This window comes from Caproicibacter sp., assembly GCF_046707225.1.
Classification (GTDB): domain Bacteria; phylum Bacillota; class Clostridia; order Oscillospirales; family Acutalibacteraceae; genus Caproicibacter.
In genome coordinates, this window is sequence record NZ_JBJKOP010000036.1 from 1 (window position 1) to 57671 (window position 57671).

The 57671-nt window shown below is 50.4% G+C and carries 56 protein-coding genes and 2 tRNA genes (1 of these 58 running past the window's edge); 43 read left to right on the plus strand and 15 right to left on the minus strand.

All coding sequences use genetic code 11. The features are described 5' to 3' along the window. The first annotated feature begins 211 nt into the window (after positions 1-211). Both ACLQ3M_RS09125 and ACLQ3M_RS09130 read left to right on the plus strand, forming a co-directional pair. A complete protein-coding gene (locus ACLQ3M_RS09125) occupies positions 212-367 on the plus strand; it encodes a hypothetical protein (RefSeq protein ID WP_411677375.1) in 156 nt (51 codons plus the stop codon). A gap of 238 nt (positions 368-605) precedes the next feature. Beyond that, positions 606-932 (plus strand): GNAT family N-acetyltransferase, encoded by a 327-nt coding sequence (locus tag ACLQ3M_RS09130; RefSeq protein WP_411677757.1) that lies wholly within the window; start codon positions 606-608, stop codon positions 930-932. An 87-nt stretch (positions 933-1019) separates the two neighbouring features. Here ACLQ3M_RS09130 and ACLQ3M_RS09135 read toward each other — a convergent pair whose 3' ends face one another. Beyond that, positions 1020-1913 carry an AraC family transcriptional regulator gene (locus ACLQ3M_RS09135; protein ID WP_411677376.1) on the minus strand — a complete coding sequence of 298 codons (894 nt, stop codon included), beginning with the start codon at positions 1911-1913 and terminating at the stop codon, positions 1020-1022. 109 nt (positions 1914-2022) lie between these two features. Here ACLQ3M_RS09135 and ACLQ3M_RS09140 point away from each other — a divergent pair, with 109 nt between their 5' ends. From ACLQ3M_RS09140 to ACLQ3M_RS09160, 5 genes are all read left to right on the plus strand, one after another. Then, positions 2023-2730 carry an HAD family hydrolase gene (locus ACLQ3M_RS09140; RefSeq protein WP_411677377.1) on the plus strand — a complete coding sequence of 236 codons (708 nt, stop codon included), beginning with the start codon at positions 2023-2025 and terminating at the stop codon, positions 2728-2730. A 342-nt stretch (positions 2731-3072) separates the two neighbouring features. Next, positions 3073-3900 carry a PRD domain-containing protein gene (locus tag ACLQ3M_RS09145; RefSeq protein WP_411677378.1) on the plus strand — a complete coding sequence of 276 codons (828 nt, stop codon included), beginning with the start codon at positions 3073-3075 and terminating at the stop codon, positions 3898-3900. A 52-nt stretch (positions 3901-3952) separates the two neighbouring features. After that, positions 3953-5413: an N-acetylglucosamine-specific PTS transporter subunit IIBC gene (gene nagE, locus ACLQ3M_RS09150; RefSeq protein WP_411677379.1), complete on the plus strand. Its 1461-nt coding sequence runs from the start codon at positions 3953-3955 to the stop codon at positions 5411-5413. A 206-nt stretch (positions 5414-5619) separates the two neighbouring features. After that, a complete protein-coding gene (locus ACLQ3M_RS09155) occupies positions 5620-6099 on the plus strand; it encodes a PTS glucose transporter subunit IIA (RefSeq protein WP_411677380.1) in 480 nt (159 codons plus the stop codon). 100 nt (positions 6100-6199) lie between these two features. Further along, positions 6200-6457, plus strand: coding sequence for an HPr family phosphocarrier protein (locus ACLQ3M_RS09160; protein ID WP_411677381.1), 258 nt, complete (start codon positions 6200-6202; stop codon positions 6455-6457). Positions 6458-6587: 130 nt separating this feature from the next. Here the strand turns inward: ACLQ3M_RS09160 and ACLQ3M_RS09165 are convergent. Next, positions 6588-6674 (minus strand) — tRNA-Ser (locus ACLQ3M_RS09165). 183 nt (positions 6675-6857) lie between these two features. Here ACLQ3M_RS09165 and asnS point away from each other — a divergent pair. The 13 genes from asnS (at position 6858) to pfkA (ending at position 22711) form a co-directional block, all read left to right on the plus strand. Next, positions 6858-8252 (plus strand): asparagine--tRNA ligase, encoded by a 1395-nt coding sequence (asnS, locus tag ACLQ3M_RS09170; RefSeq protein WP_411677382.1) that lies wholly within the window; start codon positions 6858-6860, stop codon positions 8250-8252. Positions 8253-8286: 34 nt separating this feature from the next. Continuing rightward, positions 8287-8676 (plus strand): bacteriohemerythrin, encoded by a 390-nt coding sequence (locus ACLQ3M_RS09175; protein WP_411677383.1) that lies wholly within the window; start codon positions 8287-8289, stop codon positions 8674-8676. 132 nt (positions 8677-8808) lie between these two features. After that, entirely contained in the window at positions 8809-10086 is a 1278-nt protein-coding gene (locus tag ACLQ3M_RS09180) for an aminotransferase class I/II-fold pyridoxal phosphate-dependent enzyme (RefSeq protein WP_411677758.1), read from the plus strand. Between the two features lie 216 nt (positions 10087-10302). Beyond that, positions 10303-11712 carry a preprotein translocase subunit SecD gene (secD, locus tag ACLQ3M_RS09185; protein ID WP_411677384.1) on the plus strand — a complete coding sequence of 470 codons (1410 nt, stop codon included), beginning with the start codon at positions 10303-10305 and terminating at the stop codon, positions 11710-11712. Beyond that, the gene (gene secF, locus ACLQ3M_RS09190) at positions 11709-12821 is read left to right on the plus strand and encodes a protein translocase subunit SecF (protein ID WP_411677385.1); all 1113 of its coding nucleotides are present in this window, start codon (positions 11709-11711) and stop codon (positions 12819-12821) included. Before secD ends, secF begins: the two co-directional genes overlap by 4 nt. A gap of 116 nt (positions 12822-12937) precedes the next feature. Next, positions 12938-13903, plus strand: coding sequence for an HPr(Ser) kinase/phosphatase (gene hprK, locus ACLQ3M_RS09195; RefSeq protein ID WP_411677386.1), 966 nt, complete (start codon positions 12938-12940; stop codon positions 13901-13903). A 13-nt stretch (positions 13904-13916) separates the two neighbouring features. Beyond that, a complete protein-coding gene (locus ACLQ3M_RS09200; protein WP_411677387.1) occupies positions 13917-14651 on the plus strand; it encodes a phosphatase in 735 nt (244 codons plus the stop codon). Between the two features lie 19 nt (positions 14652-14670). Further along, positions 14671-15579, plus strand: a complete 909-nt coding sequence (gene murB, locus ACLQ3M_RS09205; RefSeq protein WP_411677388.1) for a UDP-N-acetylmuramate dehydrogenase — start codon at positions 14671-14673, stop codon at positions 15577-15579. A gap of 16 nt (positions 15580-15595) precedes the next feature. Further along, positions 15596-16456: an RNase adapter RapZ gene (gene rapZ, locus ACLQ3M_RS09210; protein WP_411677389.1), complete on the plus strand. Its 861-nt coding sequence runs from the start codon at positions 15596-15598 to the stop codon at positions 16454-16456. Between the two features lie 16 nt (positions 16457-16472). Beyond that, complete coding sequence (gene whiA / locus ACLQ3M_RS09215; RefSeq protein ID WP_411677390.1) at positions 16473-17411, plus strand: DNA-binding protein WhiA; 939 nt, start codon at positions 16473-16475, stop codon at positions 17409-17411. Beyond that, positions 17404-18108 (plus strand): 4Fe-4S double cluster binding domain-containing protein, encoded by a 705-nt coding sequence (locus tag ACLQ3M_RS09220; protein ID WP_411677391.1) that lies wholly within the window; start codon positions 17404-17406, stop codon positions 18106-18108. The genes whiA and ACLQ3M_RS09220 overlap by 8 nt, the downstream gene beginning before the upstream one ends. A 27-nt stretch (positions 18109-18135) precedes the next feature. Further along, on the plus strand, positions 18136-21615 hold the full coding sequence (locus tag ACLQ3M_RS09225; RefSeq protein WP_411677392.1) for a DNA polymerase III subunit alpha: 3480 nt from the start codon (positions 18136-18138) through the stop codon (positions 21613-21615). Positions 21616-21742: 127 nt separating this feature from the next. Continuing rightward, positions 21743-22711, plus strand: coding sequence for a 6-phosphofructokinase (gene pfkA / locus ACLQ3M_RS09230; protein WP_411677393.1), 969 nt, complete (start codon positions 21743-21745; stop codon positions 22709-22711). A gap of 59 nt (positions 22712-22770) precedes the next feature. Here pfkA and ACLQ3M_RS09235 read toward each other — a convergent pair whose 3' ends face one another. Further along, complete coding sequence (locus tag ACLQ3M_RS09235) at positions 22771-23157, minus strand: hypothetical protein (RefSeq protein ID WP_411677394.1); 387 nt, start codon at positions 23155-23157, stop codon at positions 22771-22773. Between the two features lie 96 nt (positions 23158-23253). On the opposite strand from ACLQ3M_RS09235, the gene ACLQ3M_RS09240 reads away from it, so the two are divergent. The 6 genes from ACLQ3M_RS09240 to ACLQ3M_RS09265 all read left to right on the plus strand — a co-directional run bounded on the left by ACLQ3M_RS09240 (position 23254) and on the right by ACLQ3M_RS09265 (position 29899). Then, entirely contained in the window at positions 23254-25635 is a 2382-nt protein-coding gene (locus ACLQ3M_RS09240; protein ID WP_411677395.1) for a transglycosylase domain-containing protein, read from the plus strand. A gap of 170 nt (positions 25636-25805) precedes the next feature. Beyond that, positions 25806-27050: a homoserine dehydrogenase gene (locus tag ACLQ3M_RS09245; protein WP_411677396.1), complete on the plus strand. Its 1245-nt coding sequence runs from the start codon at positions 25806-25808 to the stop codon at positions 27048-27050. 19 nt (positions 27051-27069) lie between these two features. Then, positions 27070-27966 (plus strand): homoserine kinase, encoded by an 897-nt coding sequence (gene thrB / locus ACLQ3M_RS09250; RefSeq protein WP_411677397.1) that lies wholly within the window; start codon positions 27070-27072, stop codon positions 27964-27966. A gap of 27 nt (positions 27967-27993) precedes the next feature. Further along, positions 27994-29217, plus strand: a complete 1224-nt coding sequence (locus ACLQ3M_RS09255; RefSeq protein WP_411677398.1) for an aspartate kinase — start codon at positions 27994-27996, stop codon at positions 29215-29217. A gap of 113 nt (positions 29218-29330) precedes the next feature. Further along, positions 29331-29406, plus strand: a tRNA-Pro gene (locus ACLQ3M_RS09260). Between the two features lie 205 nt (positions 29407-29611). After that, positions 29612-29899: a hypothetical protein gene (locus ACLQ3M_RS09265; protein ID WP_411677399.1), complete on the plus strand. Its 288-nt coding sequence runs from the start codon at positions 29612-29614 to the stop codon at positions 29897-29899. Between the two features lie 314 nt (positions 29900-30213). Here ACLQ3M_RS09265 and ACLQ3M_RS09270 read toward each other — a convergent pair whose 3' ends face one another. The 3 genes from ACLQ3M_RS09270 to ACLQ3M_RS09280 all read right to left on the minus strand — a co-directional run bounded on the left by ACLQ3M_RS09270 (position 30214) and on the right by ACLQ3M_RS09280 (position 33315). Then, positions 30214-31380, minus strand: a complete 1167-nt coding sequence (locus ACLQ3M_RS09270) for an alpha/beta fold hydrolase (protein ID WP_411677400.1) — start codon at positions 31378-31380, stop codon at positions 30214-30216. Then, positions 31377-31979 (minus strand): TetR/AcrR family transcriptional regulator, encoded by a 603-nt coding sequence (locus ACLQ3M_RS09275; RefSeq protein ID WP_411677402.1) that lies wholly within the window; start codon positions 31977-31979, stop codon positions 31377-31379. The genes ACLQ3M_RS09270 and ACLQ3M_RS09275 overlap by 4 nt, the downstream gene beginning before the upstream one ends. Before the next feature lie 454 nt (positions 31980-32433). Then, a complete protein-coding gene (locus tag ACLQ3M_RS09280) occupies positions 32434-33315 on the minus strand; it encodes a DegV family protein (protein WP_411677403.1) in 882 nt (293 codons plus the stop codon). Positions 33316-33628: 313 nt separating this feature from the next. Between ACLQ3M_RS09280 and ACLQ3M_RS09285 the strand changes: the two genes are divergently transcribed. From ACLQ3M_RS09285 to ACLQ3M_RS09330, 10 genes are all read left to right on the plus strand, one after another. Then, on the plus strand, positions 33629-34075 hold the full coding sequence (locus ACLQ3M_RS09285; RefSeq protein ID WP_411677404.1) for a cell wall hydrolase: 447 nt from the start codon (positions 33629-33631) through the stop codon (positions 34073-34075). Between the two features lie 11 nt (positions 34076-34086). Next, complete coding sequence (locus ACLQ3M_RS09290; protein WP_411677405.1) at positions 34087-34632, plus strand: hypothetical protein; 546 nt, start codon at positions 34087-34089, stop codon at positions 34630-34632. A gap of 359 nt (positions 34633-34991) precedes the next feature. Continuing rightward, complete coding sequence (locus ACLQ3M_RS09295) at positions 34992-36206, plus strand: ABC transporter substrate-binding protein (protein WP_411677406.1); 1215 nt, start codon at positions 34992-34994, stop codon at positions 36204-36206. 103 nt (positions 36207-36309) lie between these two features. After that, positions 36310-37188 carry a branched-chain amino acid ABC transporter permease gene (locus ACLQ3M_RS09300; RefSeq protein WP_411677759.1) on the plus strand — a complete coding sequence of 293 codons (879 nt, stop codon included), beginning with the start codon at positions 36310-36312 and terminating at the stop codon, positions 37186-37188. Next, the gene (locus ACLQ3M_RS09305) at positions 37189-38157 is read left to right on the plus strand and encodes a branched-chain amino acid ABC transporter permease (protein ID WP_411677407.1); all 969 of its coding nucleotides are present in this window, start codon (positions 37189-37191) and stop codon (positions 38155-38157) included. After that, positions 38144-38917: an ABC transporter ATP-binding protein gene (locus ACLQ3M_RS09310; protein ID WP_411677408.1), complete on the plus strand. Its 774-nt coding sequence runs from the start codon at positions 38144-38146 to the stop codon at positions 38915-38917. The genes ACLQ3M_RS09305 and ACLQ3M_RS09310 overlap by 14 nt, the downstream gene beginning before the upstream one ends. Continuing rightward, complete coding sequence (locus tag ACLQ3M_RS09315; RefSeq protein WP_411677409.1) at positions 38910-39614, plus strand: ABC transporter ATP-binding protein; 705 nt, start codon at positions 38910-38912, stop codon at positions 39612-39614. Before ACLQ3M_RS09310 ends, ACLQ3M_RS09315 begins: the two co-directional genes overlap by 8 nt. 298 nt (positions 39615-39912) lie before the next feature. After that, the gene (locus ACLQ3M_RS09320; RefSeq protein WP_411677410.1) at positions 39913-40347 is read left to right on the plus strand and encodes a hypothetical protein; all 435 of its coding nucleotides are present in this window, start codon (positions 39913-39915) and stop codon (positions 40345-40347) included. A 6-nt stretch (positions 40348-40353) separates the two neighbouring features. After that, positions 40354-41538, plus strand: coding sequence for an iron-containing alcohol dehydrogenase (locus tag ACLQ3M_RS09325; RefSeq protein WP_411677411.1), 1185 nt, complete (start codon positions 40354-40356; stop codon positions 41536-41538). A gap of 10 nt (positions 41539-41548) precedes the next feature. Beyond that, positions 41549-42919, plus strand: coding sequence for an aldehyde dehydrogenase (locus tag ACLQ3M_RS09330; protein ID WP_411677760.1), 1371 nt, complete (start codon positions 41549-41551; stop codon positions 42917-42919). A gap of 52 nt (positions 42920-42971) precedes the next feature. Here ACLQ3M_RS09330 and ACLQ3M_RS09335 read toward each other — a convergent pair whose 3' ends face one another. The 7 genes from ACLQ3M_RS09335 to ACLQ3M_RS09365 all read right to left on the minus strand — a co-directional run bounded on the left by ACLQ3M_RS09335 (position 42972) and on the right by ACLQ3M_RS09365 (position 48399). Then, a complete protein-coding gene (locus ACLQ3M_RS09335; protein WP_411677412.1) occupies positions 42972-43157 on the minus strand; it encodes a hypothetical protein in 186 nt (61 codons plus the stop codon). 71 nt (positions 43158-43228) lie between these two features. After that, positions 43229-43660 (minus strand): DMT family transporter, encoded by a 432-nt coding sequence (locus ACLQ3M_RS09340; protein WP_411677413.1) that lies wholly within the window; start codon positions 43658-43660, stop codon positions 43229-43231. A gap of 72 nt (positions 43661-43732) precedes the next feature. Beyond that, the gene (locus ACLQ3M_RS09345; RefSeq protein WP_411677414.1) at positions 43733-44455 is read right to left on the minus strand and encodes an amino acid ABC transporter ATP-binding protein; all 723 of its coding nucleotides are present in this window, start codon (positions 44453-44455) and stop codon (positions 43733-43735) included. A gap of 12 nt (positions 44456-44467) precedes the next feature. Further along, on the minus strand, positions 44468-45130 hold the full coding sequence (locus ACLQ3M_RS09350) for an amino acid ABC transporter permease (RefSeq protein ID WP_411677415.1): 663 nt from the start codon (positions 45128-45130) through the stop codon (positions 44468-44470). 72 nt (positions 45131-45202) lie between these two features. Beyond that, the gene (locus tag ACLQ3M_RS09355; RefSeq protein WP_411677417.1) at positions 45203-46060 is read right to left on the minus strand and encodes a transporter substrate-binding domain-containing protein; all 858 of its coding nucleotides are present in this window, start codon (positions 46058-46060) and stop codon (positions 45203-45205) included. Positions 46061-46246: 186 nt separating this feature from the next. Then, complete coding sequence (locus ACLQ3M_RS09360; protein ID WP_411677761.1) at positions 46247-47404, minus strand: KamA family radical SAM protein; 1158 nt, start codon at positions 47402-47404, stop codon at positions 46247-46249. Continuing rightward, positions 47359-48399 carry an ATP-grasp domain-containing protein gene (locus tag ACLQ3M_RS09365; RefSeq protein ID WP_411677418.1) on the minus strand — a complete coding sequence of 347 codons (1041 nt, stop codon included), beginning with the start codon at positions 48397-48399 and terminating at the stop codon, positions 47359-47361. The genes ACLQ3M_RS09360 and ACLQ3M_RS09365 overlap by 46 nt, the downstream gene beginning before the upstream one ends. A 116-nt stretch (positions 48400-48515) precedes the next feature. Between ACLQ3M_RS09365 and ACLQ3M_RS09370 the strand changes: the two genes are divergently transcribed. After that, complete coding sequence (locus tag ACLQ3M_RS09370; protein WP_411677419.1) at positions 48516-50069, plus strand: MFS transporter; 1554 nt, start codon at positions 48516-48518, stop codon at positions 50067-50069. 22 nt (positions 50070-50091) lie between these two features. Further along, positions 50092-50610, plus strand: coding sequence for a DNA topology modulation protein FlaR (locus ACLQ3M_RS09375; RefSeq protein WP_411677420.1), 519 nt, complete (start codon positions 50092-50094; stop codon positions 50608-50610). Positions 50611-50684: 74 nt separating this feature from the next. Here the strand turns inward: ACLQ3M_RS09375 and nagZ are convergent, their stop codons facing one another. After that, complete coding sequence (gene nagZ, locus ACLQ3M_RS09380) at positions 50685-52238, minus strand: beta-N-acetylhexosaminidase (RefSeq protein WP_411677421.1); 1554 nt, start codon at positions 52236-52238, stop codon at positions 50685-50687. Beyond that, positions 52235-53164, minus strand: a complete 930-nt coding sequence (murQ, locus tag ACLQ3M_RS09385; RefSeq protein WP_411677422.1) for an N-acetylmuramic acid 6-phosphate etherase — start codon at positions 53162-53164, stop codon at positions 52235-52237. Before murQ ends, nagZ begins: the two co-directional genes overlap by 4 nt. 348 nt (positions 53165-53512) lie before the next feature. Between murQ and ACLQ3M_RS09390 the strand changes: the two genes are divergently transcribed. From ACLQ3M_RS09390 to ACLQ3M_RS09410, 5 genes are all read left to right on the plus strand, one after another. Next, complete coding sequence (locus ACLQ3M_RS09390) at positions 53513-54400, plus strand: MurR/RpiR family transcriptional regulator (RefSeq protein WP_411677423.1); 888 nt, start codon at positions 53513-53515, stop codon at positions 54398-54400. Between the two features lie 177 nt (positions 54401-54577). Then, positions 54578-55717 carry an exo-beta-N-acetylmuramidase NamZ domain-containing protein gene (locus ACLQ3M_RS09395; protein WP_411677424.1) on the plus strand — a complete coding sequence of 380 codons (1140 nt, stop codon included), beginning with the start codon at positions 54578-54580 and terminating at the stop codon, positions 55715-55717. A 24-nt stretch (positions 55718-55741) separates the two neighbouring features. After that, positions 55742-56221 carry a GNAT family N-acetyltransferase gene (locus ACLQ3M_RS09400; RefSeq protein WP_411677425.1) on the plus strand — a complete coding sequence of 160 codons (480 nt, stop codon included), beginning with the start codon at positions 55742-55744 and terminating at the stop codon, positions 56219-56221. 54 nt (positions 56222-56275) lie between these two features. Further along, entirely contained in the window at positions 56276-57094 is an 819-nt protein-coding gene (locus ACLQ3M_RS09405) for an NlpC/P60 family protein (RefSeq protein ID WP_411677426.1), read from the plus strand. Between the two features lie 15 nt (positions 57095-57109). Next, a protein-coding gene (locus tag ACLQ3M_RS09410) for an N-acetylglucosamine kinase (protein ID WP_411677427.1) crosses the window boundary here: on the plus strand, positions 57110-57671 show its 5' portion. It continues 353 nt past the right edge of the window; only the first 562 of its 915 coding nucleotides appear in the window; the start codon lies at positions 57110-57112; its stop codon lies off the right edge, out of view.

Below are 57671 nucleotides of genomic sequence, written 5' to 3' on the forward strand. Positions count from 1 at the left end.
AGCTTAGCACTGCCGTGTCTGTTTGACCGTTTATCTCGCAGAATTTTCAACAAAAATATCGAAATCGCTGACTTTTCAACAGAAAAAGGAGCTGCCCCAAAACTTTCGTTTTGCAACAGCCCCTTTCCTCATGCAACTTTTATGCTGGGTTCATTTTAAGTCAACATCCCTCGCTTACACTGGTCGTATCATCAACCTTTGGGGGAAAGCCATGAAAGCGATACCAGGTATTCATCATCCGATCCAAAACAGAATTAAGATCACACTGGCATATGATCCTGCTGACCGGGATCTGACGGCAGCAGGCGGGATGGCTATGACGCGGCCTGCGCTGCGGATTTTTTATCACGCCGCGCAGTCAATATGATCAGCGGCAAAAGCATCCTCTTGGAAAAGCTGCTGCCCTTTTTTCCGGACCGAACAGGCAAGAAGACTTACATGGCGAGGCTTGACGGGGTGAAAAGTATGTTTCCAACGCCCGATGATTCCTCTTTGCTCCGCCTGAAACCGGATGATGCGGCCGAGCTTGTTCGCCTGTATTTACAAATTGAGGAATTTCAGTCCACATATGCCGGAAGAGAGAAAAAGCGGCGGAGGAGCTGAAAATCAACCTCTCCGCCGGCGGGCGCTGTTGGGGTGTGTTTCAAAACGGGCGATTGGTTGCGGCGGCCTCCTCATCGGCAGAAAATTCCAGATCCGCGATGATCATCGGTGTCGCGACTTTGCCGGATGTCAGGCGCAAGGGACTGGCCGGCGGTCTGGTCAGCAAGCTCTGCGGCGAGCTTTTCAGCGAAGGAAAACAGTTTGTGTGCCTTTTTTATGATAATCCTTTGGCCGGACGCATCTACCGGAAAATCGGGTTTCAGGAATCAGGCGAGTATATGATGATTAAGGGAACACAGGGAAAGCAATCTGAAAGGAAAGCCGATTAGCGGTTGTACGGAGAAAAGAGAGGAGACTGCCCGGTTCGGGCGGCCTCCTCTCTTTTTCACACGGTGCTTGCTTCGTCTTGCTAGATGTTACGGCCTTTCGATCCGATTGGATTTTATATAATCTCTTGGCGGAACCCCTTTGTATCTTTTGAATATTTCGGTATAATAGCTTGAATTCGAAAACCCGACGGACAGGGCGGCTTCCGTAATGGTTCTGTTCCGCAATAGAGGAAGACTTCGATCAATCCTGTATCGAAGCAAATACTCGAATGGGGATTCATGCATATATTCTTTGAAAAAATGGCTGCATTCACTTTTCGAAATATTCGCCGCCTGAGCAATATTGCTTAATGATATTTTTTTTGCGTAGTTTTGATGAATGAAATTTAAAATTACTTTTAACAGATCCACATTTTTATTTTGCGGATTTTCCTGCTTCAGATAGGCGCGATAATGCCGGTACAGGATGCTCCAGGCTTTTAAAACCGCTGATTTTATTAAAAATTCATAACAGGGTCCTTTTTGCTGATAAAGTTGATCTGCCTCTTTTATTTTTGAAATAAATTCGCTGTTCCAATCATTGTCTTCCCGAAACAGGATGGACGTTAATGAGGTGCATTCCAGGATACTGCCGACATATTTCTCCCATAGCTCGCTGCCTGAGGGACAGCAGATGGATGGGTCCATTGTAATTGCATGGTAAACGCACGGCTGGTCGCCGATGCTCCAGCCCATATGTAGCGCATTTGCGTTTACAAACAGGCAGTCTCCGGTCTCAATGATGTATTCCTTTTCATTTGCCTTATAAACCATCTTGCCTTCAAAGACCACGGCAAGCTCAATTTCCTTATGCCAATGGCAATTAAATCGTTTGTTCTCATACTCAAGAATTTTTTCTTCCGAGATGCGGAAAGGAAACTCCGCCGTGCCGTGCTGTTTCAGTTCCCTCTGATTTCTGTCCGTATAAATTATTTTTCCCATGTTAAGCTCCTGCAATATTGTTATAAAAAGATGCAAGAACAGTATATTTTCGTTACTCTGTATGCATTATACTCGTATTTGAAAAAAGATTCAAGCGGGAGGGATCCATATGCCGAGGTCATTTGGGAGTAATCCGGTAATCGATCAGGTCGGTGTTATTTTTGATTTCAACGGAACTCTGTTCAGTGATTCCGACAAGCAGGAAAAGGCCTGGCGGACGTTCAGTAAACAAGAGTTTCACAGATCAATTACGGATGACGAATTCCAAAATTATATTCACGGCAGGAATAATAATTTCATTATGCAATATTTGGCGGATCAGCCTCTGACAGAAAATCAAATCAGCGACATGGTAGAAAAAAAGGAAGCAATTTACCGCAATCTCTGCAAAGAAGACAAATCACATTTTCATTTGGCGTGCGGTGCGGTAAGACTTTTGAATGAATTGGCTTCCCGGCAAATTCCCCGCACAGTCGCCACCGCTTCCGGAAAAACGAATCTGGATTTTTATGTGAGCAGCTTTCAGCTGGAAAAATGGTTTGACATTCAGAAGGTCATCTACGATGACGGCATGATTCCGGGCAAACCGAACCCGGATTTTTATATTCGCGCCTCTCAGGCCATAGCCGTACCCGCGAAGAACTGTATCGTGGTAGAGGATGCCGTATCGGGGATTCAAGCGGCCCATTCCGCAGGAATTGGCAAGGTAATTGCGATTTGCCCCAGAAACAAACAGGAAATATTTGCGGAGATGCCGGAAGTGTATGACGTTATTTCGAATTTTTATGAATTTGACAGATTTCTGCTGAGAATGTAACTTCGAAAAACGCTTCTCAGAGATATGAGGTTATTTAGCTTGATTCTCTCTTCGTACGGTGCACTGATTTATACAATACGAACAAAAATGAAGGAGAATTATTTTAAAGAATTGATATTGACGAATTTAATGAAATCGTCTATTATTTTTTATAGAATTTAATATAAAAAGTATGTAACTGATCCATCTGATCAGGCATGAACTTTCACGAAGGTACCGAAAGGTATTTGTGATTGTCATGCCTGATTTTTTTGCCATCGGACTCCTAAGCCACTGTAACCGGAAACGAAACGGAAGAAGCTGATGAACGGCTGTGAACCTGATCTGTTTGGAGGAATGCTTGTGGGCTTTAGTGTGGTGAAAGTGCTGAACAATAACTCGGTATTGGTGCAGGATGTGAAGGGTGCGCAAATGGTTCTGATGAGCAAGGGGATCGGATTTGGCAAAAAAACGGGTGACGCGTTGGAGGAAGGAGGGGAAGAACGAAAGGTTTTTTATATCCTCGACAGCAGGCGAAACATGAGCAAACTGAGTCAGTTTTCATGGGAACAGAGCAGGGTGGAGCAGGTAACCCGCGAAATTGTTGATATTGCCGAAAGAAGACTGAATGTTGAGAACGGAAACCTTTACGGGGCTCTTCTGGATCATATCACGTTTGCGATCGAATGTCTTCAGATGGATCTTCCCATCGACAATCCCTTTACCAGCGAAATTTCAATTCTGTATTGGGAGGAATACGATGTTGCCCAGATTGCGGCAGGAATCATCCGGGAGCGCCTTCAGGTTGAAATAGGCGAGGCGGAAACCGGTTTTATCGCGCTTCACCTGTATTCCGCACGCAGCAATAAGCAGATTGCCGCCGCAATGAAAAACACAAGGGTGTACAGTGAAATCCTTACTCTGATATCGAACTGTATGCACAGGGAGCTTGACAGCTCGTCTCAGGAGGTTAAAAGTTTTCTGTTAAGCCTAAACGGCCTGATTCGGAACGCCTCTCAGGGAAAGGAGCCCTCCATGCGTCTGAAAATACATGTAAAGTCCGAACTGAAACCATGCTGGAATACAGCGCTCCGGGTGGCCCGGCTGGTGGAGAAGGATCTGGGGGTTAGCCTTGGGGAAGACTCCGTTTCGTTTCTGGCGGTCGATATCCACCGAATGGTGCAATGGTAGGTATTTCGGGAAGATCCCGATTCCTATAAATAAATTTTTTGGGGGTAGAAAAATGGAAAAAAGTCATTCGGGAATCCTGTCGTCACTGCAAAAACTCGGCAAGGCCCTGATGCTGCCGATCGCGACGCTGCCGATCGCGGGCATTCTGCTTCGGCTCGGCCAAAGCGATTTGCTGAACATTCCGCTGATCATGAATTCCGGCAGCGCTTTGTTCGACAATCTTCCGCTTTTATTCGCCATCGGCATCGCAGTCGGGTTGGCGGTAGACAACAACGGGGCGGCCGGTTTGGCCGGAGCTGTGGCGTACTTTGTTCTGAATGCGTCGGCGCAGGCGGTAAACCACGCGCTGCAGGTCGGTACTTTCTTTATGCCGCAGAACGGCTGGCCGGAGGGGCTGACCGAAATCAACATGGCTCATTTCGGCGGAATTGTCGCCGGCGTGATCGCGGGTTTGTGCTATAATAAGTTCAGAAGCACCAAACTGCCGGATTGGCTCCAGTTCTTCGGCGGCCGCCGTTTTGTTCCGATTGTCACGGGGGGATGCTCCATTGTAATCGGCATTCCGCTGGGCCTTGTCTGGCCGTACATCCAGAAAGGCCTTGATACCGCCGCCGTATGGATGACCACCAGCCACGGCGCTGGCGAGTTTCTCTATGGCTTTCTGAACCGCCTGCTGCTTCCGTTCGGCCTTCATCACATTATCAATACGGCGGTCTGGTTTAATTTCGGTACTTACACGGATCCCACGACCGGAAAGGCAGTGTCGGGCGACCTGTGGCGCTTTTTCGCGGGAGACCCCAACGGCGGTGTGTTTACGGCCGGATTTTTCCCGATTATGATGTTTGCTCTTCCGGCCGCGGCTTTGGCCATGTATGTATGCGCCAAGAAAGAAAATAAGGCCGTTGTCGGCGGCGCTCTTTTCTCCGTGGCGTTTACCGCGTTTCTCTGCGGGATTACGGAGCCGATCGAATTCATGTTCATGTTTCTCGCTCCGGGCCTGTTTGCTATCCATGCCGTACTGACCGGCCTTTCCCTTGTAGTCTGCAACCTGTTCGGGATTCGCGACAGCTTTACGTTTTCCGCCGGACTGTTCGACTATGTTATCAACTGGGGCAAGGCGGAAAACCCGCTGCTCATCATTCCAATCGGCCTTGTTTTCGCCGTTGTCTATTTCTTCCTGTTTGTGTTTGTCATCAAGAAGTTTGACCTGAAGACTCCGGGTCGGGAGGAGGACGAGGAATCTGCAAGTTTTTCACAGCTTGTCGATAAAAGCGGGTTTGACGAGGTGGCCAGACAGTACATAGAGTTGCTTGGCGGCGCGAAAAATATCAAGGAGATCAGTTCCTGCATTACCCGTATCCGCCTGGTTTTGGACAGCAATAAGGAGCTGGATGAACGGGCTTTCAAGGGGTTGGGCGCCTCCGGTGTTATGAAGGCGGGAAATCAGGTAACGCAGATTATTGTGGGAACAAAGGCGGAGCTTTTGGTCGACGCAATGAAAAAACAGCTTTGACGGGTGTATCCGCGGCCGCTTTTTGACCTGAGGCGCGAAAAGCCTTCTGGCGGCGTAACCGGCTTTCGGCCCTATAAAAATCGGGCGTATGCATCGATGAAAAAGGGCCGCGCCGGTTCTCTGGATCATGTAAAATCGTTTTATGAACGCTTATAACGCTGTTATTTTTTATAATAATGATTCATCTTTGTTTTCGGAGGTTGACTATGGGATTATTCGGCACAAGATTCAGAAAGCTTGAAATGATGGCTCCGCTCAGTGGAAAGGTCGTTCCGATCACCGAAGCGCCGGACAGTGTTTTTTCTAATAAGGTACTTGGAGACGGGGTTGCAGTGGTTCCCAGCAGCGGAAAAGTGCTTTCGCCCGTTTCCGGAACAATCGTTCAAATTGCGCATTCTCTTCATGCGATTTGTCTTCAGAGCGACGACGGCGCCGAGATTCTGATTCACCTGGGCGTTGATACCGTCAGCCTGGAGGGCAAAGGCTTCACTTGTTTTGTCAGGGAAGGGCAACATGTGGGTGTGGGGGAAAAGCTGATGGAGATGAACCTGGAATTGATCAAAGCTAAGGGTTTGAGCACGGTTTCCCCCTGCATTATCACTAATATGGATCGGATGAAGGACTTATCCATGAAATACGGCGATGCGGTCGCCGGTGAGACGGTTGTAATGACTTATAAGGAATAAAAGAAAGCTGCGGCTTCCAGTACCTCTGGATGGAGGTGATTACTACATGCTGTTCGGAAGAATCCGGCGGCAAAGTAATTTTTGAAAGGGAAAATGAGTGATGCGGAGATTTGAATACACGATTTCGGTTCCGGAGGGGCTCCATGCCCGACCGGCCGGCCTGTTGGCGCGGTGTGCGCAGGAATGCAGCTGTGAAGTACTGATTTCTCTTAGGGATAAAACGGTAAATGCAAAAAGACTGTTTGCGGTGATGGGCCTGGGCGTCAGGCAGAATGATATCGTTACGGTACAAGTGGAAGGTGATAACGAGGCGGAGGAATGCGAAAAGCTGAAATCATTCTGCCGGGATACGTTATAAAAATGTTACAAAAATACCCGCTGCCTCAGCTTTAAGAGACAGCGGGTATTTTGGAAGATCTAATAAGCAACGAAAAAATCCACAAGCAAAATTCCGTTCGGCATGAACAGAATATCGTTGTGGATTTGAATGGCGGAGAGGACGTGACTCGAACACGCAACACCTTGCGGTGCACCACATTTCCAATGTGGCTCCTTACCAATTAGAATACCTCTCCAACTGGCACATCGGACGATTTTCCCGACCGGCTTTACTATTATAACGAACCTTTCTTAAAAAATCAACCCTTTCCTGTATAAAATTTGGGATTGGGCGAAAAAATGTTTTTTAGCCTTGCGGTTTGGAAAACATTGATATAAAATGATGATAGTTATCGATTTTAACAGGAGGATCGGGGAATTTGGAAAAAATAGATATCGCCGACTTATATCGGAAGTCCGGAACATTGGAAGGGAAAACCGTAACTGTGTGCGGGTGGGTCCGCACGATTCGCGATTCCAAAGCTCTGGGATTTATCGATCTGAACGACGGCAGCGGCTTTAAAGGGGTTCAGATTGTTTTTGAGGACGGAAGAATAGACAACTATAAGGAGGTGGCCCGACTGAACGTGGGAACGGCGGTCTCCGTTACGGGTACCGTGGTTCTCACTCCGCAGGCAAAACAGCCGTTGGAGATTCATGCGGCGGAGATAAGCGTGGAAGGTGCTTCGACCCCCGATTATCCGCTTCAGAAAAAAAGGCATTCTCTGGAATATCTGCGCACGGTGGCTCATCTTCGCCCGCGGACCAATACCTTCAGTGCCGCGTTCCGGATTCGTTCGGCGGCGGCGTATGCGATTCATACCTTTTTTCAGGAGCACGGGTTCGTTTATGTTCACACGCCCCTGATTACCGGAAGCGACGCGGAAGGCGCCGGCGAAATGTTTACCGTAACCGCTTTTGACCTTGACCAGCTGCCTTGTAGTGAAAACGGAGCCGTTGATTTTTCAAAGGATTTTTTCGGCGGGCACACCTCACTGACGGTTTCCGGTCAGCTGGAAGCGGAATGCATGGCGATGGCGTTCGGAAAGGTTTATACGTTTGGCCCGACGTTCCGCGCCGAACGCTCTTATACGCAGCGCCACGCCGCCGAATTCTGGATGATTGAGCCTGAGGTCGCTTTTGCCGACCTGAATGACAATATGGCGCTTGCCCAGGACATGATCCGCAGCGTGATTTGCGCTGTAATGGAGAAGTGCCCGGATGACCTCGCTTTTTGCAATCAGTTTATCGACAAGGGCCTGCTGGACCGTCTGAACCATGTAGCAAATTCCGATTTTGCGCGGGTTACTTATTCGGATGCGATTGAAATCCTGAAAAAGGAAAACGGCCGCTTTGAATATCCGGTGGAGTGGGGTTCCGACCTGCAGACCGAGCACGAACGCTATTTAACCGAGCAGGTGTTCAAAAAACCGGTTTTTGTCACGGATTATCCGAAAGAGATCAAGGCGTTTTACATGCGCATGAACGACGACGGCAAAACCGTTGCCGCCGTTGACCTGCTGGTTCCCGGCATCGGCGAAATCATCGGCGGCAGCCAGCGCGAAGAGCGTCTGGATGTTCTGGAGCGCAGACTGCGGGAAACCGGGATGAAGGAAGACGCATATCGCTGGTACCTCGATCTTCGCCGGTACGGCGGCGCCAAGCATTCCGGCTACGGCCTTGGTTTTGAACGCCTTGTCATGTACCTGACCGGTATTTCTAATATTCGCGACGTAATCCCGTTCCCGAGAACAACGGGTTCGGCTGAATTTTAATGAATAAACTATAATTATATGGAGGCAATCTATTATGATGTGGAATGATAACCTGAAAATCGGCGTACCATTGATCGACAGCGAGCACAGGGAGCTCTGTGACCGGATTGACAAACTACTGGCGGCCTGCAATCAGGGGCATGGAAAAGAAGAACTGATCAGCACGGTCGAGTTTCTCGAGAGTTATACGATTAAGCATTTCGGCGACGAGGAAAAGCTTCAGCGCGCCAGCACTTACCCGAAGGTTGCAGAGCATAAGAAGCTTCACGACTTCTTTACCGGGAAAATTGCGGAGTTAAAAAACGAGATTCAGAATAACGGCGCGAACATTGCCACAATTTCGAAAACCAACTATTTTTTGATGGACTGGCTTCTGAATCATATCCAGAAGGTTGACTCGGAACTGGCACAGTACATAAAATAAGCATTCCTCGGGTCAGCGCGTAAGTCTTTATGAAATGCAGGATAAAAAGATTTAACTTGCAATATCAGCGATCATATATTAAAATAAGTAATGCTTGAATCGATATTCTGCATTTTGCTGAAGGAGATGCGCATTTTGAATTTTCAATCTATGCCGAAAACGGAGCTGGAGCGTTTAAACGCGGAGCTGCTGGAGCGTTACCGCCGTTTTCAGGATCTGAAACTAAACCTGAATATGGCCCGGGGGAAGCCGGGCTCAAACCAGCTGGAGCTGTCCGTTCCAATGCTCGACATGGTCAATTCGTCTGCGGAACTGGTTTCTGGAAGCGGCGAGGATTACCGTAATTACGGCGGGCCGCTCGGTCTTCCGGAAATGCGACGGCTGATGGCCGCGATGATAGAGGTTCCTGAGGGGAATGTGATCATCGGAGGAAATTCAAGTCTGAATATGATGTTCGATACCATTGCCTGCGGCATGACGCACGGCTTTTCGGACTGTGCGCCCTGGGGCGGGCAGAAACATCTGAAATTTCTCTGCCCTTCCCCGGGCTATGACAGACATTTTGCCGTAACGGAGTATTTCGGCTTTGAACTGGTTGCTGTTCCGATGACGCCGGAAGGCCCCGACATGGACGTTGTCGAAGAGCTGATTCAGGATTCCACCGTAAAGGGAATCTGGTGCGTGCCGAAATATCAGAACCCAACCGGAATCACTTTTTCCGATAAAGTGGTCCGCCGTTTCGCCGGGCTGAAGCCGGCTGCGAAAGATTTCCGCATTTTCTGGGATAACGCTTATTGCGTGCATGATCTGACAGAAGAGCCGGACCGTCTGCTGAGCCTTTGGAAGGAATGTGAACTCAAGGGCAACCGAAATCTTGCTTTCTTCTTTGCCTCAACCAGTAAAGTCACATTCCCCGGCGCCGGTATTGCCGCAATGGCGGCGGACGACGATGATTTTAAAGTGCTGAAAAACCGCTATTCGTTCCAGACAATCGGTCCGGATAAGCTGAATCAGCTTCGTCACGTCCGTTTTCTGGAAAATCTCGACGGAGTCCGCGCTCATATGGCCCGCCATCGTGCGCTGCTGGTTCCAAAGTTCAAAACGGTTCTTAGTAAGCTGAACGAAGAGCTTTCCGGCAAAGGGATCGCGTCCTGGACGAAACCGAACGGCGGCTATTTTATCAGTGTCAACGTCATGAACGGCTGTGCAAAGCGGGTCGTTGAGCTTTGCGCCCAGGCCGGGGTAAAGCTTACGGGCGCCGGCGCGACTTATCCGTACGGCAAGGACCCGAACGACAGCAATATCCGCGTCGCACCCACTTATCCTCCCGTCCAGGAGCTGCGTCAGGCGGTGGATTTGTTCTGTCTCTGTGTACAGCTGGCTGCTGCGGAGAAACTTCTGAATCCGTAAATGGAACATAAAAAATCCTCCTTTCCGCCATTCCGTTTCAGGAAGCAAAAGGAGGATTCATTTGCGCGGGAGGGGTCAAAATCCCTCCCTTATTTTTATGGAGGATAACAACGAATTATGCCATGAAATTGATTGACATTTTGGAGTTACAACAATATAATTAATGTTGTACGTCTGCGAAATTCGCGGAAAACCAACATATTGGAGGATTCACGCATGAAGCGAGTACCAAAACCGGTGTTTTTCATCGTCGCCCTCCTCATCCTGCTTTTAACCTATACCTCTGTTTTCGGTATTAAGGGAAAAAACGGGGATAATACGACCACCTATGTGAAGGGGGTCGGGGATATCAGATGGGGAATCGATATTAACGGCGGTGTGGAGGCAACTTTTTCGCCGGCCACAGGAGCAAAAGCTACCAAAGAACAAATGGATTCGGCCGAATCGATTATTAAACTCAGGCTGGTGAACAACAACATCACCGACTATGAAGTTTATACCGATTATAACCACGACCGTATCATCGTTCGTTTTCCGTGGAAAAGCGACGAAAAAACGTTTGACCCGCAGACCGCGATCGACGAGCTTTCCGCGACCGCTCTTGTAACGTTCCGTGAGGGCGGGGATTACACAACCGAGACAACCGGCTCGGATGGACAACCCGTTTACAAAACGCCGAAGGGCACGACGGCGACCAACATCATCCTGCAGGGCAGCGATGTGGTGAGCGCCAAACCGGAGCTGACTACCGATAAAACAACCGGCAAGTCAACTTACCAGATTGCTCTGAAGCTGAGTGACAACGGCACCAAAAAGTTTGCGGATGCGACAAAACGGCTGGTCGGTCAGACCATTTCGATCTGGATGGATGACACGAGAATCTCGGCGCCTACGGTTGACGAAGAGATTCCGGACGGCAACTGCGCCATTAATTCGCCAAACGGCTTTACCGCGGCGGAGGCTTCCTCACTTGCCAACAAGATCAATGCGGGCGCCCTGCCGTTTAAACTGACCACGACCAGTCTGAACACGATTAACCCGACTCTCGGAAAATCGTCTCTGAGCGCCATGATGATGGCGGGGATCATCGCGTTTATCCTGATTGCGCTGCTGATGGTCTTTATTTTCCGCCTGCAGGGCTTTGTCGCGGTGATTTCGCTGCTCGGTCAGGTTGCGCTGATGTTTGCGGCGGTTTCCGGGTATTTCCCGTTTGTCAACAGTTTTACCATGACTCTGCCGGGAATCGCCGGTATCATTCTTTCCATCGGGATGGGCGTCGACGCGAACATCATTACGGCAACGCGCATTAAGGAAGAACTTTGGGCCGGAAAAACGCTGTCGACAGCGATTATGATCGGCGACAAGAACAGCTTTTCCGCGATCTTCGACGGGAATATCACGACCGCGATTGTTGCAATACTCCTGATGCTGGTCTTTGGGCCGACAAATATTCTTTCCATGATTTTCGGCGTGTCGACCACAGGCACGATCTATTCTTTCGGTTATACGCTCCTGATCGGGATCATTGCCAACTTTGTGTTCGGCGTGTTTACGACAAGAATGATGTCGAAATCCCTTTCGGGCTTTACACGGAGTAAATGGTTGTATGGAGGGCCGAAGGAATGAGAAATTTTCACATGAAATTTTATGAAAATCGAAAGATTTTCTTCACGATTTCCCTTGGAATTATTGCTGTCGGTTTGATTTTCAACATTGTTTTCGGCGTCAAGCTGGATATCAACTTCAAGGGCGGCGCCATGATCAAGTACTCTTATTCCGGCGATGTTGACGCTGCGAAAATAGAGAGCGTCGTTCATGATACGGTAAACCGCAGCGTTTCCGCGGCGGTCAGCCAGAACATTAAATCCGCGTCTGGCGGCGAGACACTGAACAACGTAACCCTTTCCTTTGCCGGAACCGAGTCCATGTCGCCTGATAATCAAAAGGCGATTCAGACGGCTTTGAACAAGGAATATCCAAAAGCGGATTTCCAGGTTGTCGAGTCAAACTCGGTAAATCCGACCATGGGGCAGAGTTTCTTTCTGAAGTGCATGGTCGCGGTGCTGATTGCGTTCCTGCTTCTGGATTTTTATATTGCGGTCCGTTTCCGCAAAATCGGCGGTACGGCGGCGGCTGTGTTCGGTATTGTGGCCCTGTTGCACGATGTGGCGATGGTGTACTTCACTTTCGTTCTTTTCCGGATTCCGCTTGACGCCAATTTCATCGCGGTGGTTTTAACCGTCTTGGGTTATTCACTGAACGATACCGTTGTGGTGTACGACCGAATCCGTGAAAACAGAAGGCTGCTCGGCCTGAAGGCGGGTTACGGTTCTCTGGTCAACATCAGTATCAACCAGACTTTCACCCGCTCGGTTTATACGGCCCTCAGCACCTTTGTCGCCGTTGCGGTGGTATTCGTAGTCGGCAGTTTCTATCACCTGACCAGCGTCACTACGTTTGCTTTGCCGATGATGGTCGGTGTGGTGAGCGGCGCGTATTCCTCCATCTGTATTGCGGGACCGCTTTACGTCATGTGGGAACAGCACAAGACGAAAGAAAAGGCCTCCAAGCTGTCGCTGGCCAGCCAGACGGAAGCAAAGGCGGCGGACTCCAAGCCAGTGGAGCTGCCTTCCGCTCAGCCGGAGGAACCGGCTTCTTTGGAGCAGAAGAACGAGACCCCCAGGAAGTCTTCTGGGGCGAAACAAAAACCCAAGGGTAAAAAGAAAAAACGTTAGAATTTGTAAATGGCCGGCGCTCGAAAGTGCGCCGGCCTGTTTTTTTCTGAATTGCTTTAAAGTTTGCAGCTTTTGAGATATAATATTTTTAAAACAACTGGAAAGCAGGTAGTAGCATGTCTGCAAAATACACCGTGCCTCTCTCAAAAGTGATGAAGGAGTTGTCACTGAATGTAATCAGTATGCCCTGTGAACCGGACGAAATCCTTATTTCATCAATGGATGTAAACCGGCCGGGCCTGGAACTGAACGGCTTTTACGACTTTTATGACACCACCCGTATTTTAATTTTCGGCAATGCCGAATCGGCTTTTCTGAACTCCATTTCCTCCCAGAAGCGGAAAGACGTCTTAAACGCCATTTTTTCTCAGAAACCGCCGGCGGCTATTATTGCCCGCGGACTGAAACCGCTGCCGGAGCTTTTGGAAGCGGTAAGGGAAAATTCCGTACCGCTGCTCAGTACGGCGGAGACTACCTCCAGCCTGGTGGCCGCGCTCGTTTCTTTCATGAATGTGGAGCTGGCGCCCCGCATTACGCGACACGGCGTTTTGGTGGAAGTGTACGGCGAAGGGATTTTGCTGGTCGGCGACAGCGGCGTCGGCAAAAGCGAAACGGCGATCGAGCTGATTAAGCGCGGGCATCGTCTGATCGCAGACGATGCGGTGACGATTAAGCGGGTTTCCGCCAAGTCGCTGGTCGGCGAAGCACCGGATAACATCAAGCATTTTATCGAGCTCAGGGGCATAGGTATTATCAACGCCCGCAGGATTTTCGGCATGGGCGCTGTAAAAGTTTCTGAAAAAATCGACATGGTCATCAATCTGGAAATTTGGGATAACCAGAAAATCTATGACCGCATGGGAATCGACAGCGAATTTACAGAAATATTGGGAATCAAGGTGCCTGTTCTGACCATCCCGGTCAAACCGGGCAGAAACCTTGCCATTATTATAGAAGTCGCCGCGATGAATAACCGGCAGAAAAAAATGGGATACAATGCGGCGGAAGAATTGCTCAGTAATCTGGGTATGGATCTTTCCGTGATGCAGGAAACGGAAAAAAAGCTTGAACTGAATTTCTAGAAAGGCGGGAACCATGAATCTGATTGCGGACACCCACACACACACGATTGCTTCCACTCATGCTTACAGTACACTCTCCGAGATGGTTCACGCCGCGGCGGAACGGGGCCTGTTTGCCATTGCGGTTACCGATCACGGACAGGAGATGCCCGGAGCGCCCGGCCGATGGTATTTTCACAATTTAAGGGTCTTGCCGAGAGAGATGGAACATGTTCTGGTCCTTCGGGGCGAAGAAGCCGATGTAACGGACTTTGACGGCGGTACCGATTTGAACCCGGAGGATGTTTCGACTCTTGACTGGGTGGTGACGTCCATGCACGAAGTCGCCATGAGGGACAAGGCTCCCACGGTGGAAAAGGTGACAAACGCATGGCTGAGTGTAGCCAAGAATCCTCTGATCCGGGTCATCGGTCACAGCGGTTCGGAACTGTATCGTTACGATTATGAAACGGTCCTGCCAGTGTTTGCCGAAAACGGCAAACTCGTCGAGCTGAATGAGGCTACATTCACGGGAAGAAGTGATTCTGTCCCGAACTGCACCAGAATCATGGAGCTGTGCAAAAAGCACGATGTGCCTGTTATTGTTAATTCGGACGCGCATTTTTCCACTCAGGTCGGGCGTTTCGACCGTTCCCTTCAGCTGCTTCGGGAGATTGATTTTCCGGAGGAACTGGTCGTAAACTCAAGCATTGAGCGTTTTTGCGACTATCTGAGGCAATATACCACAGTGCTTTCCAACCCGGCCTGAAGAAAAGGAGGACGAACCGTTGGATTTTCTGGAAGAGCTTGAGAAATATGCTCGTTCGCTTGGATGCGAAACGTACCGGAACGAACCGATGAGCCGCCATACAACGTTCCGGATCGGCGGCCCGGCAGACTTGTTCCTCATTGTGAATGATAAGTCCGCGCTTCGGGAAGTATCCCGTAAATCGTGGGATCTCGGCATAAAGCTGTATCCCCTTGGCAACGGGTCGAACCTTTTGGTCAGCGACGCGGGAATCAGGGGAAGCGTTGTTTCTCTGGGTAAAGGATTTCAGAGGATTGAGCCGTGCGGCGAAAATGAACTGGAATGCGGGGCGGGGATTTCTCTTGCAGGTTTATGCAATTTTGCAAAAAACCATTCTCTGACGGGGCTTGAATTCGCCTGGGGAATCCCCGGCTCCGCGGGCGGCGCGGCATTTATGAACGCCGGAGCTTACGATCATTCCATGAGCGAAGTAATTACCGCGTGCAGCCACGTGACTCAGACGGGAGAGGCGGGAATCCTGCGGGGCGGGGATCTTCAGTACGGTTACCGCAAAAGCGCCTATTCCGGAAACGGATCTGTCATTACTTCCCTTCGCCTGAAGCTGAGCCCGGGCGACCCCGAACAGATCTCCTCCACAATGCAGGAACTGTATGACCGGAGAAAATCCAAACAGCCGCTTGAAATGCCCAGCGCCGGCAGCATTTTCAAACGCCCGCCCGGCCACTATGCGGGGACTCTGATTGAACAGTGCGGGCTGAAGGGCCGGCGCGTCGGCGGAGCCATGGTCAGCGAGAAGCACGCCGGTTTTATTGTGAACGCCGGCGGGGCCACCTGCGGCGACGTGCTTCGGCTGATTGAACTGATCCAGGAAACCGTTTACCGTGAAGCCGGCGTCCGGCTGGAATGCGAAGTGAAACAAATTGGCTGATATCCCGGAGGAGCTTATGGAATTTTTAATCGTAACCGGACTTTCCGGAGCCGGAAAATCCCGCGCGATGGACGCGCTGGAGGACATCGGTTTCTACTGTGCGGACAATATTCCCCCAAAACTGATCCCGACCTTTTATGAGCTTTCCAGACAGGCAAAGGGAACCCTCTCGCATGTCGCGGTTGTGACGGATATCCGGGGAGGCGACATGTTTTCCAGCCTTCTGGAAACGCTGGATCAGATGAACTCCGACGGCAAGGATTACAAAGTGCTTTTCTTGGACGCGAACGATTATGTTCTGGTCAACCGGTTTAAAGAAACACGGCGCAAGCACCCGCTTGCCGACAATTGTCTTGGCTCTCTGGATCAGGCGGTCCGGCTGGAACGCGATGTGCTTCGGCTTGTGAAGGAACGGGCGGATTATGTCATAGACACTTCTCTGCTTTCTCCCGCGCAGCTGAAAAAGCGGATTTCCGGTCTGTTTCTGGGGGATGCTTCCGACGCGCTGATGATCCACTGTATTTCCTTTGGGTTCAAATACGGCGTGCCGGCCGAGGCGGACCTTGTTTTTGACGTTCGCTGTCTTCCGAATCCCTATTATGTGGAGGAACTGAAAAATCTGACGGGGCTGGATGAACCGGTTCGCAGCTATGTCATGAAATGGGACCAGACGAAGGGTTTTGTCCGGCGGTTCCTGGACCTCATCGACTATATGATACCGCTCTACTGCGGAGAAGGAAAAAGCCAGCTTGTCATTGCAATAGGCTGCACCGGCGGGCACCACCGTTCCGTAACGCTCGCGGAGCTTCTCTACAATCATTTGCTGCAGCAGAACCTGCGGACAAGCGTCAACCACCGGGATATCCAGAAACAATAAAATTCGGGAGGAAGCCATGTCGTTTTCTTCGAATACCAAAACAGAATTGTGCCGCATCCAGGCGGCGGACTGCTGCCGAAAAGCGGAATGTTACGGCCTTCTGCTTTTTGGCAGATGTTTTTCGGCGCAGTCCATCACTTTGACGACGGAGAGCAAAGAGACGGCCAGACGCGCCGCGGAGCTAACGGCCGGAATAACCGGCGCCTTTGCGGATGTGTCCGTATCGCCGCGCAAAGGAGACCGGAGAAGCGCCTATACGGTTTCGGTTCCCGGGGAAAATCAGATTGAGCATGTGCTTAATCAACTTGGTCATACCGGCAGGGAAATCAGCCTGCGGATCAACCTTGCCAATCTGGAAAATGATTGCTGCCGCTCCGCCTTTCTGCGGGGAGCGTTCCTTTCCTGCGGTACTGTTACCGACCCATCCAGGGATTACCGGCTGGAATTTGTGGTTCCTTACCGAAACCTGGCCCGCGACCTCACCGCGTTTCTGGCAGACATTTTCGAACTGGATGTAAACCCGGGAATGCTGAACCGAAAGGGCTCGTACGTTGTTTATCTGAAGGGGAGCGAACATGTTTCAGATTTGCTGACGTTCCTTGGGGCCGGAAACGCCGCCATGGAGCTGATTCAGGTTCGCATGCTCAAAGAAGTCCGGAACAATGTCAACCGAAAGACGAATTTTGAAGCTGCCAATATTGAAAAAACCGCTTCCGCCGCCGCGGGACAGCTGATGGCGCTGAAAAAGATACTTGCGGGCGGCGGTGTATCGGCACTGCCGGAGGAACTGAGGGAACTGGCGATTCTGCGATACCGGAATCCGGATTTGTCGCTGCGGGAGCTGGGGCAGAAGCTGGACCCGCCGCTGAGCCGCTCCGGGGTCAATCACAGGCTCCGCCGAATGATGGAACTTGCGGATTGTCTGCCGGCGACAGAAGGTGAGAGCCATGATTGATCTTAATAAGGAACTGAGAGAAATTCTTTTTTCAGAGGGCGCGGAGCTTGCGGGCGTCGGCAGCCTGGCCGCCGCAGCCCCGGAGGAACTGCCATTCGGCGTGTCGGTCGCCGTATCGCTTTCGGCGGAGGTGATCGCCTCGCTTCCGAACGGCCCTGCGGGAATTTACTACGACGCTTATTTTGAGCTGAACCGACGATTGGACCGAATTGTGACAGCAGGCGCGGATTACCTGACCAGAAGCGGATACCGGGCACATGCTCAGACGACATCGGCGGTCAGGGAATTCGGAAATTATCGCACCGCGCTTCCCCATAAAACGGTTGCAACGCGCGCGGGAATCGGCTGGATCGGGAAATGTGCGCTGCTGGTAACAGAGCAATTCGGTCCGGCGGTTCGTCTGTCGTCCCTGACGACGGATGCTCCTCTTTCCTGTGCCGAACCGATTGACGAATCCTGCTGCGGGCCCTGCACGGCCTGCGGGCGGGCCTGCCCCGGACATGCGGTTTCCGGCAGACTCTGGCACGTCGGCATGGACCGGGACGAATTCTTTGATCCGTTGGCCTGCCGCAAGGCCGCGAGAGAGCTGGCGGCAGAGAAGCTTCACCAGGAAATTACGCTTTGCGGCCGGTGTATTGCGGCCTGTCCATATACGAAACGGTATCTGAACCGCATGCGGAACGAACCTGCACGATAAATTTTAAAAGTAAGGAGGAGGGGCGTTTTGTTCGTCCATCTGCATGTACACAGTGAATACAGCCTTCTGGACGGAGCCTGCCGCATCAAACGGCTGGTCGATACCGCGGCGGAGCGCGGCGCCCCGGCGGTCGCGGTGACGGACCACGGCGTCATGTACGGTGCGGTCGACTTTTACAGAGCCGCGAAAAAGCGGGGGATTAAGCCGATTATCGGCTGTGAAGTATATGTTGCGCAGCGCACCCGTTTGGACCGGGTTCACGGTTTGGATTCCGAACACCGGCATCTGGTTCTGCTTTGCGAGAACAACACCGGCTATCAGAATCTGATCGCTCTGGTTTCCCGTTCGTGGACGGAGGGCTTTTACTCCAAGCCGCGCGTCGATTTTGAACTGCTCCGGCAGTACCATGAAGGACTGATTGCCCTCTCTGCGTGTCTGGCAGGTGAAATCCCGCGTAATTTGACCGCGGGCGATTATGACGGGGCAAAGTCTGCCGCTCTGCGGTACGAAGAAATTTTTGGCAGGGGAAACTTTTATCTGGAGCTTCAGGATCACGGACTGCGGGAGCAGAAGCTGGTGAACCCCTCCATCCGACAAATTTCCCGGGAAACAGGAATCCCACTTGTGATGACAAACGACTGCCATTATATCAGCCCGCAGGACAGCGCGATGCATCACATCCTGCTTTGCATTCAGACAAACCACACCGTTGAGGACAAGGACGGAATGGAGTTCGGAAGCGATCAGTTTTATTTTAAAACGGAAGAGGAGATGCGCGCACTGTTTCCGGATTGCCCGGAAGCGGCGGACAACACCGTGAAAATCGCGGAACGCTGCAACGTGGAGTTCGAGTTCGGCAAAACGAAGCTGCCCCGGTTTGAGACCCCGAACGGGCAGGAGAACACCGCATATTTCCGCGAGCGGTGCTATGAGGGTTTGCACCGGCATTATGGGGAGCACCCGGATCAGACCATCGTGGATCGCCTGGAATATGAGCTGGGCACCATCGAAAAAATGGGCTATGTCAACTACTATCTGATTGTTCACGACTTTGTGCGCTATGCGAAAGAGGCCGGAATCCCCGTCGGCCCGGGCAGGGGGTCCGGCGCGGGAAGTCTTGCCGCCTATTGCATCGGGATCACGGGAATCGACCCGATCCGATACAATCTGCTGTTCGAACGGTTCCTGAATCCGGAACGCGTCTCCATGCCGGACTTCGACATCGATTTTTCGGATGAGCGCAGGCCTGAGATGATCGATTATGTGGTGCGGAAATACGGCGCGGATCACGTTGCACAGATCGTGACGTTCGGAACCATGGCGGCCCGCGGTTCCATCCGGGACGTCGGACGGGCGATGGCGATTCCTTACGCGCAGGTGGATACCATTGCGAAGCTGGTTCCGTCGGAGCCGAACATTACGCTGGACAAGGCCCTGCAGGCTTCCGGCGAATTCCGGCAGCGGTACGATACGGATCCGCAGGTGCACGCGCTGATCGACATGGCCCGTCAGCTGGAGGGCATGCCGCGCAACGCCTCTACGCACGCCGCCGGCGTGGTAATCACGGACCGGCCGGTTGCTGAGTATGTCCCGCTTGCAAAAAACGGGGAGTCTATTGTCACCCAGTACACAATGACGACGCTGGAGGAGCTCGGCCTTTTAAAGATGGATTTTCTCGGGCTGAGGAACCTTTCCGTGATTCACGACGCGGAAGAGATGATCGCGGAAAAACAGCCCGGGTTCAGAATGGAGGACATCCCGCTTGATGATCCTGAGGTTTACCGAATGCTCTCCGAGGGAAAGACGGACGGCGTGTTTCAGTTTGAATCCGGGGGAATGCGGAATGTGATCGCGCAGCTCGGGCCGGAAAAGATCGAGGATCTGATCGCCGTGATCTCGCTTTACCGGCCGGGGCCGATGGAGTCGATTCCGCGCTATATTGAAAACCGGCACAATCCCGCCAAGGTGACTTACCGACATCCGCTTTTAAAGGGAATTCTGGACGTTACCTACGGCTGCATTGTGTACCAGGAACAGGTGATGCAGGTTTTTCGCACCCTTGCGGGCTACTCGCTCGGCAGAGCGGATATCGTTCGCCGCGCGATGAGCAAAAAGAAGAAAGACGTAATGGAACGGGAACGCGAAATCTTTCTGCACGGCCTGTTGGATGAAAACGGAAATGTGGAGGTGGAAGGCTGCGCGCGGCGCGGCGTCGACGAGCAAACGGCGCGGGCGGTGTTCAGCGAAATGGAGAGCTTTGCCTCCTATGCGTTCAATAAATCGCACGCGGCGGCCTATGCCTTTCTCAGCTATCAGACCGCATGGCTCAAATGCCATTACCCCCGCCAGTATATGGCCGCGCTGATGACCAGCGTGCTGGACAACAACAATAAGCTCTCCGCTTATATCGCCGAATGCCTTCGCCTGGAAATCCGCGTGCTGCCGCCCCATGTCAATGAAAGCGCCGCCGGATTTACCGTATCCGGAAAAGATATTCGTTTCGGCCTGCTGGCGGTGCGAAACCTCGGGCGCGGATTCATCGACGGACTTGTAAGCGAGCGGGAGGAGCAGGGAAAATTCAGGTCCTTCTTTGATTTTGTCCGCCGCGTGTATGACGGTATGAACCGCAGAACCTTGGAAAGCCTAATTAAATGCGGGGCGCTGGACGGCCTCGGTTCCAACCGTAGGCAAATGCTTTCCGGCTCCGATTCCGTTCTCGACTACCTTGACGCCGATAAAAAGCGGAATGTGGAGGGGCAAATCGGTTTTTTCGATTCCTCCGCGAAGAACGGGACGGATGAATTCAGGCTGGACGACCTGCCGGACCTTCCGGCTTCCGACAAGCTTTCGATGGAGAAAGAGGTTACCGGTCTTTATTTGTCCGGACATCCGATGGCGGAGTACGCGGATGCGTATGAGAAACTGCACGCGACGCGGCTCAGCGACGTGCTGGAGGGCGCGCAGGACGGCAGCGGCGCGATGAAAGACGGGCAGCGGATTACCGTGCTCGGAATCCTGACCAAGGTTCGTGTCAAAGTGACCAAAAGTGACAGCACGATGGCCTTCGCGACAGTGGAGGACATGTTCGGTTCGTTGGAAATGCTGGTGTTTCCAAGAACCCTTTCCGAATACGCGGAATGGATTGCGGAGGGAAAGATCCTTCTGATCCAGGCGCATGTCAGTGTCCGCGAGGACGAAGATCCCAAGCTGATCTGCGAATCCGTCAAACCGGCTTCTCCCGCGCCGGGCAAAGCCGGCCGGTCTTCCGGCAGAACAAGTCCGCCGGGCCTGTATTTAAAGGTGCCGGGAGAAGACAGTCCGCAGTATGAGAAAGCGAAAAAGTATCTTGCCGTTTTTGACGGTTCCACTCCGCTGTATGTTTTTTTTGCGGATTCTCGCCGGCTGTTTCATGCGCCGCTTTCCATGCGTGTCGGTTTGAATGATGTTCTGCTTCGTGAGCTGAAAAAGCTGCTTGGCGAAAAAAATGTAGCAATTGTGGAGGATTAGAAACAATTATCCATATAACGGAAACTTCTGTCCATATCTTTCGGTTGATAACGGCGGCTCCTTTCGATTATAATAACTATAGAGACATAAAGATTTGTAGTTTACGTTAATTTGGAGGGATTTGAATATGTCTTCAAAGGCAATCGCCGTCTTGACGAGCGGCGGAGACGCGCCCGGCATGAATGCTGCCGTGCGTGCGGTTGTTCGTACGGGCCTGTCCCACGGCGTGAGGGTAATGGGAATTCAGCGCGGATTTAACGGTCTTCTCAGCGGAGAAGTTGTTGAGATGAATCTAAGGAGCGTTTCTGATATTATCCACCGCGGGGGTACTATTTTATATACGGCCCGCAGTCCGGAATTCAATACGCCCGCAGGTGTTCAGCAGGCGGCTTCCACCTGCCGCAGTCTTGGAATCGACGGAGTAGTGGTAATCGGCGGTGACGGTTCGTTCCGCGGAGCAAGGGATTTGACGGAGTCCGGAATCCGCTGCATCGGAATTCCGGGGACTATCGACAACGACATTGCTTCCAGCGAGTACACCATCGGGTTCGACACGGCGATGAATACCGCCGTCCAAATGGTGGACCGGCTCAGGGATACAATGGAGTCGCACGACCGCTGCAGCGTTGTGCAGGTCATGGGCCGCCGATGCGGAGATATCGCTCTGCAGACGGGTATTGCGGTTGGCGCCACAAGCATTCTTGTTCCGGAGGTTCCGTACGATTTTCAGAAAGATATTATCGACCGCATGCGCTTTACCCAGAAAACAGGGAAAAAGCATTTTATCATCATTGTTGCGGAGGGCGTCGGGGGAGTCGAAAAACTGGCGCAGGACATTCAGGAGGCCACCGGCATTGAATCCAGAGCAACCATCCTCGGCCATGTTCAGCGCGGCGGATCGCCGACACTGCGCGACCGTGTGGTCGGCAGCGAAATGGGTTCCGTTGCGGCGACTCTGCTTTACAAGGGCAAGGGGAACCGCGTAATTGTAATGCAGGGTGGCAAAATTGTGGATCTGGATATTTCTGAAGCGCTTAACATGAAGCGCGTATTTGACAAAAACCTGTATGAGATTGCGCATCGCATTTCTATCTGAGAAAGAAGACACAGTAAACGGACTCCGCTATTTTGGGCGGAGTCCGTTTTTTCCTGCCGTCAGCCCTCGTAGTCTTCAATCACACGGGTGAGCTCTGCGGTGCCCCTAGCCTGTATGCCGTCGTGAAGAAGCTTTTGGTCCTCTTCGGGAAAGATATTTACGTCGATGTCAATTTCTTCGAAGGGGTGCTTGTCCCCTTCACGGAATACCCCAATGTGCCCGTCATATTCTCTGACAATATATAAATCCTCGTTCTGTCTGCTTGCTGCGGCGATAATAGCGCTGCTTTCTTGACTTGAAGGCTCAATTGAGGTAAAATTACTTGACGCGGTCGAATCGGGCGCGGAGCTTGATCCGGACTGCCGGTTCCGATGCGGAAGCCCCAAAACGACCAAAACAGTCAGCAGGGCAATCACGCAGAGCAGGAGCATAGAAGTTTTTTTCAAATAGATCACCTCTGTGAATATTATTTGAAAAATTTGGTAACTTATTCATTCGATTGAAAAAACAGCAAATATTATGATATAAGGGAGGTGGTATGGATGAGAAAAACCGACATCAGTAAATATGCTGGCGGTCGGAACGTGGGCAAGGAAAGCGTTTCAACCGCTAAATCTGTTTTTAAAATGATTCTTCGGTGCATAACAACGGTAATTACCGTTCTTGTGATCGCGGGGACCATTGTTTCCGTGTCTCTTTTTTCGTACATTTACAGCATGAAGGATGAATCGGTTGATTACGATCTGCACAAGCTGCAGCTCAACTATACCAGTTTTATTTATGTGAACGGGCCAAACGACGACGCGTCGAATCCTGTAAAATATCAAAGCCTGTACAGCAGCGAAAATCGTGTCTGGGTGGATTACGATAAAATTCCGAAGGCAATGAAGGATGCGATCGTTGCCATTGAGGACAAGCGTTTCTGGGAGCATAAGGGGGTCGACTGGAAGCGGACTTTCGGCGCGGCCTTTAATCTTTTCGACATTTTTCAGTCCAACGGCGGCAGCTACGGCGGCTCGACGATTACCCAGCAGCTGATTAAAAATATTACGGGTGACAATGAGGTCAGCCTGACGCGCAAGGTGAAGGAAATTTTCCGCGCGCTTAATCTGGAAAAAAAATATTCCAAAGGAGAGATCCTTGGCGCTTATTTGAACGTCGTCCCTTTCGGAAGCGGATGCAACGGCGTTCAGACTGCCGCAAATCTGTATTTCGGTAAGAACATTCAGGACTGCGATATCGCAGAGTGCGCGGCCATTGCGGGCATCACACAAAATCCTACGGCCTATTCTCCGCTGACCCATCCCGAAAAAAACAAAGACCGTCAGCAGACGGTTTTGAAGGCAATGCACGACCAGGGAAAAATCACGGACGAAGAATATCAGGCAGCCATGAAGGAATCCGAAAACATGAAATTCGTCGGCAAGAAAGCCGAAGACGTTGTGGATGAAAACTCTGTCTGGAACTGGTATACGGAGGCAGTGTTTGAAGACGTTAAAAACAGCCTGATGGAAGCCTACAGCTGTTCTTCCGACAAAGCGATCGACATGATTTACCACGGGGGACTTAAAATATACTCCGCGGTGAATTCGGACCTGCAAGAAACCGCGGAGAATGTTTTCAACGACGGAAAGACATTTCCCTCCTCTTACCCGAATCTTCAGGGCGGGTATGTCGCGATGGATTACAATGGACGCGTTCTTGCGATTGTCGGTTCCAAGGGGAAAAAGGAAAGCAACCGTCTGTTCGACCTTGCGACCGATGCAAAGCGTCAGCCGGGGTCTTCCATCAAGCCGCTTTCCGTTTACGGGCCGGCGGTAAACGCGGGTCTGATCAACTATTCTTCCCTTGTCAACGACGAACCGCTGCCAAACTGGAAGAACGGACAACCGGGCCCGGCCAACTGGGACAATCAATACCATGGTATCATCACGGTGGAAAAAGCGCTGGAACAGTCATATAACGCGGCAACGGTGCAAATTGACAAAATGCTCACCCCGAACGTCAGTTTCAACTTCCTGAGGGAAAAGCTCGGCTTTACGTCGCTGGAACCCGCCGACAACACGCTTGCAGCCATGGCGGTCGGTGGTATGACGCAGGGGATTACGGTAAAAGAAATGACGGCCGGATTCCAGATGTTTGGAAATGGCGGAAAATTTTATAAACCGTACACGTTTTATTATATACAGGATCACGACGGCAATGTGATTGTTGATAACCGGAACGAGGTTCCGGTTCAGTCCATATCCTCCTCGGCGGCGACCGTTGTGCACAAGCTTATGAACAATGTGATGGCGCATGGCACGGGTATTGCCGCGAACATCAGCGGATGGGACGTTTTCGGCAAAACGGGGACGACCAACGACAACAAGGACAGCTGGTTCGTCGGCGGGACCCCTTACGCGGTGGCCGGAGTCTGGACCGGTTACCGGACCCCGAAGGTTCTGACAAGATATGAAACGCCGGTTGCAAAAACCGTTTGGAAAACCATTATGGCCAAGTACTTAAAGGGGAAGGAAAAGAAAGAATTCGATTTGGACAAGGACGTGCGTCCCTTCAAATTCTGCGTGGAAAGCGGCCTGCTGGCGAATCCCGGTGTCTGCACGGAGACGAAAACCGGCTGGTATGATATCAACAATCTGCCGTCGACCTGTAATATAGACCACGGGGGCTCCGGTTCCGAAGCGGAAAGTTCCTCATCGACAGCCGGCAGTTCGCAGTCGACCGGCGAGTCGTCGCAACCCGGCAACTATTTTCCCGAGCTGCCCTCTCAGCAGCCGGATTCCGGCGCGGAATCGAATTCACCCTCTTCCAAAACCTCTTCGAAAGGGAATAAAAACAGCTCGAAAGCCTCTTCCCGGCAGGGCGTCTCAAAAGCGGACGATCAGTCGTGGCGACAGAACAGCATCAGCCCGGATCAATGATTTTTTATGCGTGACGGTTGAATCGAAGACCGATTCATGTTAAACTAGTCAATAAAGTTTTGTGCAGCCGAACGGCAGGCGACTTTCATTTTAAATGTCCGTACGATAAATGAAACGAAGATTTCAAACAGCCTGATTTGGGAAGGCAGAGAGGTAAAGGAGTGCTGACAATGGTGGAAATAGCGGTAATGGGATACGGCACTGTCGGCTCCGGCGTAGTGGAGGTGCTTGATAAGCATGCGGACAGTATCGCCGGGCGTGCAAAGGAACAAATCCGTGTAAAATACATTCTGGATTTAAGGGATTTTCCGGGCAGTCCATATGAACGCAGCTTTACGAAATCTTTTGATGCAATTCTGAATGATCCGGACGTCCATATTGTAGTGGAAGTGATGGGCGGGCTGCATCCGGCTTTTGACTATGTAAAAAGATGTCTGGAAAATGGGAAAAGCGTTGTTACTTCGAATAAAGAGCTGGTCGCGGCAAAGGGAGCCGAACTGCTCGAATTAGCTCAGAAGAACAATTTGAATTTTTTGTTTGAAGCAAGCGTCGGCGGAGGAATCCCGATCATCCGCCCGATCAGCCAGTGCCTTGCGGCGAACGATGTGGTTGAAATTGCCGGGATTTTAAACGGAACAACCAATTTCATCCTGACAAAGATGATTCGGGAGAAAACGACATTTGCCGACACGCTTGCTCTTGCGCAGAAGCTCGGATATGCGGAGCGCAATCCCGCGGCCGACGTGGAGGGAATGGACGCCTGCAGAAAAATATGCATCCTTGCGTCCCTGGCCTATGGAAAGCATGTTTATCCGGAGCAGGTGCATACCGAGGGGATTTCCCAAATCCGCCTCGAAGATGTTGAATACGCAGCCGTATGGGGCGGAGTCATTAAGTTGATCGGACAGGTCAAAATGATGGATAGCGGAAAAATACAGGTGATTGTCTGCCCGATGTTTCTCTCGAGAGACAGTCAGCTTGCCAATGTTGACGATGTCTTCAATGGGATTCTGGTGCGGGGCGATTCCACCGGCGACGTGGTTTTCTATGGCAAGGGGGCTGGCAAATTCCCCACAGCCAGCGCCGTGGTGGCAGATGTCATCGACTGCGTCAAACACTTTAAGGCGAGAAAATATCTTTATTGGGACGAGGGCTCGCCCGATTACGTAGAGAATTATCTGGAGAATCGTGTTGCAATGTATGTGCGAGCGGCAACGGAGGATGAAACTCTGGCATTGAAAAATATTGAAAATCAGCTTGGCACCGTCGACCGCCTGACCCGGAAAGGCAGCAAGACCGGGGAAATTGCTTTTGTTACGAAAAAATTGCCGGAAAAAGAAATTCGCAAAGCTCTTGAAGCTCTGTCCGGGCTTGGTGTTCAAATACAGAATACGATTCGAATCGGCGAAGTGTAAAATGTGAGGTTGTTGTTATATGATACGAATACAGGTACCGGCGACCAGCGCCAACCTTGGGTCCGGTTTTGACTCTCTCGGCATTGCCCTGACGTTATACAATCAGGTTTGGATGGAGGAATCGGATCTGATTGATATCTCGTGCAAAGATAATATTGTGGTGCCGACCGATGAGACGAATTTGATTTACTGGGCCGCGAAACGCCTGTACGATCTTTGCGGACACAAGATGCCCGGAATGAAAATTATCCAGCTTAACAATATACCGATGGCGCGCGGGCTCGGCAGCAGCTCCGCCTGCATCGTGGCCGGCATTCTTGGAGCAAACCGCATGCTTGGCAGTCCGTTGAGCCGTCAGGACCTGATTAATCTGGCGGCTGAGATTGAGGGCCATCCGGACAACACAACGCCGGCGATTGAAGGTGGTCTGGCGGCTTCAGCGATTGAGGCGGGCCGTGTTTACAGCGTCAGCGTTCCGGTCTCCGAAAAAATCCGGTTTGCTCTTTTTGTTCCCCCGTTTGAATTAAAGACGGAAAAAGCACGCTCCGTTTTGCCGAAGGGATATTCCAGGAGCGATGCGGTTTACAATCTGTCCCGCTCAGCTTTGATGGCGGCTTCTCTGTTTTCGGGCCGGCTTGAAAATCTGCGCGTCGCCGTTCAGGATAAAATCCATCAGCCTTACCGTTCCGGGCTGATTGCAAACCTTGACGACGTATTCCGTCTGAGTTACGAGCTTGGCTCGCTCGGAACGTACATAAGCGGCGCGGGTCCGACGATTATTTCGATGATTCCGGCGGAAGGAGCCGAGGCCTTTTCAAAATATGCCGTTGCGCGGCTTCAGGAAAAAGAAATTGATGGCTGGCAGGTACAGGTGCTCAATACTGATCCGCAGGGTGCAATTATTTCAATGGAATAACTTAGCTTGATAGGAGGACGGAACCTTATGAGTCTGATTGTCCAGAAATTCGGCGGAAGTTCGGTTGCAAATGCAGAACGGGTCTTCAATGTGGCGGACATTGTGACCAAAACCTATGCAAAGGGAAACGATGTGATTGTCGTGGTCTCCGCGCAAGGGGATACCACGGACGATTTAATTCAAAAAGCGCATGAAATCAATCCCAACGCCTCACGGCGGGAAATGGATATGCTCTTAACGACGGGGGAACAGATCTCTGCCTCTTTGATGGCGATGGCGATTGAAAAGCTGGGCTACCCCGTTGTTTCCCTGCTGGGCTGGCAGGCGGGATTTCATACCAGCACGGCGTATGGAAGTGCCAGAATCAAGCGGATTACACCGGACAGGATCAAAAAAGAATTGGATAAGAAAAATATTATTGTTGTAACAGGTTTTCAGGGAGTCAACCATTACGACGATATGACGACTCTGGGCCGCGGCGGCTCCGATACAAGCGCTGTTGCAATTGCGGCCGCGATGAACGCCGATTTGTGCCAGATTTATACAGACGTCGAGGGCGTGTTTACCGCGGATCCCCGAAAGATAAAGAATGCCAAAAAGCTTGACGTGATTTCTTATGACGAGATGTTGGAGCTCGCCTCACTGGGTGCGCAGGTGTTGAATAATCGTTCCGTAGAAATGGCAAAGCGTTATGGAATTGAGCTTGAAGTTCTTTCTAGCATGACAAAAAAGCCCGGTACAATTGTAAAGGAGGCTACGAAAGTGGAGAAAATGCTGATCAGTGGTGTCGCGAAAGATGAGGATGTCGCGCGCGTATCCATCATTGGGGTTCCTGACAGGCCCGGTCTTGCGTTTAAAATATTTTCTAAAATCGGAGCAAAAAATATAAATATTGATATTATCCTCCAATCGGTTGGCCGGAACGGAACCAAAGATATTACATTTACCGTCCATCGCGCGGACCTGAAGGAGACCATCGCGATTCTGGATCCATATGTGGAACTGATCGGCGCTACGTCGGTTGTGTACGATGAGGACGTGGCCAAGGTTTCGATTGTGGGCGCCGGAATGGAAACTCATTCGGGTACGGCTGCAAGCATGTTTGAAGCGCTCTTTGCGGCTGACATCAATATCCACATGATTTCTACCAGTGAGATTAAAATTTCCGTTTTGATCGACCGTGCGGATACGGATAAGGCAGTCGCGGCGATTCATAACCGCTTTTTCGGCGAAGGCAGAGATAACGACTAATCGAAAACCGTGAAAGACAGCCGGCTGATCACTTCCTTCCGCGAAAGCCGGCTGTTTTGTGTTTTTTTGCTTGCAATTCCAGGGCGGATGTGGTAAAATAAACATCGTTGTTTCCGGGTGTGGCGCAGTTGGTAGCGCGCTAGACTGGGGGTCTAGAGGCCGCAAGTTCAAGTCTTGTCACTCGGACCAAAATCGTTTCTATAAGAATTGAGAAATCATTCTGTAGGAACGATTTTTATTTTGTGCATAATTTAATAGGTGGTGTACTTGCTTAACGGAGCGATAAACAAGAATTTGTAGGGGGTGATAGCATGCCTGCAATTTTTATAAAATTGAGCATACAAAAGAAGAAATATACTCATACGAGTTGCCTTGTTTGGAAAACTCATATTATATGAGTAATATGATTATTTCTCAGCATCCTCTAGCATTTTTAGAAATCTCAGTTTTCGATGGGTGTTATACGATTGTGTCATCAAAGGATAAAAAAGTAATCGAACCGCTCTATTTGATGCACGGTGATGCATATGATGAAGAAGCATCTAATCAACGAATGAACGCAGAATTACGCAGGATACAGGATATGTTGCGTGCTATGGTGCCAGATGTGCTACCTGAGAAAGGACCGGCAATGTGTCTGACTCGAAACTTTGCGAGATTGAAAAGTGGTATGAACATATAACGATCCGTATACACAGTAAACATGGCAACAAATTGGGAGAAAATAAAGTCAGTTAAGTGACAAATTCCAATTTGCCGGTCTGTTATACGAATTTAGTGGTGTAATATTCGTTTGCCTAATGCCACAAAAACTTTTATTTTATCTGGGATCCTGAGTTTATCGTTATGAACACTCGTACCATTGAAAAGCCCGTCGATTTATGTCGACGGTCTTTTGCTTTACCTGTATTTATGCGGTTTCGTAGGCTGCAAATCCTATAAAGCCACTCGCATAAAGAATGCGAGTAACAGGATTTTTTCAAGAAGCTCTTCAATTCATTTTGCATCGGCAAGATTATTTTTACCAGCCAGTACATCCTCCTGCATAATACGGATAAACTTTTCTGGCTCTTCAAACATGGGGCTATGTGCGGAATCCTTAAAAAGGTAAAATCCTTTGATTGGTGCCTGAATTTTTTCAAAATAGGATTCTGCCAGCGTATTTGATACGGTGTAATCGTAGGTTCCACTCATAAAATAGGTGGGCATATCAAGCTTTGGGACCTTTACGGTCAAGTTTGTTGAGTACATTTGGTTGCATAAATCGGTGAAGCTATTCAAAAATGCTTTTCCTCGCCATATGTTTATTTTTTCCCCCAACGTATAAGCCCGACACTGCATCACCGGTAAAAAAATGCCTGTTATTACCGACTTCATGTTATGCGTCGTTCCGATGCCAAGTTTGTGCATCGCGTCGTCGCGCAAGGAAGATTTTAGGTATGCATTTAAAGCAGTGTCAGATTCGGTAACCGGATATGCCTCCAGTTTTTTCACCATGCATTCGTTTCCGATCGCTTTATATTGCCCAAGCATGAACTGATATGCCTGTATTTCCGATTCACGTTGTTGCGAAACTTGCCCTATGCCGATATAGGCTTTATACAGTTGTGGAGCACGCGCTGCAACTTGAATGCCTAAGTAACTGCCCCATGAATGCCCCATAAGATAAATTTTCTGCTGCCCAAAGCGGTTTCTTAGATAGTTTGTCACTGCCAGCGTATCAGATATCAATTGCTCTGTTGTTTCCGAATTTGAGGATATATTTTTGCTATAGGAAAGTCCGCTTCCGCGCTGCTCCCAATAGCAGACAATGAAATTGTCCTCTAAAGCTGTCATGTATTTTTCAGCCAAAAAATACTCTGGCATTCCGGGGCCGCCATGCAGGAATAAAATCACTGGATTATTCTTATTCTTGCCCTCAATAAACATTCCTTGTTTTACCCCATTGATGTTTACGTAGATTTTCTCGGAAATGCTGCCGGCAATCACTTTCCCGCTCTTATCAAGAAATGGTTTTGGTTTGCCAGGGCTCATGGCAAACAGCATTCCAAAAAGAATGAGCGTCCCGACGATTAGGATGCAAAGCAGAATCAATGTGATTCGTCCCACCAATTGCGTAAGAGTTTGAATCTGGAACTTCGCGGAGCGGCTGTTTGTCATCATATTTCCTTCTTTTCTGTTTGCTTATTCCATATTATGCTCTCAATTTTATTTTCCCAATTCTCGCTATAATGAACGTTTGGCATCGTTGCAATCGAAGCGAGGCCATGGACAGTTGCAAACATAGATATTGTAATATCTAATAATTTTTCTTCGGGAAACCTGTTTTCTCTTAGTATTCGCAGAGAAGTGGTTTTGAAAAGCTCAAACGGTGGAAAGTTTTTTGCTCCATCTATATCTATGGAAAAATTAATTTCCATACGCGTATGAGCACATAAAAACGGAAAGTACTGTGGATCTTTTAGAAAAAACATAATATACGATTTGCCCATTTGAATCAGTAAATAGGTACTATCCGGATCAGAACTGGATTGAATCGTGTCCTTCAGCACTTCCATAAGTTTATCTTGTATATGATCCTGCATTGCTTTCAACAAGGCTTCCTTGTTCTTAAAATGGCTATATGGCGCTGCTTCGCTTACGCCACATAAGGACGCCACTTTTCTTAATGAAAATTGATTTTCTCCTTCTTGATTGATCAGTTCAATGCCAGCTTCTATCAGAGTATTTCTTAAATTTCCGTGATGATAAGGTTTGCGCATTTGTTTGCCTCCAATCTTAACAGCATTAAGATTGTAACATGATATATCATTAGCATCAAGGTTTATTATCAAATATATAAAACGTCGCCTATAGATTTGCTTGAATGGCATTTCATGCATGAGAACATACGAAAAAAGACCGCCTATAGTCTCCACTAAGGCGGTTTAAGTGTCGAATTTCTGTTTTGGCATAAATACTGCTTGCAGATTGTCTGCAAACCATTGAGGTTTCTCCAAATCCTATAATTTCACTCCGGCCTTTTGCTTTCCTATCCCGACAGTACATTCAAATAGCAGTTGTCGCTGAAAACAGGAGGCTTGCAACGTTACCTTAAATGCTGCGTTGCTGTGACCGTTATGGAATAGAAAAGGCAACCCGCTGAGGGATAATACAGCTTTGGCGGTAGATGCTGACTTGATAACTTAAACTTCATCGAATTATTTGATTTTACATCTACATCAAAGGATTTTCCACAAAGCCGATTCCTATTGCTCCAGGACCCGAATGCGCTCCTACGGTAATCCCCAGGTCACTTTTATAAATTTGACCGGAAAAATTGCTTGTTTCTCTTAAATAATTAATGATGTAGTTCGCGTCTTCCTGATACTCAGCATTTTGTATAATAACAATCATTTTACTGAGATCACTTATCCTTGAAACCGCGATATCGATCATCGTTTTAAGCGAATTTTTTCTTCCTCTTACGGCTTTGACCGGGTGAACGACGCCATCCACAAATTCACAGATCGGTTTAACGTTGATTAGTTTTCCAAGGAAAGCGGTTGCTCCTCCGATCCTGCCTCCGGATTTCATATATTTTAAGCTATTCACCACAAAAAGTGTGGTTGTATTTGAAACCATTTTATTGGCCGTTTCAATAATATCCTCAAAACTCTTGCCGCTTTCGATCATTTTAGCGATCCCAATTTCCAATGAAGCCTGTCCACAGGCGCAAATATTTGAATCGATCACTTCGATTTGAATATCGCTGTTTTCTTCTTCAAATAGTTTCTTTGCAGATATGGCTGTTTGAAAGCTTGCAGATAGTTTGGAAGAAATTGTCGTCACGATGTATTGTTTTGCGCCCTTCGCATACTGCTGCTCAAATACGGTTAACCAATCATAAATATTGGGACAAGATGTTTTTGGGACCTGATGGGGGTATTCTTCCATATGCTTATAAAATTCAGTGATGTTGTAATCAATATTTTCGCGGTAGTAATCGGGATTGTTAAATTTAAAATAGAATGGAACCTCACTGATGTTTTGCTGCTCAAGTAAACTTCGTGGCAGATTACCCGAGGAGTCTACTATTTGACATATCGTGTTGCTCATTAATTCACCTTCAAAAATATTCTATTATCTGTTATAAAAGCCTGTGGCAAAGTTGATTTAGCTTTTATTATTTATATCATAATACTTATTTTGACAATAGGCAATCATTAGCCGAAAACTTAAAAGAGTGCATTCCGACAACGCTACCCGTTTATAGCGCAAAGTTGGAAATACGAATGTGGAAACGCTAAGCTTTTCGACTGATTGCTTCTTGGAATATTTGGACAACAGGACCATTGAAATTTATTGTGTCCGAAGAAATCTCTAAACATATTATAGTATTGTCAATACAGAATAAGAAATGGGGATTACCATGCCATATAATGATAAAGAATTACTCGCAAGGCTGATTCAATGCGAAGCGGGCGGGGAAGGCGACAATGGCATGTACGGTGTTGCTTCCGTTCTTGTAAACAGGAGGAACGTACCTTATGGGGAATTTTTTCGTGTGAGCAACGGAGGAAACATCAGGGCCATCATCGAACAGCCGGGGCAGTTTACCTGTTTAAAAACGAGCGTCGGCGGCGCTTATAACCCGCAAAATATTTACAATATGGATCCTCAGGAAATCCACTATGAAATAGCCGACTGGGCGCTTGCCAACAATACCCTGAATGCCGTCGGAAATTCTCTTTTTTATTATAACCCATACAACCCAAAATGCGCCAGCTATTTTCCGGCGGGCGGAGTCGGTATTATCTATACCAGAATCAATCATCATTGTTTTTATGCACCAACCCAAAAATATTCAAAGACATAAAGAGGTGGAATATGATGAATTCACAGATACCCGGTTACAGTGCGATTTATGCGAATCCGGGTGCTTGTTCCAATTGTCAGCAGACTGGAATGGGCGCGTACAATAACGCGATGACAATACAGATGCCAGGAAAAACAAAAGCCGACGCTTCTTCGTCCATGGATGCCTCCATGCAGGGAGCAGGCGCCGGCGGTTCCATGCAGACGGCCGTGATTCCTTCGGCAATGCAGCAGCCCGCGATTCAGAGCGCCGTAATGGGAACCGCCGGCGGCGGTCAAGCGGCAACACCGGCTACCGCTCAGCTGATGCCTATCACGGATATGACTCAGCCGGCGCCGATGACGGCAGACAGCATTGAATTTCTGAACGGCTTTTTAAGGACCCAGATCGGAAGAAGAGTTCGGGTTGAATTTCTAATCGGAACCAATACTTTTACCGATAAGGCCGGCTTATTGGTTGGAGTCGGAGCAAACTACATCCTGCTTCGAGAAGCAGAGTCCGATGATATTTTGACATGCGACTTTTTCAACATTAAATTTGTAACTATTTTTTACTAATCGGAAAAATGAGATTCCTCGGCAGGAGTCTCATTTTTTTATGCGAAAGTTTCTCCCAAAAGGAAATTTCTTACTACTTATGAAAGTTAAAAAAAATATCATGCATTGCCCCAAAGGAAATATGCCAAACTTAACTTTTTAATGCATATGATAGAATTATTGAGAAACTTAAAAATTATTATTTAACAGGATTGACAAATTTAAAAAAGCTGTGTATGATAGTGAATCATAAATACTTTAGCTCTTTCAATCATTAAAAAATTAATATCATCGCTTTAACAAGGGTGTTTGAGCCAGCGGCAGCAAAGCTGGTTTCAACGCCCTGTTTTTATTATACTTTATTTTCAGGAGGTTTCGTTATGCACAAGAAGTTGGTTGCACTTGCATTAAGCGCTGCAATGGTAGCATCGTTTACCGGCTGCCAGAACGCATCGGGCAGTTCTTCCGCGGCGACATCGGCAGCGGCGTCATCCGCGGCAAGCGGTTCCGCATCATCCGGCGCGGCGGCTCTTTCCGGCGAGGTGAAAATCGGTGCCGTCATGCCGCTGACAGGTTCCGTGGCGGCGTTCGGCCAGTCCGGACAGAAAGCTCTGCAGCTTCTCGAAGACCAGGTGAACGCTGACGGCGGGATCAACGGGCAGAAGCTCACGTTCGTTTTTGTCGACGACGAGGGAAAACCCGCCACCGCGGCAACCGTCGGTAAAAAGCTGATCGACAACGACAAGGTAGTGGCAATTGTGGGCCCCTTGACCAGCAACTGCGCACTTTCTCTGGCGCCGATTGCCCAGCAGTACAAAATTCCGATGGTGACCGGCACCGGCACAAACGAAAAAGTGACAAAAGTCGGCGATTTTATTTTCCGCACCTGCTTTATCGATCCGTTCCAGGGCAAGGTGGTCGCGAAGCTCGCAAGCAGCGATCTGAAAGCCCAAACCGCTGCCATGCTGTATGACAACGGAAACGACTATTCCAAGGGTCTGGCGCAAAATTTCCAGAAGAGCTTTGAAGCGAACGGAGGAAAAGTCGTTTCTTCCGAGACGTATCTGACGGGCGACAAAGATTTTAACGCTCAGCTGACCAAAATTGCCGCGACGAATCCGGATGTCCTGTTCCTGCCGGATTACTATTCCACAGTTGCCGTGATCGCGAAGCAGGCGCGCAGTGCCGGCATCAAGGCAACCTTCCTGGGCGGCGACGGCTGGGATTCGGCGGACCTGTTCAAAATCGGCGGAGACGCGGTCAACGGCGCGTATTTCTCCAACCATTATTCTCCGGACGATACCTCTGCGGAGGTTGTGCAGTTCATCAAGGATTTCAAAGCAAAATACAATACCACGGATGCTCCGGACGCGATGGCGGCTTTGAATTACGACGCGGGGAAAGTCCTTGTTCAGTCCATCCAGAAAGCCGGGTCCACCGACTCCGCTGCCATTCAGTCAGCTCTGAAAGAATATGACGGCACCGTTGTTTCCGGTCATATCAAATTTGACGAAAACCGCGACGCGGTCAAGTCCGCCGTCATCATCAAGACGGACGGCGGCAAGGAGACCTTCTATACCAAGGTTGAACCGTAAGCTTTATTATCTGGGCTGTTGATGATTCAGGCAGAGCATACTTCCCCGCTTAGGGGGAGTATGCTCCTGATTCTGAAAGCCTAAGGGGGAAAATAAATTGTCTCTGCTCGAATTCCTGCAGCAGCTGATCAACGGCGTGTCCCTGGGAAGCGTCTATGCTTTGATTGCGCTGGGATACACAATGGTTTACGGAATTATCGGACTGATTAACTTTGCACACTGTGATATTTATATGGTGGGGGCATACATTGGTTTTTTTGTGGCGACCTACGCGCATCTGCCGTTTATTCCAACGCTGCTGATTGCAATGCTGGGTTCGGCTTTGCTGGGCGTTGTGATTGAGAGAGCGGCTTATAAGCCGCTGCGCAGAACCACTAATATCAATTTGCTGATCACGGCGATCGGCGTTTCGCTTTTGCTGGAAAACGGGTTTAACGCCATGTTCGGCGGCAACCCCAGAACTTATCCGGGCGATATCCTGAAGCAGCAGACGGTCATGTTCGGCCCGATCCGCTCGGACGCTCTGCATCTGATCATTCTGGGGATTTCCCTGCTTTTGCTGGTCCTTTTGAATCTTTTTGTAAATCACACAAAAATGGGAAGAGCCATGCGGGCCACTTCGCTGGATAAGGACGCCGCGGCACTCATGGGAATCAATGTAAACACCACCATTTCAATGACCTTCGCGATTGGGTCGGCGCTGGCGGGCGCGGCCGGAATGCTGGTTGCCATCTTGTATTCCAGCCTGGACCCTTACATGGGCATGATGCCGGGAATCAAATCGTTTGTCGCGGCGGTTCTCGGCGGAATCGGACTAATCCCCGGCGCGTTTGTCGGCGGAATCATTCTTGGTGTTGTGGAAACGTTTATGGCGGCGATCAATTCCAAAATTGCCGGCGCCGTTGCGTTTGTCATCCTGATCGTCATTCTGATCATCAAGCCGACCGGCCTTTTGGGCAAGGCGGTAAAAGAGAAAGTGTAGGTGGCCGGTTTGAAATCTTATATAAAACGCGGCGCGATTTTCCTGGCCGCTTCTCTGGCTGTATTCTGCGTGTTGTCCGTCCTGATTCAAACTGATGTTATCAATGCCTATTATTCGCAGATCCTGATGGTCATCTGCATCAATATCATTCTTGCACTGAGCACCAACCTCATCATTAACTATACCGGGCAGCTGACGCTTGGCCATTCGGCCTTTATGGCAATCGGCGCTTACGCGTCGGCTTTTATCCAGATGAATACCGGAATGCCGTTCTTTTTGTCGCTGCTCTGCGGAAGCGTCGTCGCGGCTGTTTTCGGCTTTCTGATCGGTCTTCCCACCTTGAGGCTGAAAGGTGATTACCTTGCCATTACAACGCTGGGCTTCTGTCAGATCGTCGTTGTGGCCATCCAGAACATCGACGCGCTCGGAGGGGCGCAGGGCCTTGCGGGGATTCCGCCGAAGACGACGTTTCCCTGGGTGTTTTTTTCCATGGTTGCCACCATTGCGATTCTCTATAATATCGTTCACGCCAATCAGGGCCGCGCGATGATCTCCGTACGGGAGGATGAAATTGCCGCGGAGGCAATGGGCATTGATACAACCAGATATAAAATCATGTCGTTTACGACCGGAGCTTTTTTTGCAGGGTACGCGGGGGGGCTTTATGCATTCCTGATGATGTTTATTGACCCGAACAGCTTTAATTTTCTGAAGTCCATCGACTTTGTCATCTATGTTGTTCTTGGCGGCACGGGCGGTTTCGTCGGGTGCATTGCGTCCACCAGTATCCTGACGCTGCTGCCGGAAGTGCTTCGGTTCCTGGGCGGCCTGAGAATGGTAATTTATCCGCTGCTGTTGATTGTCATTATGATTCTCAGAGTCAAGAATATCCGTGTGACAAGTTTTCTGCACAAAAAATCCGGCGCAATGAAACCAAAAGAGAGAGGTGAAGACCATGCCGCTGCTTGATATTGAAAACATTACCATCAAATTTGGAGGTCTGACGGCGGTTTCGGATTTTTCCGTTTCCATGGAACAAAACGATCTTTTCGGTTTAATCGGCCCAAACGGCGCGGGAAAAACAACCGTTTTTAATATGCTGACCGGGGTTTACGCGCCGACAAGCGGAAAAATTGTCTTTAATGGGGAAAGCATTCAGGGAATACAGCCTCATCAGATTACTAAGAAGAAAATATCCAGGACCTTCCAGAACATCCGCCTGATGAAGAACCTGAGCGTGACGGATAATATCAAGGTTTCTTATGCGTATCAGGCACACTATTCCCTGGTTTCCTCCATCTTTCGCCTGCCTTCTTATTTCAGAAAGGAAGAAGAGATCGAAGAAAAATCGCTGGATTTGCTGAAAATATTCGGCCTGCTGGAATTAAAAAATGAAAAAGCCTGTAACCTGCCTTACGGGCAGCAAAGGCGCCTGGAGATTGCCCGCGCGCTTGCGACTCAGCCGAAGCTGCTGCTGCTGGATGAACCGGCGGCCGGAATGAATCCGCAGGAAACGCAGAACCTGATGGAACTGATCCAGTGGATCCGCCGGGAATTCAAAATTGCAATTCTGCTGATTGAGCATGATATGAAGCTGGTGATGGGAGTATGCGAAAACATCGTTGTGCTGGATTACGGAAAAATCATCGCTCAGGGGCCTCCGGATGAAATTAGGACCAATAAAAAAGTCATTGAGGCGTATCTGGGAGAGGAGGCCGCCGATGCTTAAAATTCAGAACCTGAACGTCTATTATGATGCGATTCACGCGCTGACAGATATTAATATTGAAGTAAAAGAGGGCGAAATCGTCACGTTGATCGGTGCGAACGGCGCTGGAAAAACCTCGACGCTTCGGGCGATTTCCGGTCTTGTTCCGGCGAAAAGCGGAACGATTACCTTTGAAGATAAAAAACTGAACGGGTATCCCGCGTACAAAATACCTTATCTCGGGATTTCTCATGTGCCGGAGGGCCGCCGTATTTTCTCGAACCTCACGGTGATGGAAAACCTGCAGCTGGGGGCTTACTGCCGGAAAGACGATGCCGGGATCAAAAAAGATTTTGAAATGGTTTACGCCAAATTTCCAAGGCTGAAAGAACGCATGAAACAGCGCGGCGGGACTTTGAGCGGCGGAGAGCAACAGATGCTTGCCATGGGGCGGGCACTGATGGCAAGGCCGAAAATTCTTCTGCTGGACGAACCTTCCATGGGCCTCGCTCCGATTATCGTTCAGGAGATCTTTCATATTATCAAAGAAATCAACGGCTCAGGAACTACCGTCCTGCTGGTCGAGCAGAACGCGAACATGGCGCTTTCCATCGCAAACCGCGCCTACGTGATTGAGACGGGCAACATCGTTCTGGAAGGCAAGGCCTCCGACCTGCTGCAGGATGATTCCGTAAAGCAGGCTTATCTGGGCGGTTAATCCGGACCCATAGGAAAACAAACGATATGCATGGAATGAAAACCGTTTTCGTTAAGAAAGCGGTTTTTGCATGCCAAAATTAATTCACTCTTGTAATTACCTGAGATAGGCACTATAATAGTTACAAAATCTGCCATATAATTTTTGAAACGATGTGTACCAATTCGCAAAACTAGTTTTATCCGTGAGTTGCAATCCGGCAGACAAAGGAGGGTGTTTTAACACGACTGAAATCAGAGTTCGGCAAAAGATAAAACTTGCGGCCAAACGCCTGACCGCACGCGTAGTCCTTTTCTTTTTGGGACGTGCTTTTCAGGTGCTTTCCCGCCGCGACAAGACAGTGCGCGGCGAAATTAAAAACTGGGAGCCGGGTTTTGTACTTTGCATGAAGGCTTCTTTCAACGGACCGTCCGTGACACTTGCCCGCAGGGACGATGGGATTCGTATGATAAAATCTTCCGGCAGGCCGCGGGCCGATATGACCGTCACGTTCCGCAGCATTGACGCGGCGTTCCTTGTCCTGAGCGGCAGAATCGGAGTTGCTCAGGCTTATGCTCAGCACAGGTTTTTACTCAGCGGCAGCATCTTTGACTGTATGACGCTGGTTCACTGCGTAGATGTGATCGAAGGGTATCTTTTTCCCAGATTTATTGCCGGCAAGATTCTTAAGAGGTTTCCACAGAAGGAATGTTCCACCGTTTTTGTCTATTGCCAATCCCTGTTAGGAGGCTGATGATAAATGCTGCCGAAATATTTTGAATTTTGCAATCCCCCTAAATTGCTGTCCGGTCAATTTGCACTGGAAAACATCCCGAGCGTTCTGACGGATTTGAGGGCGAAAAAGCCCCTTTTGTTATCCGATTCCATGCTGGAAAAGATCGGAATTCTCCGGACGGTCAGCGACGCACTCCTTTCCGGAGGAATACCTCCGCACGGATGTTTTACGGAAATTCCGCCCGACTCCTCCGTCGCCGTTGTCAACCGTGCCGCGGTGCTTTACAGAAGTCTTGGCTGCGACAGCCTGATTGCGGTGGGCGGCGGTTCCGTGCTGGATACGGCAAAAGGGGTAAAGCTTCTGATTTCCCAGGGAATCGACGATATTCTTTCTGCAATGGGGTGCGAAAACATAGACTGCGGCGCCCATGTTCCGTTTATTGCCGTGCCGACCACTGCGGGAACGGGATCGGAGGCCACCATGGTCGCAGTGATCCTCAATCCGGAAAAAAAGATCAAAATGGAATTTATATCGAGCCATCTTCTGCCGGACGCGGCGGTTCTGGACCCGAGAATGACGCTGACCCTGCCGGCGCGGATCACCGCTTCCACCGGAATGGACGCGCTGTGCCATGCGGTGGAGGCCTATACCTGTCTTCAGAAAAACCCGCTGAGCGACACGTTCGCGGTTTCGGCAATTACATTGATCAGGGACAGCCTGACCGTTTCCGTCAAAAACGGGAAAGACCAAAAGGCGCGATACGCAATGGCAAACGCGGCGTTTATGGCGGGCACGGCCTTTTCGAATTCCATGGTCGGCATGATCCACGCAATCGGTCACGCGCTGGGGGGCGTCTGTCACGTGCCCCATGGGGAAGCCATGACCATTCTGATGCCGTTCTGCATGGAATATAATTTTGATAAAATCGGCGATCTTTACGGGGAGCTTCTTCTTCCGCTTGCGGGGCCGGAGGCTTTTGCAGGAACGCCGGAGGGGAAGAGAGGGCGCGAAACCATTTCCGTGATTCGCCGTATGACGGCGGAATATCATGATTTATGCGGATTGCCCATGTCGCTGCGGGAAACGCCGGCCAAAAGGGAGGATTTTGTTTCGGTCGCGAAAACCGCCTTGAACGACGGGGCCATGATCGTCAATCCGAAGTATGTCGGAGAACAGGAGATACTGGAAATTCTGGAAAAAGCATTTTGAGGAGGCGGTAATTACGGATCTTGTTACATTGACGCAGGCGCAGAGATCTTATTTTTTAACGGACGCAACAAAGCCTGTCGAGCGCCGGATGAAAATGCTGGACATTCTGAAATCCGGAATTTTAAAAAGAGAAAAAGACATTTACGCCGCGCTGAAAGCCGATTTGAACAAGTCGGAATTTGAAAGCTATATGACGGAAGTCGGCATGGTCCTGGACGAGCTGCGTTTCATCACAAAACATCTGCGCGGCTGGGCCCGCCCCAGGAGGGTGCCGACGCCGCTGGCACAGTTCCATTCCAGGAGTTTTCAGATTCCTGAGCCCTACGGTGTCGTGCTGATCATGTCCCCGTGGAATTATCCGTTCCAGCTCAGTCTGGAGCCGCTGGTCGGGGCGATCGCCGCGGGAAACTGCGCGATTGTCAAGCCGTCGGCATACGCGCCCCGCACTTCGCAGGTGATTGCGGAGCTGATCGCCGACTGCTTTTCCCCGGAATATGTTTCGGTTGTGCAGGGAGGCCGTCAAGAGAATCAGGACCTTTTAAAGCAGAGATTCGACTATATTTTCTTTACCGGGAGCGTCGCGGTCGGAAAACAGGTGATGGAAAGCGCGTCGAGCTTCCTGACCCCGGTCAGCCTGGAGCTCGGCGGGAAAAGCCCCTGCATTGTCGACCCGACCGCGGACCTGAAAATTGCCGCGAGACGGGTTGCGTTCGGAAAATTCCTGAACGCGGGGCAAACCTGCGTGGCGCCGGATTACCTCCTGATTCAACGGACGGTGAAAGACGAGTTTCTGCACGATCTGATTGACGAAATCAAGGGCTTTTACGGTGACTCTCCGCTGGACAACGACAGTTATCCCAAAATTATCAATGAGAAGCACTTTAACCGGCTGAAAAACCTGATAGAGGGAGAGAGTATTGTCACCGGGGGCAGGACAAACGATAAGGGACAAATTGCGCCCACCATTCTGGACGGAGTCACCGCGCAGTCGCCCGTGATGCGGGAAGAAATTTTCGGGCCGGTTCTGCCGGTGCTCGTCTACGATGATTTGACGGAAGCAATCGATTTGATCAGACAGCAGGAAAAGCCCCTTGCACTTTATCTTTTTACAAAAGACAGAAAGACGCAGAACCGAGTGCTCGGTTCTCTCTCTTTCGGCGGCGGCTGCGTAAACGATACCATCATTCATTTGGCAACCTCTCATATGGGATTCGGCGGAGTCGGAAACAGCGGGATGGGAAGCTATCACGGAAAGGCGAGCTTCGATACGTTCAGCCACTATAAAAGTATCGTGAAAAAATCTTACTGGATCGATCTGCCGTTTCGGTATCCTCCGTACACAGCGTTGAAGGCGAAACTGATTCGTATGTTTTTACATTGACAGGACAGAGATAAAGCAGCACCGTGCGGCCGGAACACCGCACGGTGCTGCTTTATCTCTGTCCGTTGGAGGTTGCTTCATCATCGTCCGTCACCGGCGTCTTTCCTCCGTTCAGCCAGTGAGCGCGTTCCGCGGCCTCCTCGGGCGTATACCATACGCTTTCGGCCTGCCATTCTCCCTCTTCTGTAAAATCTCCGACGGACCATTGTCCGGGCTCCGTCTTTATATAGGAATACATATCAAAACCAACCTTTATCAGAAAGATTTCATATCGGCCGGGGGAAAGCAGCGTTCGATCACAGGTGTGCCTTAATTTTTCCATTTAAAAAGCAGAACGCCGCCGATCATTAGCACGACTCCCGCGAATTTCTGCCAGCAAAAAGGAATGCGGTCCGTGTCGAACCAGCCGCAGCCGTCGATGAGCGCGGCGACAACAAGCTGCGAAATCAGAATAATGGAAATTGCAACGGTTGGTCCCAGTCCTTTGATGGAGAGCATCACGGTAATCGTAATGACAATCCCGAGTAAACCGCCGAGCAGGTAGACTCTATTTACGCCGCCCAGTTCCGCGAAATTCCCTTTTCCAAGGAACAGCAGGACAAGTACGGACAGCAGAAACGCAATCCCCTGTACCAGAACATTTGATTCGTAAAGGCCGATCCGGTCGCTCAGGCGGGTATTCATAACCCCCTGAACGCTCATTGCGGCGCCCGCAAGAATGCTGAAAAGAACAGCCAGCACGTGAGAAACCTCCCAGACGATATTGCTATTATCCTTTCCTCAATCGAGCGCCGCATACCTTAAAAAACCTCATCACAGGATTCTGCTGAGAAATTCCTGCGTTCTCTGTTCCTGCGGATGATCAAAAATCTCGTCGGGGGTGCCGGATTCAATCAGCCGTCCCCGATCCATATAAACAACTTTGTCGGCAACCTCGCGGGCAAAGCGCATTTCGTGCGTGACGACCATCATCGTCATGCCGTCGCCGGCCAGGTTTTTCATCACCTCGAGAACATCGACGACAAGCTCCGGGTCCAGCGCGGACGTGGGCTCGTCAAACAACATGATTTTAGGCTGCATGACAAGCGCGCGGGCGATGGCGACCCTTTGTTTCTGCCCGCCGGAAATCATTGCGGGGTAAGTGTCCGCTTTGTCCAGCAGGCCAACTTTGTCCAGCATTCTTTTCCCCATTTCAACCGCCCGGTTCTTCGGCATTTTTTTTACCTGTGTCAGTCCTTCGATCACGTTATTGATGACCGTCATGTGCGGGAACAGATTAAAATGCTGAAATACCATTCCGACCTCCTGACGCATCAAATTCAGCTTTTTGCTTTTCTGCGTATAGATTTTTCCGTCGATCGAAATGGTGCCCCGCTGTGCTTTTTCCAGAAAATTGACGCAGCGGAGCAGAGTGCTTTTTCCGGAGCCGCTGGGTCCGATGATGACCACCACTTCGCTCGGGTCCACATTCAGGCTGATATTGTCAAGAACCTGATTTTTTCCGAACCATTTGCTCAGATTTTCAATTTTTATCATAGGGAACCCTCCTTACGCCTGACGGCTGCTGGTCTTTAAAGCGTGTTCGATCAGGCCGGTAATAATCGTTAAGACGGAGGTCATTACCAGATAGAAAATGGCCGCGACCGAAAGCGATTCCATCAGCTTGAAATTCGCGGACCCGATTTGCTTTGCTTTCAGCAGCAGCTCCGGGACTGCGATGGAACTGGCGAGGGAGGAATCCTTCAGCGCGATGATAAACTGATTGCTCAGGGAAGGCAGAGCTCGCTTAAAGGCCTGGGGAAAAATAATGCGCCGCATGACCCTCCATTTGGTCATCCCAAGCGAAACTCCGGCTTCCGTTTGGCCGCGGTCCACCGACTGGATCGCCCCGCGGAAAATTTCCGCGATGTACGCGCCGTTGTGAACGCCCAGTGCGACAAAAGCGGCGGGGAGGTTATCCATTTTCACAACGCCGACAAGACCGTAATAAATCAGCAGGAGCTGCAAAAGCAGGGGAGTGCCTCGGATCACCCAGATATAGGCTTTTGCCGGGATGGTCAGCGCCCGGTATTTTGAAATACGCATCAGGGCAAAAAACAGCCCGAGCAGAATCCCGATGAGGATTCCGAATGTTGTAACCTTTAATGTCATCACAGAGGCCGGGACAAAGACTCTGAAATATTTCGTAATATATGTAATCCATTCGTTCAAATAAAACTCACCCTCCACGGCGATAGGGCCCGTTAGAGGGCCCTATCGTGTCTCTCTCGTTTTCTTTCAAATCTACTGAACCGTAATGTCCGCGCCGCCCTGCCATTTTTTGCTGATTTGCGTCAGCGTTCCGTCGTCGTGCATTGCCTGAACGATTTCGTTAAGCTTGTTTAACAGGGACGTGTCGTTTTGATTGACTGCGATTCCCATTTTTTCAACGCGCATAACTTTGCCAAGCAGCTGAAGCTGGTCGCCTTCCTTCATTTTGCGTTTGGCTTCCAGCGCAACCAGCCGGTCGGTAATGACTCCGTCGACCCGTCCGCTGATCAGTTCCAGCATCGTCGAGTTGTCGTCGTCGTAAAGAGCGCTCTCCGCGCCCAGAGTTTTTACATCCTGCTCGAAATTTGTGCCGGTCGCAACGGCGATTTTTTTACCGTTCAGTTGATTGGGATCGGTGAAGCCTGAATCGCTTCTTACAACTAATTGAGCCCCCGAATAATAGTACGGAGTCGTAAAATTGACGGACTGGAGCCTCTCATCCGTGATCGCCATGCTTCCAAGAATCGCGTCGTAGCGGCCGTTGCGCAGCCCTTCGATCAGACCGGACCACTCGCTGGTAACGTAATTCAGTTTGACGCCCATTCTTTTGGCGATTTCTTGCCCAACGTCCACATCGAAGCCGATGACATTGCCGCTGTCATCTATGTAATTAAAGGGCGGGTAACCGCCGCTCCCGACCACCGTAAGCTTCCCTGCGTCTAATACGCGCTGCAGACTTGTGTCGCCGCTTTTCGGCGCACCGGCCCGGCCCCCGGATGTGCTGCCGGCCGACTGGCCGCCCTGCGCTCCGTTAGAGGTGGAACATGCGGACAACAGAATACATACCGAAAGAGCAGCTGCGGTCATCCGGCCTATTTTTTTCAGATTCATTTTGGACTCCTTTCTAATAACAACTTAAAATTTTAGTTTTTGTTGCGAGTTGTAGCATCTATTAAAAATATAGTTCCAATTGATTCGCTAAGAACTAATTGGAAAATAATAACAGACAACTTACATATTCTGTAAAGTTGTCTGTTATTATACCGGATTTTTTTCAGAATGTCAAATTTGCCGTTCTTATAGAAAAGGATCCGGGTAGCGGTATTGCTTCCCTTCAAAATTTTTCATGATGGTTTCCCGGTTGTCCATATGAAGAATGTAATCCATGGAGGCGGGCGTTTTCCCCCCGCCCCCGGGCAGATCGATTACAAACTCAGGGACGGCGAAGCCGGAAATATATCCGCGGATTTGCTTCATCATCTCGATGCCTTCCGCAACCGGAGTCCGAAAATGGCCGATGCCGCTGGAAAGGTCGCACTGATACAGGTAGTAGGGGCGAACGCGGATTTGAACCAGCCCGGTAAACAGCCGGATCAGGGTGTCCCGCCGGTCGTTAACGCCGCGAAGCAGGACGCTCTGGTTCCCCAGGGGAATGCCGGCGTCCGCAATTTTTTCGCAGGCTCGGGCGGAATCGGGCGTAATTTCATCCGGGTGGTTGAAGTGAGTATTGATCCAGATCGGCTGGTACTTCTTCAGCATGGAAAGCAGATGGTCGGTAATCCGCATCGGCAGTACCACGGGAGTTCTGGTTCCGATGCGGATGATTTCCACATGAGGAATGGAGCGAAGCCTCTGAATGACTTTTTCCAGCCACTCATCCGATAAAACCAACGGGTCGCCGCCGGAAAGAAGGACATCCCGCACCTCCTGATGCCGTTCTATGTAGCCGAACGCCTTGTCGAGATCATCGGCGCCCAAAGAAAAATCTTCGCATCCGACCATTCTGCGCCGGGTGCAGTGCCGGCAGTACATGGAGCATTGATGGGTCAGAAGGAACAGAACTCTGTCCGGATAGCGGTGCACCAAGCCGTTTTCGGGGGAATACCGGTCTTCACACAGGGGGTCCGTTTGGTCGCAGGGGTCGACATGAAGCTCAAGGATTGACGGAACCGCCTGCTTTCGAATCGGGCTGTCCGGCTGGTTCGGATCGATCAGGGAGGCGTAATAGGGAGTAATCGCCATACGGAAACGCCGCAGGCATTGTTCGATTTCGGCCTGTTCTTTGCCGGTCAGGGAAACGACCTTTGCAAGCTGTTCCGCGGTGGTGATTCTGTTGCGCATCTGCCATTTCCAGTCGTTCCACTGCTCGGGCGCAACCCCGGACCAGGGCGCGGCGTTATGATATCTGTTTATGGAAGGTCCCCTCGATTCAGAGCGACCGGGTTCATCCCGTATCGCACAAGCGCGCTGTTCAGAACGCTCAAAATCAGGGTCCTGTAATCCATGCCGCAAAACTCCGCCAGCATGGGGTAGTCGCTGTAATTGGGGGCCAGGCCGGGCAGGGGGTTGATTTCGATAAAATAGAGGGTCCCGTCCTCGGAAAGGCGGAAATCGATCCGGGCAAAATCCCTGCATTCCAGCGCTTCATAAATTTCTTTTGCCGCTGTCTTCATGAACTTGCATAATTTTTGGTCCAGACCGGGCGGGCATTGGTATGTGACATAATCCCGATAGTTTTTCTTGACCCTGTAACTGTAAATCCGGTTCCCGATCCCCTGTTGAAGATAGCAGATTTCCATCGGCTCAAACACGGTCAGCCGGTCGGCGTTCCCTAAAATGCCGACCGTGAACTCGCGTCCGGGTATGTACTCCTCCAAAAGCATCGGTTCGTTGTAAAGACTGAAATTTTTCGCAAGGACTCCGTCCAGCTGTTCCTCGTTTTCCACCACGGCAAGCTCGCTGATTCCCTTGCCGGAGCCTTCGGAATCCGGCTTGACGATGAGCGGAAACCGGAGGGAAGCGTTTCGCCGAGTCTGCGGGTTTTTCAGGTACTGATAATTGGGGGTTGTAATCTGATAGGTTGAAAGATATCGCTTGGCGAGCGCTTTGTCCAGCGATACGGCAAGCGTCGTTTCGTCCGAACCGGAGAAGGGAATGCCAAAAAAACTCAAAATGGCAGGGATCTGCGATTCCCTGCCTCTGCCCTGGGTGCCTTCCGCGATATTGAAAACAAGATCAACCCCGGCACTTTTAACTTTTTCAATAAATTCAGAGTCGGCTTCTAAAAGCTCTGCGCGAATTCCCGCAGACTCCAACACTTCCTTTATGGCTTTGATTGTTTCAAAAGAGTCGTATTCCGCCTCCACGTCTTCGGCCCCTGCTGAAGAACCCTTTTGCAGATTATAAGCAATTCCGACTTTTAACGGGGGAGGAAAGCTGTCATTTTCCATTCAAAACACTCTCGTTTTCTTCATAAAGTTGAGAGAACCACCGTTTATTTTTGCTTGCTTCATTATAGCAAAATGAATGCAAAAGGAAATCTTGAAAAATCGCCGTTTCTTCACAAATGCGGCATTGTGGAATCGTTTTTCTCAAATATCCCGCCTGCCCTGTTACTTTCGAAGAATGTCTGGGCCAATCATCAAATGTCAAACTTTGTTTTAATTCTTTCGTGAGAGAAGCATTTATTTGGAAAGAGAGCGTTCCGCGCGATTCGTCTTTGCCTTCGAGAATAAAAAAAATAAAGCCTCTCCTTGTTGAACTGCCGGCTTTTCTGAAGTATAATAATTTTCGAATAAAATACCTTTATTTTCAGACGAAATCATTGGCTTTTCGGCCGTTTTACTTCCGTGAAAAGGTGGCTGGTTCTATCAATATCCGCAAAGACCTGAACTTAAGATTTACCGCTTGGTATTCCTCGGCGCAGGGTTTTTACTGGTCTGCGTTTTGCAGCAGCCTGAATTTCGCGTCGGTGTTTCTGTTATCCAAATCTTTCAGTAACAGCCAGATTGGTATTGTGCTTGCTGCTGCGAATATTCTGGCGGTATTTTTGCAACCTGTGATTGCCGGACTGGCTGACAGATCGAAGAAAATTACGATAAACGGCATCATTATCGCTATGGCGGGGACAGCGGGCGCCTTCGCGGCGGCGCGGTGCTTTCTTTCACATGTTTCCCCTGTCCTGGCGGTTCTTTTTATTCTTGAGCTTACCATCCTTTTTAGCTTACAGCCCTTTCTGAATTCCCTGGGGATGAGAATCATCAACCAGGGAGTTGAGATCAACTTCGGCCTTGCGAGAGGAATCGGGTCCCTGTCGTATGCTGTGCTTTCCATCCTTTTGGGAATTCTGGTTCAACAATTCGGCACGGATTCGCTTTCCGTAATTTCGGTTGGTCTTTATTCGGCGCTTTGTTTTGTGATTTTCTTTTTTTCAAAGCGCCAATTTGCTTTAAAATCCGGAACAGTCCAAGCAGAGTCTTTCCAGGGACAATTGGATTCTAAGAGCGCGAATCCGGAGTCTGTGCTTTCATTTTTGTCCCATAACAAACGATTTGCGGCATTGATGGTCGCGGTTTCTCTTACATTTTGCTCTCACTCCATGATCAATAACTACTTTATACAGATTACGGAGCATGTGGGCGGCACCTCGAAAGAAATGGGGATCGCAACCGGGATTGCGGCGGCGATTGAATTGCCCGCGATGATGCTCTGCGATCTCCTCGTCAGAAAGATCCGCTGCAGCTCAGTTTTAAAATTCTCTCTCGTTTTCTTTACGGTGAAAACGGTGATTACTTTGATGGCAACCAGTGTCCGGATGCTTTATGCCGCGCAGGTACTGCAGTTTTGCTCTTATGCGCTGTTCATCCCGGCTTCCATCTATTATGTGAATGAAGTGATTAAAGAAGAAGACCTGGCCAAGGGCCAGGCCTTCATGACGGCCGCAACCACCTTCGGCGGTGTTACGGCCAGCTTGTTCGGCGGGCTTCTTCTGGACAGCGAAGGAGTCGGAACCATGCTGCTGGTGGGGGTGATTGCCGCCGCGCTGGGCGCCGCAATCGGGTTTTACGCAACTCAAAAGGTTGAGGTTAAAGAATGCGCGCCGGACAAAACGCAGCTTTAACCATGGCAGTGGGCGGTGAAATATGAAAGTTGCAATTTTGGGGTATAGCGGCAGCGGCAAATCGACTCTTGCGAAACGGTTAGCCGAATTTTATGGGATTCCCGTACTGTTTCTCGATACCGTCCGGTATTTACCCAACTGGGTGGAAAGGGACCGGGAAGAGAGCTGCTCCATTGTCCGGGATTTTATGAGCAATGAGTCTTGGGTCATTGACGGTAATTACAGAGAATTTCTGCAAGACGAGCGATTGCAGCAGGCGGACCAAATACTTATTTTAAATTTCCCCCGGGCAGTGTGTTTCTGCAGAGCCGTCAGAAGGTATCTGCAAAATAAAAACCGAACCCGTGAAAGTATGGCGGATGGATGTATTGAAAAGCTTGATCCGGAATTTATCTGGTGGATTCTTTATCGGGGGAGAACCAGAAGCAGGCGGGACTATTATCGCCGGATTGCTTCGCGGTATCCTTCCAAAACCGTTATATTGAAAACCCGGAATCAGATTGAACGTTTTATTCTGGATGTTTTTCGCGGATCACGCTGAGTGCCGTTATCTGCATTCCCGTCGGGGATAAAAGTGAATCCGGGGCTTTAATCAGCCTTGTGTTGTTTTTTCTTTCACAGGGTTACCGGAAGGCGCCCCGCCGCGGAAAGTTCCCCGGAAAGAACCTTGGCGACAGCGTCGCACGCGGCCGCACTGTATTCATAAGCCGCGAGAGAATAAATATCCGCAGACAGTTTTTTCAGTTCGTACGGCTCGCGCAGTGACACCGCAATGGTTGGGACGCCGGTTTTGGCCAGAAGGTTTACCGCTTCCAACTGCCCCGGATGCTTTAGGCCATAGTTGAGTCCAAACACAAAACAGCTGAAGCGGTCGGCATTTGCAAGAACAGGTTCAAGGTCCGCTGGGACCGGGTCCACCGGTGTGACGAGAGCGTGGCCGCCGAATCTTTCCGCCATTCGGCTCGGAAAAGACAGAGACCCGTTCGCAGTTTCCGCTACGACTGTGGTTTTGTGGATGGAGCTTCCGACAAAGCATGGATTTTTGCCAAGCGGGGGCAGAGTTTGACCCGGTCTGCCGACCGGCGTAACGGACTTGGCAGTCATCTCCCGAATTGTCTCCCGGTCCGATATGCGGATCGCTTCAAGCGTTCCCTGTGGAGCTTGCGCATAAATCTCTTTCAGCTTTAAGATTTTTTCAACGGAAGCGTCTGATTCACTCAAATCCAGCTTTCCGCGCCGCAGTGCGTCTTCTATTGCGAGAACCGCTTCCGACGCCAAAGCGTTGCTGTGAGAGATTAGAACCATATCGGCTCCGGCTCCGGCCGCGGCTACTGCGCCGTTGATGGTCCCGTAAAAGTCCTGAATGGCTTTCATCTCCAGACAGTCCGTAATTACAAGTCCGCCGAATCCCAGTTTTTCTTTCAGCAGCCCGGTCAGAATCCTGCGGGACATTGTCGCGGGAATTTTTTCGGGTTCGAGTGCCGGAAAAAGAATATGGGTGCTCATCATTGCCGGGAGTCCGTGCAGGATCGCCTGCCGAAACGGGACCAGCTCTGTTTCGAGCAGCTCCGGCAAGGACTTTCCCACGCAAGGCAGATTCAAATGAGAGTCCGCGTTGGTGTCTCCGTGACCCGGAAAATGTTTCGCGGCGCACAGAATTCCCGCGTCGAGGAGCCCGCGCATCATCTGAATACCAAAACGCGAAACTGCGTCCGGGGTATCCCCATAGCTTCTGACTCCGATCAGGGGATTTTCCGGGTTTGAATTCACGTCCAGTACAGGGGCAAAATTAAAATTGACTCCAAGAGCCTTCAACTCCCGGCCGGTCATTCTTCCAGTTTCGTAAGCATTCGACGGGTCTCCTGTCGCGGCGATCGCCATGGCGCCGGGAATGTTGATGGAATCGGAGGGCAGGCGCGTTACCGTGCCGCCTTCCTGGTCGATTGCAATCAAAGCTCTGCTTCCGGTTTCCGATAAAATCAGATTCTGAATATCCCCGCACAGACAGGCGAGTTGAGACCGATTTTTAATGTTGCGGCGGAACAGGATCACGTTGGAAATCTTGTATTCCCGCACCATGGAAATGAAATCCGGATCCGGCGTGGTTCCCGCCAGGCCGGTCATGACGCGCTGGCCGGCTTTTTGCCGAAGAGTTAACTCTTCTCTCATAACGACTGATCCTCTTTCCGGTTCCGGGCGTTCAGAATGGCCGCCTTCAACCTGCCGCCGCAGGCCGCGAGAGCTTCGCGCGCATGAGTGGCATCCAACCCTGTTTCAATCATCAGGATGGCGGCTTTCACATGCATATCGGCCAGCTTCAGATATTTTGCGGCTGTTTCCGCATCCGCATGGGTTGCGGTGCAGATGATCCGGATCGAACGGTCGTACAGCTTCTGATTCCCGGCTTTCAGGTCGACCATCAGATTGTTGTAGACTTTTCCCATCTTGATCATGACAGCAGTAGTCAGCATATTGAGGACCAGCTTTTGCGCCGTTCCGCTTTTCATTCTGGTGGAACCGGTGATTACTTCCGGTCCGACGATGGGAGCGATGCAAACGTCGCAAATCGCGCCGAGCTTTGTGTTGGCATTGTTGACCAAGCCGACGGTTGTCGCCCCCAGTTCCCCGGCCTTTTTTACGGCCCCCAGAACAAAAGGCGTCCCTCCGCTTGCGGTAATGCCGACCACAATATCGTTTTCGGTAATACCGTGGTCCATGATAAGGCGCTCGCCCGCTTCCGCGTCGTCTTCACAGCCCTCAACCGCTTCACGCAGCGCGCGGTCTCCGCCCGCGATGAAACCCTGAATCAGGCTTGGGTCGGTTCCGTAGGTGGGGGGGCATTCGCTGGCGTCAAGTACGCCCAGACGACCGGACGTACCTGCTCCCACATAATACAGCTTTCCGCCGCGTTTCAGCGCTTGATAACAAAGATCCACAGCCCGGGCGATGGGAACCAGCTCTTTTCGGACCGCCTGCGGTACGGTTTGGTCTTCTTCGTTCATCAAGGTCAGAATTTCTTCGGTTTCACATTCGTCGATATGAAGGGTCCTGGGATTGATGCCTTCTGTTGTGAGGCCCGACAGGTATTGATCCATTGATCATTCACCTTCTTAGATATCGTTTGGAGCTTTTTTGGGGGGGAGTTGAAGCTTGCCCGTTCCAAAAAGAAAAGGCCAACCCGTTTTGCGAGTTGGCTTTCAAATACCGCTATAATCAAAGACCGCCAATCATAGCTGCCCAATTGCAGCCTTTATTGAACTTATTATAAAGAGAAGATTTCAGATTGTCAATACAAGTCAAAATAATATTTTATAATGAAATTTTATTTTAAATTGTTTATTTATTACAGGAATAAGTACAAAATAGTTGAAAAAGGATGACTTTTCATATAAGATATGAATAATTCTTGGCAATAAACTTCATCGAAACACCTGATAAAGGGAGTGAGTTTCATTACACTGGACGATAATGTTTTTTTAAGGCTGCGGGGCGTCCGTAATTCCCTGACGCCGGTGGAAAGAACCATAGAAGAGTATGTTCTTGCGAACAAAAACGAAATTCCGCATCTTTCCGTGAAAGGGCTGGCACAAAAAAGCCACACCAGCGACGCTTCCGTGCTGCGCTTTTGCAAAACGCTTGGGTATCGCGGCTACCGGGACTTCATCGTGGCGGTCTCCGCGGCGCTGGGTTCGGCCGACAAAACGGAAAGCGAATATACGGATATTCAGCCGGGTGATGACTTGCAGACGATCATCACAAATGTCTCCCGAAATAACCGGAAGTCCATAGAAGATACCATGAGTGTGATTGACCGGGATGCAATCGGACGTGCCGTGGAACTGCTGAGAAAGGCCAGCCGCATCGATTTTTATGGAATCGGAGCTTCCGGACTGGTCTGCATGGATGCCCAGCAGAAATTTACGAGAATCGGAAAAACATGCTTTGCCTATACGGACGGGCATTCTCAGCTGACGGCCGCAAGTATTTTAAAATCCGGGGATGTGGCCGTGCTGATTTCAAATTCCGGAGATACGCTTGACATTTTAAACACACTTGAGGTGGCGAAGGAATCGAAGGCTACGATTATTGCCATCACGAGATATGTAAAAAGCGAGCTGGCAAACGAAGCGGATCTTGTGCTGAACTTTTCCACTCCGGAGATTACGATTCGCAGCGGGGCCATGGGGTCGCGCATTGCGATGCTCAACATCGTCGATATTCTGTTTACCGGCGTTGCAAGCGCGAATTATAAGAACGTGAAGGCCCTGCTGACAAAAACGCACAATGTACTGGCGGGTAAGCATAAGCATCTGAACTGGGACAAAGGCTGAAGGCTGGACTGTTATTCAGGCGAAGGCCTTTTCTTGATGAAATAAAAATTCAAAAATGACTGATGCTTTAAAAGTTTATGTTGACAAATAAAACGTGAATGGCTACACTGATTTTAATTTAAGTCCGGTTTTCAAAGAAAATGGCGTGAAATTCGGGTACATAAGAGGGAATCCGGTATGTTGTTCGGAATTGATCGATTGGAAGAATATGATAAACTGTTTCGCGGAAAAAGGCTGGGGCTGATCACTTCGCCGACGGGGATTGACAGTCAGGGAAGAACGACCATTGAACTGATTCACAAAAGATTCGGCCTGCGCGCGCTTTTTTCACCGGAACATGGGGTGCGGGGGAATCTTGCGGCGGGCGAAACGGTCGATTCTTACCGGGACGAAGAGACGGACGTGCAGGTTTACAGCCTTTATCGAGAAAATTCAAAACGGCTGACGGAGGAGATGCTCCGTCAGGTTGACGCGGTGGTTTATGACATTCAGGATGTCGGCACGCGGTATTACACGTTCCTTTATACTCTTCAGTATGCCCTGGAGGATTGCGCAAAGGCAGGGAAATCCCTGATTATACTTGACCGTCCGAACCCGCTGGACGGCGCGACGGTGGAGGGGAACTGCCTGCGGGAGGAATGCCGCTCGTTTGTCGGCGGCTATCCGCTTTGCATGCGCTACGGGCTGACGGCCGGGGAATTTGCGGCCATGGTCAACCGCAGAGAGCGGCTGGGCAGCGATCTTCACGTTATTCCCTGCCATGGCTGGCAGAGGGGCATGCAATTCCCCGATTACGGAACGGTATGGGTTCCGCCCAGCCCGAATATTCCTCGGTTTGACACGGCGCTGCTGTACCCGGGGACCTGTCTGTTTGAGGGCACCTGCCTGTCGGAGGGGCGGGGGACCGCTTTGCCGTTTGAAGTGGTCGGAGCCCCGTTTCTCCGCGCGGAAGAGCTTGCCGGGCGAATGAATCGGAAAGGGCTGCCCGGCGTGTGGTTCCGGCCGGTTCACTTTATCCCGTCCGCGTCCAAATACAGCGGCCGCATGTGCGGCGGCGTCCAAATTCATGTGACGGACAGGAAACGCGCGCGCCCCGTCGATGTCGGAATACATCTTTTGAGCGATCTGCGGGCGGAATACGAGGAGTTTATGTTTCTTCCGCCGGAAAAGGAGAGCGGAAGACGCTTTATCGACCTGCTGAGCGGGGATTCCGCGCTTGCGTCGTCGGTTCGCGCGCCGGAGGATATTTTGGAAGAATACAGGCTGGAAAGCCTCCGGTTCAGGGAACAAACGGAGCAATACCAGCTTTACAAATAACCAATTGTGAAAGGGAGCGTTTCTGTGATTGATCTTTTGGTCAGGCTTTACGAGATAGAGGAGAATCTCGAAGAGGAGCTTCGGCTGCAAAAAGAGGGGATCCGGGTATTCAGACTGCTTGCCACGGATATCGGCAAAGCGGTCGAGTTTGCACGTTCGTTCAGTGAGGGCTGGGCAAACGAGTGCATGGCGGCCGGTACGAATCATCCGCCCACCTGCTTTGTAGCAGTGAGGGAAAAGCAAATCGTAGGTTTTGCCTGTTACGACGCGACCGCAAAGGACTTTTTCGGCCCGACCGGCGTTTTAAAGTCGGAGCGCGGAAAAGGTGTCGGGGCGGTCTTGCTGAAAAAATGCCTTTGTGCAATGCGTGCTCAGGGGTATGTTTACGCGGTAATCGGCGGAGTCGGCGACGCGCTGCCTTTTTATGAAAAAGCAGTTGGCGCGACTTCTATTGAACGCTCCTCTCCGGGAGTTTACTCCACGCTTATAGGATTTTCCTCCTGACCTACAGGGGAGTGATGGCTGAGATAAGTTGTTATAACGACAGGAGGGAAGAAAATGAAGTCTGCACGGATACGTTCGTCCACAGCCGTACTGAAGCAGGCGCCGGATGAAAAAAGCGAAACGGCGGATGAGGCCCTTTGCGGCACGCGGGTTGATGTTCTTGAGGACGGCGGAGAGTGGCTTCGCGTCCGGACCGATTATCTTTACGAGGGATGGGTGCGTGGGCGTGATCTCTGTGTCGGCGACGAGCTTTTGCGGCGGTGGGGCACCATGCCTCAAAAGCTCGTATGGCAGGCGTGCGCCGATTTATTGGACGTCCCCAAAGTACAGGGCCGCCTAATTACGGGCCTGTACCGCGGGTCGCTGCTTGGCGTCACGGAAGAGTCCCAAAACGGCTACAGAAAGGTAAGTCTCTGTGACGGGCGCATGGGCTGGATCTGGGAAAATTTCCTGACCGATCCGCCGTCGGACTGGACAAGGAAAGAGCCGAAAGAGCTGCGCGAAGCGCTGGTTCAGACCGCTTGCCTTTATCTGGGCGTACAGTACCGCTGGGGTGGGAAGACCCCGCTTGGCATCGACTGCAGCGGACTTTGCTCCATGGCTTATTTGCTGAACGGAATCAGGATTTGCCGGGATTCCCATATTCTTCCCGAATTTCCCATGCGGGAAATCAGCCTTGACCGGGTTGAAGCCGGCGACCTTCTGTTTTTTCCGGGCCATGTGGCAATGTACATGGGGAACGGGCGCTACATTCATTCAACAGCGGGAAATAACTGCCACGGCGTCGTGGTGAACAGCCTTGACCCGGGCGCGCCGGATTACCGTGGGGATCTGCCCAAAAAGCTGCTGTGCTGCGGCAGTATTTTCGTCTGAAAAGGGGAGGACGGCATGGACCAGTATGTAGTTGGAATGGACGGCGGCGGAACCAAGACGGCTGTTTCCGTCTGTGACCTGTCCGGCACAGAGCGGGAGCGTTTTTCTTCCGGAGGCATCAATTACAACGGGACCGACGAGCGGAATGTTGAAAAAAGCATGCGTGAAATTTTTATGCGGCTTGAGCAGTCCTGCGGGCTGAGTAATTGCCGCGCGGTTTGCCTTGGCGCGGCGGGAATCAGCAATCCGGAGGTTGGGGGCAAGCTGGAAAAGCTGATTCAAAGCTGCGGGTATCACGGCCCGCTTTGCATTACGGGCGATCAGCAGACCGCGCTGTTCGGGGCGATGGGAGAACTTTGCGGCGTGATTCTGATTGCTGGCACGGGCTCTGTATGCTATGGAAGAAACCCGGAAGGCCGGGAACACCGGACGGGCGGGTGCGGCCATTTGATCGACGACGGCGGCAGCGGCTACGCAATTGGACGGGATATCCTTTCCGCTGTGGTCAGGGCTGGGGACGGGCGAGAAAAACCAACGGTTTTGTCCGGCATGCTCGCCTCCCGGAGCGGACTGAAAA

Bases quoted from the DNA above. Each gene is read 5' to 3' on its own strand.
- ACLQ3M_RS09125 (WP_411677375.1), top strand. From the start codon at position 212: ATGAAAGCGATACCAGGTATTCATCATCCGATCCAAAACAGAATTAAG.
- ACLQ3M_RS09135 (WP_411677376.1), bottom strand. From the start codon at position 1,913: ATGGGAAAAATAATTTATACGGACAGAAATCAGAGGGAACTGAAACAG.
- ACLQ3M_RS09140 (WP_411677377.1), top strand. From the start codon at position 2,023: ATGCCGAGGTCATTTGGGAGTAATCCGGTAATCGATCAGGTCGGTGTT.
- nagE (WP_411677379.1), top strand. From the start codon at position 3,953: ATGGAAAAAAGTCATTCGGGAATCCTGTCGTCACTGCAAAAACTCGGC.
- ACLQ3M_RS09155 (WP_411677380.1), top strand. From the start codon at position 5,620: ATGGGATTATTCGGCACAAGATTCAGAAAGCTTGAAATGATGGCTCCG.
- ACLQ3M_RS09160 (WP_411677381.1), top strand. From the start codon at position 6,200: ATGCGGAGATTTGAATACACGATTTCGGTTCCGGAGGGGCTCCATGCC.
- ACLQ3M_RS09175 (WP_411677383.1), top strand. From the start codon at position 8,287: ATGATGTGGAATGATAACCTGAAAATCGGCGTACCATTGATCGACAGC.
- secD (WP_411677384.1), top strand. From the start codon at position 10,303: ATGAAGCGAGTACCAAAACCGGTGTTTTTCATCGTCGCCCTCCTCATC.
- secF (WP_411677385.1), top strand. From the start codon at position 11,709: ATGAGAAATTTTCACATGAAATTTTATGAAAATCGAAAGATTTTCTTC.
- hprK (WP_411677386.1), top strand. From the start codon at position 12,938: ATGTCTGCAAAATACACCGTGCCTCTCTCAAAAGTGATGAAGGAGTTG.
- ACLQ3M_RS09200 (WP_411677387.1), top strand. From the start codon at position 13,917: ATGAATCTGATTGCGGACACCCACACACACACGATTGCTTCCACTCAT.
- rapZ (WP_411677389.1), top strand. From the start codon at position 15,596: ATGGAATTTTTAATCGTAACCGGACTTTCCGGAGCCGGAAAATCCCGC.
- whiA (WP_411677390.1), top strand. From the start codon at position 16,473: ATGTCGTTTTCTTCGAATACCAAAACAGAATTGTGCCGCATCCAGGCG.
- ACLQ3M_RS09220 (WP_411677391.1), top strand. From the start codon at position 17,404: ATGATTGATCTTAATAAGGAACTGAGAGAAATTCTTTTTTCAGAGGGC.
- pfkA (WP_411677393.1), top strand. From the start codon at position 21,743: ATGTCTTCAAAGGCAATCGCCGTCTTGACGAGCGGCGGAGACGCGCCC.
- ACLQ3M_RS09240 (WP_411677395.1), top strand. From the start codon at position 23,254: ATGAGAAAAACCGACATCAGTAAATATGCTGGCGGTCGGAACGTGGGC.
- ACLQ3M_RS09245 (WP_411677396.1), top strand. From the start codon at position 25,806: ATGGTGGAAATAGCGGTAATGGGATACGGCACTGTCGGCTCCGGCGTA.
- thrB (WP_411677397.1), top strand. From the start codon at position 27,070: ATGATACGAATACAGGTACCGGCGACCAGCGCCAACCTTGGGTCCGGT.
- ACLQ3M_RS09255 (WP_411677398.1), top strand. From the start codon at position 27,994: ATGAGTCTGATTGTCCAGAAATTCGGCGGAAGTTCGGTTGCAAATGCA.
- ACLQ3M_RS09265 (WP_411677399.1), top strand. From the start codon at position 29,612: ATGAGTAATATGATTATTTCTCAGCATCCTCTAGCATTTTTAGAAATC.
- ACLQ3M_RS09270 (WP_411677400.1), bottom strand. From the start codon at position 31,380: ATGATGACAAACAGCCGCTCCGCGAAGTTCCAGATTCAAACTCTTACG.
- ACLQ3M_RS09275 (WP_411677402.1), bottom strand. From the start codon at position 31,979: ATGCGCAAACCTTATCATCACGGAAATTTAAGAAATACTCTGATAGAA.
- ACLQ3M_RS09280 (WP_411677403.1), bottom strand. From the start codon at position 33,315: ATGAGCAACACGATATGTCAAATAGTAGACTCCTCGGGTAATCTGCCA.
- ACLQ3M_RS09285 (WP_411677404.1), top strand. From the start codon at position 33,629: ATGCCATATAATGATAAAGAATTACTCGCAAGGCTGATTCAATGCGAA.
- ACLQ3M_RS09290 (WP_411677405.1), top strand. From the start codon at position 34,087: ATGATGAATTCACAGATACCCGGTTACAGTGCGATTTATGCGAATCCG.
- ACLQ3M_RS09295 (WP_411677406.1), top strand. From the start codon at position 34,992: ATGCACAAGAAGTTGGTTGCACTTGCATTAAGCGCTGCAATGGTAGCA.
- ACLQ3M_RS09310 (WP_411677408.1), top strand. From the start codon at position 38,144: ATGCCGCTGCTTGATATTGAAAACATTACCATCAAATTTGGAGGTCTG.
- ACLQ3M_RS09315 (WP_411677409.1), top strand. From the start codon at position 38,910: ATGCTTAAAATTCAGAACCTGAACGTCTATTATGATGCGATTCACGCG.
- ACLQ3M_RS09325 (WP_411677411.1), top strand. From the start codon at position 40,354: ATGCTGCCGAAATATTTTGAATTTTGCAATCCCCCTAAATTGCTGTCC.
- ACLQ3M_RS09335 (WP_411677412.1), bottom strand. From the start codon at position 43,157: ATGTATTCCTATATAAAGACGGAGCCCGGACAATGGTCCGTCGGAGAT.
- ACLQ3M_RS09345 (WP_411677414.1), bottom strand. From the start codon at position 44,455: ATGATAAAAATTGAAAATCTGAGCAAATGGTTCGGAAAAAATCAGGTT.
- ACLQ3M_RS09355 (WP_411677417.1), bottom strand. From the start codon at position 46,060: ATGAATCTGAAAAAAATAGGCCGGATGACCGCAGCTGCTCTTTCGGTA.
- ACLQ3M_RS09365 (WP_411677418.1), bottom strand. From the start codon at position 48,399: ATGGAAAATGACAGCTTTCCTCCCCCGTTAAAAGTCGGAATTGCTTAT.
- ACLQ3M_RS09370 (WP_411677419.1), top strand. From the start codon at position 48,516: ATGCGGCATTGTGGAATCGTTTTTCTCAAATATCCCGCCTGCCCTGTT.
- ACLQ3M_RS09375 (WP_411677420.1), top strand. From the start codon at position 50,092: ATGAAAGTTGCAATTTTGGGGTATAGCGGCAGCGGCAAATCGACTCTT.
- nagZ (WP_411677421.1), bottom strand. From the start codon at position 52,238: ATGAGAGAAGAGTTAACTCTTCGGCAAAAAGCCGGCCAGCGCGTCATG.
- murQ (WP_411677422.1), bottom strand. From the start codon at position 53,164: ATGGATCAATACCTGTCGGGCCTCACAACAGAAGGCATCAATCCCAGG.
- ACLQ3M_RS09395 (WP_411677424.1), top strand. From the start codon at position 54,578: ATGTTGTTCGGAATTGATCGATTGGAAGAATATGATAAACTGTTTCGC.
- ACLQ3M_RS09405 (WP_411677426.1), top strand. From the start codon at position 56,276: ATGAAGTCTGCACGGATACGTTCGTCCACAGCCGTACTGAAGCAGGCG.